The 57175-nt window shown below is 72.3% G+C and carries 55 protein-coding genes (2 of these 55 cut by a window edge); 38 read left to right on the forward strand and 17 right to left on the reverse strand.

The genetic code is table 11. The annotated features are described in order from the left end of the window. Nucleotides 1-4, reverse strand: the 5' portion of a protein-coding gene (locus I847_RS0117300) for a uracil-DNA glycosylase (RefSeq protein ID WP_028050688.1). It extends 674 nt beyond the left edge of the window; only the first 4 of its 678 coding nucleotides appear in the window; the start codon lies at nucleotides 2-4; its stop codon lies beyond the left edge, outside the window. A gap of 333 nt (nucleotides 5-337) precedes the next feature. On the opposite strand from I847_RS0117300, the gene I847_RS0117305 reads away from it, so the two are divergent. From I847_RS0117305 to groL, 5 genes are all read left to right on the forward strand, one after another. Continuing rightward, nucleotides 338-682, forward strand: coding sequence for a DUF3263 domain-containing protein (locus I847_RS0117305; RefSeq protein WP_028050689.1), 345 nt, complete (start codon nucleotides 338-340; stop codon nucleotides 680-682). Between the two features lie 315 nt (nucleotides 683-997). After that, entirely contained in the window at nucleotides 998-1582 is a 585-nt protein-coding gene (locus I847_RS0117315) for a LytR C-terminal domain-containing protein (RefSeq protein WP_028050690.1), read from the forward strand. Between the two features lie 176 nt (nucleotides 1583-1758). Beyond that, nucleotides 1759-1962, forward strand: a complete 204-nt coding sequence (locus tag I847_RS0117320; RefSeq protein ID WP_028050691.1) for a cold-shock protein — start codon at nucleotides 1759-1761, stop codon at nucleotides 1960-1962. A gap of 73 nt (nucleotides 1963-2035) precedes the next feature. Beyond that, nucleotides 2036-3514: an NAD(P)/FAD-dependent oxidoreductase gene (locus I847_RS0117325; protein ID WP_028050692.1), complete on the forward strand. Its 1479-nt coding sequence runs from the start codon at nucleotides 2036-2038 to the stop codon at nucleotides 3512-3514. Nucleotides 3515-3783: 269 nt separating this feature from the next. Next, a complete protein-coding gene (gene groL, locus I847_RS0117330) occupies nucleotides 3784-5412 on the forward strand; it encodes a chaperonin GroEL (RefSeq protein WP_028050693.1) in 1629 nt (542 codons plus the stop codon). A gap of 608 nt (nucleotides 5413-6020) precedes the next feature. On the opposite strand, the gene I847_RS0117340 is transcribed toward groL, so the two are convergent. Beyond that, complete coding sequence (locus tag I847_RS0117340; RefSeq protein ID WP_028050695.1) at nucleotides 6021-7247, reverse strand: pyridoxal phosphate-dependent aminotransferase; 1227 nt, start codon at nucleotides 7245-7247, stop codon at nucleotides 6021-6023. A 371-nt stretch (nucleotides 7248-7618) separates the two neighbouring features. Between I847_RS0117340 and I847_RS0117345 the strand changes: the two genes are divergently transcribed. After that, nucleotides 7619-8338, forward strand: a complete 720-nt coding sequence (locus I847_RS0117345) for a GntR family transcriptional regulator (RefSeq protein WP_028050696.1) — start codon at nucleotides 7619-7621, stop codon at nucleotides 8336-8338. 232 nt (nucleotides 8339-8570) lie between these two features. Beyond that, on the forward strand, nucleotides 8571-10316 hold the full coding sequence (gene atzF, locus I847_RS0117350; RefSeq protein WP_081681166.1) for an allophanate hydrolase: 1746 nt from the start codon (nucleotides 8571-8573) through the stop codon (nucleotides 10314-10316). 119 nt (nucleotides 10317-10435) lie between these two features. Here the strand turns inward: atzF and I847_RS0117355 are convergent, their stop codons facing one another. The 5 genes from I847_RS0117355 to I847_RS0117375 all read right to left on the reverse strand — a co-directional run bounded on the left by I847_RS0117355 (nucleotide 10436) and on the right by I847_RS0117375 (nucleotide 15036). Further along, nucleotides 10436-10744, reverse strand: coding sequence for a DUF4031 domain-containing protein (locus I847_RS0117355; RefSeq protein WP_028050698.1), 309 nt, complete (start codon nucleotides 10742-10744; stop codon nucleotides 10436-10438). Nucleotides 10745-11191: 447 nt separating this feature from the next. After that, on the reverse strand, nucleotides 11192-11482 hold the full coding sequence (locus I847_RS0117360) for a WXG100 family type VII secretion target (RefSeq protein ID WP_028050699.1): 291 nt from the start codon (nucleotides 11480-11482) through the stop codon (nucleotides 11192-11194). A 328-nt stretch (nucleotides 11483-11810) separates the two neighbouring features. Further along, complete coding sequence (locus I847_RS24560; RefSeq protein ID WP_034610817.1) at nucleotides 11811-12545, reverse strand: hypothetical protein; 735 nt, start codon at nucleotides 12543-12545, stop codon at nucleotides 11811-11813. 38 nt (nucleotides 12546-12583) lie between these two features. Beyond that, nucleotides 12584-14260: a cell wall metabolism sensor histidine kinase WalK gene (locus I847_RS24565; RefSeq protein ID WP_081681167.1), complete on the reverse strand. Its 1677-nt coding sequence runs from the start codon at nucleotides 14258-14260 to the stop codon at nucleotides 12584-12586. 14 nt (nucleotides 14261-14274) lie between these two features. After that, on the reverse strand, nucleotides 14275-15036 hold the full coding sequence (locus I847_RS0117375; protein ID WP_051275025.1) for a response regulator transcription factor: 762 nt from the start codon (nucleotides 15034-15036) through the stop codon (nucleotides 14275-14277). Nucleotides 15037-15206: 170 nt separating this feature from the next. On the opposite strand from I847_RS0117375, the gene I847_RS0117380 reads away from it, so the two are divergent. Then, on the forward strand, nucleotides 15207-15962 hold the full coding sequence (locus I847_RS0117380; protein WP_028050701.1) for a type 1 glutamine amidotransferase: 756 nt from the start codon (nucleotides 15207-15209) through the stop codon (nucleotides 15960-15962). A gap of 200 nt (nucleotides 15963-16162) precedes the next feature. On the opposite strand, the gene I847_RS0117385 is transcribed toward I847_RS0117380, so the two are convergent. The 4 genes from I847_RS0117385 to I847_RS0117400 form a co-directional block, all read right to left on the reverse strand. Next, nucleotides 16163-17821: a DNA repair helicase XPB gene (locus I847_RS0117385; RefSeq protein WP_028050702.1), complete on the reverse strand. Its 1659-nt coding sequence runs from the start codon at nucleotides 17819-17821 to the stop codon at nucleotides 16163-16165. A gap of 100 nt (nucleotides 17822-17921) precedes the next feature. Continuing rightward, entirely contained in the window at nucleotides 17922-20858 is a 2937-nt protein-coding gene (locus I847_RS24570) for a helicase-associated domain-containing protein (protein ID WP_051275026.1), read from the reverse strand. 205 nt (nucleotides 20859-21063) lie between these two features. Beyond that, nucleotides 21064-22530 carry a DUF222 domain-containing protein gene (locus tag I847_RS27500; protein ID WP_034610819.1) on the reverse strand — a complete coding sequence of 489 codons (1467 nt, stop codon included), beginning with the start codon at nucleotides 22528-22530 and terminating at the stop codon, nucleotides 21064-21066. Nucleotides 22531-23477: 947 nt separating this feature from the next. Further along, a complete protein-coding gene (locus tag I847_RS0117400; protein ID WP_028050703.1) occupies nucleotides 23478-23822 on the reverse strand; it encodes a TraR/DksA C4-type zinc finger protein in 345 nt (114 codons plus the stop codon). Between the two features lie 262 nt (nucleotides 23823-24084). Between I847_RS0117400 and I847_RS0117405 the strand changes: the two genes are divergently transcribed. The 3 genes from I847_RS0117405 to I847_RS0117415 are packed head-to-tail and all read left to right on the forward strand — an operon-like array spanning nucleotide 24085 to nucleotide 29008. Then, entirely contained in the window at nucleotides 24085-24468 is a 384-nt protein-coding gene (locus I847_RS0117405; protein WP_028050704.1) for a cold-shock protein, read from the forward strand. A gap of 2 nt (nucleotides 24469-24470) precedes the next feature. Continuing rightward, nucleotides 24471-25619: a DUF3027 domain-containing protein gene (locus I847_RS27715; protein ID WP_081681087.1), complete on the forward strand. Its 1149-nt coding sequence runs from the start codon at nucleotides 24471-24473 to the stop codon at nucleotides 25617-25619. Further along, nucleotides 25616-29008 carry a sacsin N-terminal ATP-binding-like domain-containing protein gene (locus I847_RS0117415; protein ID WP_028050705.1) on the forward strand — a complete coding sequence of 1131 codons (3393 nt, stop codon included), beginning with the start codon at nucleotides 25616-25618 and terminating at the stop codon, nucleotides 29006-29008. Before I847_RS27715 ends, I847_RS0117415 begins: the two co-directional genes overlap by 4 nt. Nucleotides 29009-29119: 111 nt before the next feature. On the opposite strand, the gene I847_RS24590 is transcribed toward I847_RS0117415, so the two are convergent. The 6 genes from I847_RS24590 to flgN all read right to left on the reverse strand — a co-directional run bounded on the left by I847_RS24590 (nucleotide 29120) and on the right by flgN (nucleotide 34333). Beyond that, nucleotides 29120-29398 (reverse strand): DUF2530 domain-containing protein, encoded by a 279-nt coding sequence (locus I847_RS24590; RefSeq protein WP_231384263.1) that lies wholly within the window; start codon nucleotides 29396-29398, stop codon nucleotides 29120-29122. A 242-nt stretch (nucleotides 29399-29640) separates the two neighbouring features. Next, the gene (locus tag I847_RS25925; RefSeq protein ID WP_051275027.1) at nucleotides 29641-30855 is read right to left on the reverse strand and encodes an EAL and HDOD domain-containing protein; all 1215 of its coding nucleotides are present in this window, start codon (nucleotides 30853-30855) and stop codon (nucleotides 29641-29643) included. Nucleotides 30856-31023: 168 nt separating this feature from the next. Next, nucleotides 31024-31479 carry a flagellar assembly protein FliW gene (locus I847_RS0117435; RefSeq protein WP_051275028.1) on the reverse strand — a complete coding sequence of 152 codons (456 nt, stop codon included), beginning with the start codon at nucleotides 31477-31479 and terminating at the stop codon, nucleotides 31024-31026. Continuing rightward, the gene (gene flgL, locus I847_RS0117440) at nucleotides 31476-32351 is read right to left on the reverse strand and encodes a flagellar hook-associated protein FlgL (protein ID WP_231384265.1); all 876 of its coding nucleotides are present in this window, start codon (nucleotides 32349-32351) and stop codon (nucleotides 31476-31478) included. Before flgL ends, I847_RS0117435 begins: the two co-directional genes overlap by 4 nt. A 17-nt stretch (nucleotides 32352-32368) precedes the next feature. After that, the gene (gene flgK / locus I847_RS0117445; RefSeq protein WP_028050709.1) at nucleotides 32369-33838 is read right to left on the reverse strand and encodes a flagellar hook-associated protein FlgK; all 1470 of its coding nucleotides are present in this window, start codon (nucleotides 33836-33838) and stop codon (nucleotides 32369-32371) included. Between the two features lie 15 nt (nucleotides 33839-33853). Next, nucleotides 33854-34333 carry a flagellar export chaperone FlgN gene (gene flgN, locus I847_RS0117450; RefSeq protein WP_028050710.1) on the reverse strand — a complete coding sequence of 160 codons (480 nt, stop codon included), beginning with the start codon at nucleotides 34331-34333 and terminating at the stop codon, nucleotides 33854-33856. A gap of 389 nt (nucleotides 34334-34722) precedes the next feature. Here flgN and I847_RS24600 point away from each other — a divergent pair, with 389 nt between their 5' ends. From I847_RS24600 to fliL, 27 genes are all read left to right on the forward strand, one after another. Continuing rightward, a complete protein-coding gene (locus tag I847_RS24600) occupies nucleotides 34723-35637 on the forward strand; it encodes a sigma-70 family RNA polymerase sigma factor (protein ID WP_231384267.1) in 915 nt (304 codons plus the stop codon). A gap of 145 nt (nucleotides 35638-35782) precedes the next feature. Further along, a complete protein-coding gene (locus I847_RS0117460; RefSeq protein WP_028050711.1) occupies nucleotides 35783-36982 on the forward strand; it encodes a flagellin in 1200 nt (399 codons plus the stop codon). 148 nt (nucleotides 36983-37130) lie between these two features. Further along, nucleotides 37131-38486, forward strand: coding sequence for a flagellar filament capping protein FliD (gene fliD / locus I847_RS0117465; RefSeq protein ID WP_028050712.1), 1356 nt, complete (start codon nucleotides 37131-37133; stop codon nucleotides 38484-38486). Between the two features lie 50 nt (nucleotides 38487-38536). Continuing rightward, a complete protein-coding gene (gene fliS / locus I847_RS0117470) occupies nucleotides 38537-38980 on the forward strand; it encodes a flagellar export chaperone FliS (protein WP_028050713.1) in 444 nt (147 codons plus the stop codon). Between the two features lies 1 nt (nucleotide 38981). Then, on the forward strand, nucleotides 38982-39365 hold the full coding sequence (locus I847_RS24605; RefSeq protein WP_231384268.1) for a hypothetical protein: 384 nt from the start codon (nucleotides 38982-38984) through the stop codon (nucleotides 39363-39365). Nucleotides 39366-39649: 284 nt separating this feature from the next. Then, nucleotides 39650-39991, forward strand: a complete 342-nt coding sequence (locus tag I847_RS0117480; protein ID WP_028050714.1) for a flagellar basal body protein — start codon at nucleotides 39650-39652, stop codon at nucleotides 39989-39991. Then, entirely contained in the window at nucleotides 39991-40389 is a 399-nt protein-coding gene (flgC, locus tag I847_RS0117485; protein WP_028050715.1) for a flagellar basal body rod protein FlgC, read from the forward strand. The genes I847_RS0117480 and flgC overlap by 1 nt, the downstream gene beginning before the upstream one ends. Continuing rightward, nucleotides 40389-40697 (forward strand): flagellar hook-basal body complex protein FliE, encoded by a 309-nt coding sequence (locus tag I847_RS0117490; RefSeq protein WP_028050716.1) that lies wholly within the window; start codon nucleotides 40389-40391, stop codon nucleotides 40695-40697. Before flgC ends, I847_RS0117490 begins: the two co-directional genes overlap by 1 nt. Beyond that, nucleotides 40697-42325 (forward strand): flagellar basal-body MS-ring/collar protein FliF, encoded by a 1629-nt coding sequence (gene fliF, locus I847_RS0117495; RefSeq protein ID WP_028050717.1) that lies wholly within the window; start codon nucleotides 40697-40699, stop codon nucleotides 42323-42325. The genes I847_RS0117490 and fliF overlap by 1 nt, the downstream gene beginning before the upstream one ends. Then, nucleotides 42322-43323, forward strand: coding sequence for a flagellar motor switch protein FliG (gene fliG / locus I847_RS0117500; protein WP_028050718.1), 1002 nt, complete (start codon nucleotides 42322-42324; stop codon nucleotides 43321-43323). Before fliF ends, fliG begins: the two co-directional genes overlap by 4 nt. A 7-nt stretch (nucleotides 43324-43330) precedes the next feature. After that, nucleotides 43331-44026 carry a FliH/SctL family protein gene (locus tag I847_RS24610; RefSeq protein WP_051275029.1) on the forward strand — a complete coding sequence of 232 codons (696 nt, stop codon included), beginning with the start codon at nucleotides 43331-43333 and terminating at the stop codon, nucleotides 44024-44026. After that, nucleotides 44023-45360 (forward strand): FliI/YscN family ATPase, encoded by a 1338-nt coding sequence (locus I847_RS0117510; RefSeq protein WP_028050719.1) that lies wholly within the window; start codon nucleotides 44023-44025, stop codon nucleotides 45358-45360. Before I847_RS24610 ends, I847_RS0117510 begins: the two co-directional genes overlap by 4 nt. After that, the gene (locus tag I847_RS0117515; RefSeq protein ID WP_028050720.1) at nucleotides 45357-45800 is read left to right on the forward strand and encodes a flagellar export protein FliJ; all 444 of its coding nucleotides are present in this window, start codon (nucleotides 45357-45359) and stop codon (nucleotides 45798-45800) included. The genes I847_RS0117510 and I847_RS0117515 overlap by 4 nt, the downstream gene beginning before the upstream one ends. Next, nucleotides 45800-46513 carry a C40 family peptidase gene (locus tag I847_RS24615; protein ID WP_051275030.1) on the forward strand — a complete coding sequence of 238 codons (714 nt, stop codon included), beginning with the start codon at nucleotides 45800-45802 and terminating at the stop codon, nucleotides 46511-46513. The genes I847_RS0117515 and I847_RS24615 overlap by 1 nt, the downstream gene beginning before the upstream one ends. Continuing rightward, on the forward strand, nucleotides 46510-48030 hold the full coding sequence (locus I847_RS0117525; RefSeq protein ID WP_028050721.1) for a flagellar hook-length control protein FliK: 1521 nt from the start codon (nucleotides 46510-46512) through the stop codon (nucleotides 48028-48030). Before I847_RS24615 ends, I847_RS0117525 begins: the two co-directional genes overlap by 4 nt. A 32-nt stretch (nucleotides 48031-48062) precedes the next feature. Further along, nucleotides 48063-48503 carry a flagellar hook assembly protein FlgD gene (locus I847_RS0117530; RefSeq protein WP_028050722.1) on the forward strand — a complete coding sequence of 147 codons (441 nt, stop codon included), beginning with the start codon at nucleotides 48063-48065 and terminating at the stop codon, nucleotides 48501-48503. Nucleotides 48504-48528: 25 nt separating this feature from the next. Beyond that, nucleotides 48529-49737: a flagellar hook protein FlgE gene (locus tag I847_RS0117535; RefSeq protein ID WP_028050723.1), complete on the forward strand. Its 1209-nt coding sequence runs from the start codon at nucleotides 48529-48531 to the stop codon at nucleotides 49735-49737. Between the two features lie 201 nt (nucleotides 49738-49938). Beyond that, the gene (locus tag I847_RS0117540) at nucleotides 49939-50421 is read left to right on the forward strand and encodes a hypothetical protein (protein WP_028050724.1); all 483 of its coding nucleotides are present in this window, start codon (nucleotides 49939-49941) and stop codon (nucleotides 50419-50421) included. Next, nucleotides 50418-51254, forward strand: a complete 837-nt coding sequence (locus I847_RS0117545) for a hypothetical protein (RefSeq protein WP_155856208.1) — start codon at nucleotides 50418-50420, stop codon at nucleotides 51252-51254. Before I847_RS0117540 ends, I847_RS0117545 begins: the two co-directional genes overlap by 4 nt. Then, nucleotides 51251-52828, forward strand: a complete 1578-nt coding sequence (locus I847_RS0117550; RefSeq protein ID WP_028050726.1) for a hypothetical protein — start codon at nucleotides 51251-51253, stop codon at nucleotides 52826-52828. The genes I847_RS0117545 and I847_RS0117550 overlap by 4 nt, the downstream gene beginning before the upstream one ends. Further along, complete coding sequence (locus I847_RS0117555; protein WP_155856209.1) at nucleotides 52825-53247, forward strand: hypothetical protein; 423 nt, start codon at nucleotides 52825-52827, stop codon at nucleotides 53245-53247. The genes I847_RS0117550 and I847_RS0117555 overlap by 4 nt, the downstream gene beginning before the upstream one ends. A gap of 49 nt (nucleotides 53248-53296) precedes the next feature. Then, the gene (locus I847_RS0117560; protein WP_028050728.1) at nucleotides 53297-53782 is read left to right on the forward strand and encodes a glutathione peroxidase; all 486 of its coding nucleotides are present in this window, start codon (nucleotides 53297-53299) and stop codon (nucleotides 53780-53782) included. A gap of 166 nt (nucleotides 53783-53948) precedes the next feature. Beyond that, nucleotides 53949-54554 (forward strand): D-alanyl-D-alanine carboxypeptidase family protein, encoded by a 606-nt coding sequence (locus I847_RS0117565; RefSeq protein WP_028050729.1) that lies wholly within the window; start codon nucleotides 53949-53951, stop codon nucleotides 54552-54554. A 193-nt stretch (nucleotides 54555-54747) separates the two neighbouring features. Beyond that, a complete protein-coding gene (locus I847_RS24620) occupies nucleotides 54748-55113 on the forward strand; it encodes a flagellar FlbD family protein (RefSeq protein ID WP_081681089.1) in 366 nt (121 codons plus the stop codon). Then, entirely contained in the window at nucleotides 55113-55883 is a 771-nt protein-coding gene (locus I847_RS0117575; protein WP_028050730.1) for a motility protein A, read from the forward strand. The genes I847_RS24620 and I847_RS0117575 overlap by 1 nt, the downstream gene beginning before the upstream one ends. Continuing rightward, nucleotides 55880-56803 carry a flagellar motor protein MotB gene (locus tag I847_RS0117580; RefSeq protein WP_028050731.1) on the forward strand — a complete coding sequence of 308 codons (924 nt, stop codon included), beginning with the start codon at nucleotides 55880-55882 and terminating at the stop codon, nucleotides 56801-56803. Before I847_RS0117575 ends, I847_RS0117580 begins: the two co-directional genes overlap by 4 nt. Nucleotides 56804-56807: 4 nt before the next feature. After that, nucleotides 56808-57175: the 5' portion of a flagellar basal body-associated protein FliL gene (gene fliL, locus I847_RS0117585; RefSeq protein WP_028050732.1), read on the forward strand. Its footprint extends 148 nt past the window's final position; only the first 368 of its 516 coding nucleotides appear in the window; its start codon is at nucleotides 56808-56810; its stop codon lies beyond the right edge, outside the window.

Consider the following 57175-nt stretch of genomic DNA (forward strand, 5'->3'; position numbering starts at 1 on the left):
CCACGAGCGCGAGGATAGGCGCGCACGGCTCGGACGACGAGGCGTGAGCGACGCGCACCGGGCTCCGTCGGTCGTCGCCGGCGCGCCGTGTCCGTCGTCCCGGGTGAGGTTCCCGCGTGTCGTCGCGGGACGCGCGGACAGGAATGACACGTGTGTCATTCCGGCCTACGATGACGACGTCAGGCACGGCGCAGGCTCGGTCGCCGCCGGCACGATGAGGCGCCGCACGACGAGGTACGCACGACGATGTACGCACGACGAAGCACGGACGCACCGCACGAGAACAGGCAGCACGGGCCGGCACGCACGCGGCCCGCACGGACCACCAGGAGGACAGATGGACGCCGCGACGATCTCGATCGACTCGCACCCGTCCCACTCGTCCCACCCGTCCCACCCGTCTCTTCCGGCGCCCCGCACCACCGAGGACGGTCGACTGTCGGAGCGCGACGAGCAGGTCCTCGCCTTCGAGCGGCAGTGGTGGAAGTACGCCGGCGCCAAGGAGCAGGCCATCCGCGAGCTGTTCGACATGTCGGCCACGCGGTACTACCAGGTGCTCAACGCCCTGATCGACGACCCGGCTGCCCTCGCGCACGACCCGATGCTGATCAAGCGGCTCCGCCGCATGCGGTCGTCGCGCCAGCGCGCGCGCACGAGCGCCCGCCGTCTCGGCGACGCCTGACCACGAGCGACCCGGCGTCGTCGCGACGAAGTGCCGACGAGCGACCCGGCGTCGTCGCGACGAAGTGCCGACGAGCGACCCGGCGTCGTCGCGACGAAGTGCCGACGACCCGACCGGCGACGCCCGCAAGCTCCCGCGTGCCCTCGGCGACTGTCCGTGAATCCGAGGCGACCATCCGTGAACCTGAGGTGAGCGTCCGTGAACCTGGGGTGGGCGCCCCGAAGAACCTGAGGTGAGCGCCCCGAAGCGTGACATGTGCGACGCTTCGCGCCAGTTGGCGCCGTGCGCACTGCCAGAGCCGTTAGCCTGTCCGGCGTGAGCAAGGCCGACACCCACTACCCCGAGGACGAGTTCGACGTCCCCAACCCCGACGCGGCCCGTGGCGTGCACCGGGCACCGCGCTCGGCGTGGAGCCGGTGGTGGCCGTTCCTGGCGGTGCTGGTTGCCGCGCCGCTCGCCGCCTACGGCCTCGTCACGCTGGCCGCGCACCAGGACGACAAGCCGACCTTCAGCAGCTCCCAGGAGCCCGAGGCGTCCGACGGACCGAGCGCCTCGCCGGGCGCGTCGGCGACCGGAGGTACAGGGGAGACCCCCGCCGCCCCGCCGTCGGCGCCCACGGTGAACACGTCGACCCCGGTGGTGGTGCTCAACGCCGCGCAGATCGCTGGGCTCGCCAAGTCCGAGGCCAAGAAGCTCACGGACGCCGGCTTCACGGCGGTCACCCCGGGGAACTTCACCGGCACCAAGCCCGCAGACTCGGTCGTGTACTACGCGAGCGAGGACCTCGCGCCCACCGCTCAGCTCGTTGCGACGACGCTCGGCATCTCGACCGCGACGCTCTCGGCGGCGGATGCTCCCAGCGGCATCTCGGTGGTCCTGGCGAGCGACCCCTCTGCCTGACGCGAGGCCTCGTCGAACCTGACGCGAGGCGCTCGTCCAGCCCGCTCGGACCCGGGTCGCCGCCGTCGGGCAGTGGTCCGACGACCCTGGTGGCCGTGCGTCCGCCGCCACTAGGCTCTCCGTCACCGGGTGCCGGCGGAGCGCCCGGGACACCCGAGCTGCGTCGAGGAGCACCGATGGCCCAGGGCACTGTGAAGTGGTTCAACGCGGAGAAGGGCTACGGGTTCATCACCCCCGTCGCGGGGGGGCCGGACCTCTTCGTGCATTACAGCGCGATCCTCAACGACGGGTACCGGTCGCTCGACGAGGGCCAGGACGTCGAGTTCGAGGTCGGTCAGGGCACCAAGGGCCCGCAGGCCGAGCAGGTACGAGCACTCTGAGCCTGCCTGCCTTCGACGACGGGCCGTCCACCTCCGGGTGCGCGGCCCGTCGTCGTGTCCCCGGGCGCCTGGCATGACCGTGCTCGACGCGGTCGTCGTCGGATCGGGGCCGAACGGACTGGCGGCGGCGGTGACCCTCGCGCGGGCCGGACTGTCCGTTCAGGTGCTCGAGGCCGAGGACGTGCCCGGGGGTGGCGCGCGGACCCTCGACCTGGGCCTCGCGGACGGCGTCGTGCACGACATCTGCTCGGCGGTGCACCCGATGGCCGTCGCGTCTCCGTTCCTGCGCGCGTTCGACCTGCCGGCCCGTGGCGTGGACCTGCTGCAACCGGAGGTCGCGTACGCGAACCCGCTCGACGGTGGCCGCGCGGCGCTGGCCTACCGGTCCCTGGACCGCACGGCGGCGGCGCTCGGGGTGGACGGCCCCGCATGGCGTGCGCTGCTGGGTCCGCTCGTCGACGACCCCGACGGCCTGCTCGCCGTGGCGCTCGGCGACCACCGTGGCGTCCCTCGTCAGCTGGGCACGGCGGTCGCGTTCGGGCTGCGCTTGCTGGAGCTGGGCTCCGCGGCCTGGGGAGCGCGGTTCCGCGACGACGAGGCGGCGGCGCTCCTCGCCGGAGTAGGGGCGCACGCGATCACTCGCATGCCGTCGCCGAGCGCGGCCGGGACGGCCCTGCTGCTGGCGCCGCTGGCCCACGCAGGCGGCTGGCCGGTACCGCGCGGGGGGAGTGGGGCGATCGTCGGGGCGCTGCTGGCCGACCTGCAGGCCCATGGCGGGTCCGTGCTCACCGGCACCCGGGTGGACCGGGCTCGCGACCTTCCGGCGGCCCGCGCCTACCTGTTCGACACGTCGCCACGCACCGCCGTCCGGGTCCTGGGGCAGCGTCTGGCGAACCGCGTCGCGCGCGGGCTGATCGCGTTCCCGCGGAGCCGAGGAGCCGCCGCCAAGGTCGACCTCGTGCTGTCCGGACCGGTGCCCTGGACGCATCCGGAGGTCGCCCTCGCCGGGACCGTGCACCTCGGCGGCAGCCGGATGCAGGCGGCGGCTGCGGAGGCCGCTGTCGCCTCCGGGCGACACGCCGACCGGCCGATGGTGCTGGTCAGCGATCCCGGCGTGCTCGACGCGTCGCGGGTGACGGCCACCGGCCTGCGCCCGTTCTGGGCCTACGCGCACGTCCCGGCCGGCTCGAGCGTGGACGTGACACAGGCCGTGATCGCACAGGTCGAGCGGTTCGCTCCGGGCTTTCGCGACCTGGTCGTAGCCTCTCGGTGCGTCCCGGCCGCCGAGTTGGACCACCACAACGCCAACCTCGTCGCCGGGGACATCTCGGGGGGTGCGGTGTCGGTGTACCGGATGCTCGCTCGGCCCCGTCTCGCGTGGGACCCGTACGCCCTGGTTGCGCCACAGGGCCGGGCCGCCGGCTACTGGCTCTGCTCGTCGTCGACCCCTCCGGGCCCCGGTGTGCACGGCCTCTCGGGCTGGTACGCCGCGCGGCGGGCACTGAAAGACGGCTTCGACCTCCCGGCCCCGTCGCTCTCGCCGTGGGACTGACCCCGCTGCGTCCGGGCCTGCGGCTGCTCTGACGAGCGTGCGCTCGGACCCCGGAAAGCCGTCTCACGGGTGCCGCTCTGGGCGAACGCTGCTTGCACTCTCGGGGGTCGAGTGCTAACCATTGGACTTAGCACTCTCCGGTGGAGAGTGACAGAATCACCACGGCCGTCCGGTGAGGGCCGTCGCACGCGGGACAAGACCGCGGGTGACGTGCTCGTCCGTCGCGGGCACCCTCGGCCGACCCGAACCCAGTGAAGGATCACAGCCCCATGGCCAAGATCATTGCCTTCAACGAGGAGGCCCGCCGCGGCATCGAGCGGGGACTCAACGTCCTCGCCGACACCGTCAAGGTCACCCTCGGCCCGAAGGGCCGCAACGTCGTCCTGGACAAGAAGTGGGGCGCCCCCACGATCACCAACGACGGCGTCTCCATCGCCAAGGAGATCGAGCTCGAGGACCCCTTCGAGAAGATCGGTGCCGAGCTCGTCAAGGAGGTCGCCAAGAAGACGGACGACGTCGCTGGCGACGGCACCACCACCGCCACCGTCCTCGCCCAGGCGCTCGTGCGTGAGGGCCTGCGCAACGTCGCGGCCGGCGCCAACCCGATCGCGCTGAAGAAGGGCATCGAGAAGGCCGTCGAGGCCGTCACCGCTGCTCTGCTCGCGCAGGCGAAGGACGTCGAGACCAAGGAAGAGATCGCCGCGACGGCCGCCATCTCCGCCGGCGACCAGGCGATCGGCGACCTGATCGCCGAGGCGCTCGACAAGGTCGGCAAGGAAGGCGTCATCACCGTCGAGGAGTCCAGCGCGCTGGGCCTCGAGCTCGAGCTCACCGAGGGCATGCGCTTCGACAAGGGCTTCCTGTCGGCGTACTTCGTCACCGACCCGGAGCGCCAGGAGGCCGTCCTCGAGGATGGCTACGTCCTGCTCGTCGAGGGCAAGATCTCGAACGTCAAGGACCTGCTGCCGCTGCTGGAGAAGGTCATCCAGTCCGGCAAGCCGCTGTTCATCGTCGCCGAGGACGTCGAGGGCGAGGCCCTGGCCACGCTCGTCGTCAACAAGATCCGTGGCACGTTCAAGTCGGTCGCCGTCAAGGCCCCCGGCTTCGGCGACCGCCGCAAGGCGATCCTCCAGGACATCGCCATCCTCACGGGTGGCCAGGTCGTCTCGGAGACCGTCGGTCTGAAGCTCGACACGGTCGGCCTCGAGGTCCTCGGCACGGCGCGCAAGATCGTCGTCACCAAGGACGAGACCACGGTCGTCGAGGGCGGCGGCGACGCTGCCCAGATCACGGGCCGCGTCACGCAGATCCGTGCCGAGATCGAGAACTCCGACTCGGACTACGACCGCGAGAAGCTGCAGGAGCGCCTGGCCAAGCTGGCCGGTGGCGTTGCCGTCATCAAGGCGGGCGCGGCCACCGAGGTCGAGCTCAAGGAGCGCAAGCACCGCATCGAGGACGCCGTTCGCAACGCGAAGGCGGCCGTCGAGGAGGGCATCGTCGCCGGTGGTGGCGTCGCGCTGATCCAGGCCGGCAAGACCGCGTTCGAGGGCCTCAAGCTCGAGGGCGACGAGGCGACCGGTGCGCAGATCGTGCGCCTGGCCATCGAGGCTCCGCTCAAGCAGATCGCGATCAACGCCGGTCTCGAGGGTGGCGTCGTCGTGGAGAAGGTCCGCAGCCTCCCCGTCGGTCACGGCCTCAACGCCGCGACGAACACGTACGAGGACCTGCTGGCCGCGGGCGTCAACGACCCGGTGAAGGTCACGCGCTCCGCCCTGCAGAACGCGGCCTCGATCGCCGCGCTCTTCCTCACCACCGAGGCCGTCGTGGCCGACAAGCCGGAGCGCAACCCCGCGCCGGCCGGTGGCGGCGGCGGGGACGACTTCGGCGGCGGGTTCTGATCCGCTGAGTCACCTCTGATCGACTGAACAACAGGACGGGCCGGTCACCTTCGGGTGGCCGGCCCGTTCTGTCGTCCCGCCGCGACCGTGCGGGGGTTCTGGATCGCGTGGGCGGGACTGCTCACAGCGTCTCCGATATCGATCACGCCAACGCGCAGCGCTCGAGCTCGGGATATTCACTGGCGACGCGTCGGACGACGAGGCGTTCGAGCGAGGCGTCGAGCTGCTGTGCGCGGGATCGCGACACTCGTCGACGTGTGGGCCGGCGGCGACGCTCCCGAGGCTCCTGCCGCGGTGTCGCGGGTCAGTCGCCTCGTCACAGCCGTCGTACCCGTCGACCGTGCAGTAGACCGTTCGCGCGTCGTCGCCGACGGGTGCGTGGACCTGCCACGCGGCCGAGCCCGGGATCGGCCGCAGGGTGCCGTCCGCTGGCGCGACGCTGGCCGTCAGGCGAGCCCCTGCCGCTGTGCCGACCCGAGCCGTCAGGGCGTCGGGCCGTCTGCGGCCCCGAGGGGACGATCGCACGGTTCTCACGGCCGGATCCTGCGGGTCGGTCTCACAGGACTCGGGATGTTCGAGCACCGGCCGCCGCGACGGTCGGCGTCGACCTACTGCCGGTAGCTCGACAGGAAGTTGCCCATCCGCTCGACGGCCTCGGCCAGGACGCGCGCCTCGGGGAGCGTGACGATGCGCAGGTGGTCGGGCGTGGGCCAGTTGAAGCCGGTGCCCTGCACGAGCAGGATGTGCTCGCTCACGAGCAGGTCGTAGACCAGCTTGGAGTCGTCGTGGATCTCGTGCACCTCGGGGTCGAGGCGGGGGAACAGGTACAGGGCGCCGGCGGGGCGGACGCACGTGACGCCGGGGATCGAGGTCAGGCCGTTGTAGGCGACGTCCCGCTGCTCGTGCAACCGGCCGCCCGGCGCGATGAGGGCGTCGATGCTCTGCACGCCGCCCAGCGCCGCCTGGACCGCGTGCTGTGCGGGGACGTTCGGGCACAGGCGCGTGGAGGCGAGCAGCGTGATGCCCTCGAGGAAGCCCTTGGCGTGGTCGCGGGGGCCGGTGACGACCATCCAGCCCGAGCGGTAGCCGGCCACGCGGTAGGTCTTGGAGAGGCCGTTGAACGTCAGGCACAGGAGGTCGGGCGCGACGGCGGCCATCGGGATGTGGTGTGCGTCGTCGAACAGGATCCGGTCGTAGATCTCGTCGGAGAGAACGAGCAGGCTGTGCCGACGAGCGATGGCGGCGATGCCCTCGAGCACCTCGCGCGAGTAGACGGCGCCCGTGGGGTTGTTCGGGTTGATGACGACGACAGCCTTGGTGCGCGGGGTGACCAGCGACTCGAGGTGCTCGAGGTCCGGCTCCCAGCCGTTGTCCTCGTCGCACCGGTAGTGCACCGGCTTGCCGTCGGACAAGGACGTCATCGCGGTCCAGAGCGGGTAGTCCGGCGACGGGATCAGCACCTCGTCGCCCTCGTCGAGAAGCGCCTGCATGACCATCGTGATGAGCTCGGAGACGCCGTTGCCCAGGTAGACGTCGTCGACGTCGATCAGCGGGAAGCCGGGCTCGGTCTCGTACCGCGTCACCACGGCACGACGGGCGCTCAGGATCCCGCGGGAGTCCGTGTACCCGTGCGCGTGCGGGATGGCGGCGATGACGTCGCGGACGATCTGGTGCGGAGCCTCGAACCCGAACGCCGCGGGATTGCCGGTGTGCAGCTTGAGCACCGTGTAGCCCTCGGCCTCGAGCCGGGCTGCCTCGTCGAGGGCGGACCCGCGGATCTCGTAGAGGACGTTCCTCAGCTTCGACGACTGGTCGAGCTTGCGCAGTGGGGCCACCCGTCGAACGTTAACGGATCGCTCGTCCTGCCAGCGCGGTGTGCCTCGTGCCGCAGTCCGATGCCGCGGCCGGTCGTCGAACCCATGCCCGACCGCCGGTGGGACCGTCTCCCTGGTGACGCGTCCGAGGGCGTCGCCGGGCGCCCGCCGTGCGACAGGCGAAACGGAGCGTTTACGGGGGACCGTCGGCACGGAAACACCCCGTCCGTAGGGTCGTGCCCTATGGGCACAGAGGTGTGTACAGCACTGGACACAGGTCGGCCGAGCGATCCTCTCGCCGTCCGCGCAGCTCGGTGTGCCTCGGGGGTGTGCGCCTGGGTGCCGCGGCGACGGCACGGCCGTCCCCGGGCGGAGGTCTACCCTCGGTGTCCATGATCACGGGTGGGGGCGAGGCCGCGTCGGGCTCCGGGGCGTCGGGGGATCCCACGTCGTTGCGTGAGGTCGTCTACCACCGGCTTCGCGACGAGATCCTGAACGGTCGCGTGTCCCCGCGCGAGCGCCTCACGGAGCCGAAGCTCGGCAGGGCGTTCGAGGTCTCCCGGACCCCGGTGCGTGAAGCACTCTCGCGGCTGCTCTCGGACGGGCTCATCGAGCGCACCGACTTCGGGTACGCCGTCGTCGTGCCGAGCCTCGAGGACCTGCGCAACCTGTACGAGCTGAGGATCACTCTCGAGCTCCGCGGCATCGCTCGGGCCATCGAGAATGCGCAGGTCCGGCACGACGAAGCACTCCTGCGTGCGGAGCTCGCCACCTGGGAGCCCCTGAGGGACGCGCCCCCGGACCCCGACCCGAGCTTCGTGATCCTCGACGAACAGTTCCACCAGGTGCTGTCGCGAGCGTCCGGAAACACCCAGCTGACCGGGGCTCTCGTCACCGTGAACCAGAAGATCCGCGCGGTCCGGATGCATGATTTCGTCGAGGAGGACCGCATCACCGCGACGATCGACGAGCACATGGCGATCCTGCGCCTCGTCCTCGCCCACGAGCTGCCCGAGGCGCTGACCGCGCTGCACAGGCATGTCGGCGAGTCGCTCGAGGTCGTCATGCAGCGCGCGACGCAGGCCATGACGCGCATGGCCATCGCGGGCTGACGGCCCGCCGCGACGACGGTGACCGTCGGTCGCCGACGGGCTGACAGCCCGCCGCGACGACGGTGACCGTCGGTCGCCGACCGGTGCCGGGCGTAACGCGTCGTTTACGCGCCGACCGCGGACGGGAAACACGCGCTCCCTAACGTGCGGATACCGCGGTGTATACACCCGGTGCCGTGGCAGGTTGCCCGGCTCGCTGCACCCACCGCTGGGGGATCACTTGCTCGACACCGTGCCCGTTCCCGACGAGCCCGTCGTGTCGTCGGCAGGCCCGGCCGAGGTTCGGGTGCGACTTGCCCATGCGCGGATCGCGGAGGTCGACCGGCCGGAGGTGTGGATCGCCCTGATCCCGCTCGACGAGGCGCTGGTCGCCGCCCGCCTGGTGGACGCGCGGGTCGCGGCGGGCGCATCGCTGCCGCTGGCCGGGCTGACGCTCGCGGTGAAGGACAACATCGACGTGCTCGGGCTCCCGACGACGGCAGGGTGCCCGTCGTTCGCGACCGACCCCGCTGGACGCCCCGGACCGGCCGCTGCGAGCGCGCCGGCGATCCAGGCGCTCCTCGACGCGGGAGCGGTCGTGCTCGGCAAGACGAACCTCGACCAGTTCGCGACGGGCCTGGTCGGGATCCGCAGTCCGTACGGTGCGGTCCGGCACGCGACCCTGCCCGATCGCGTGTCCGGGGGGTCGAGCTCCGGTTCCGCGGTCGCGGTCGCGCTCGGCATCGCGGACATCGGGATCGGCACGGACACCGCGGGGTCGGGTCGGGTTCCCGCAGCGTTCGGCGGGATCGTGGGCATCAAGACGACGGTCGGCCTCGTGCCCACCACCGGGGTCGTGCCGGCGTGCCGGAGCTACGACGTGGTGACCACGTTCACCCGCGACCTCGGGCTGGGGGTGCTCGCGACACGCCTGATGACTGGTGTCGACCCCGGCGACCCGGCGCGCCGTCCGTGGCCCGCCGACGTCCGCCTCGGCCTGCGGGCTGAGCCCGTCGTGGCTGTCCCGCGCGACGAGGACCTCGCGGCGCTCTCGCCGGGCTGGCGAGCCGCGTTCGCGACCGCTGTCGAGGCCGTTCGGGCGACTGGGGCCCGGACGCGCACGATCGACATGTCGGGCATGCTCGACGCGGCCCGCCTGCTCTACGACGGCGCGATCGTCGCCGAGCGGTACGAGGCGGTCGGGCCGTTCCTCGACCGCGCGGCCGACGCGGACCCGACGGTCGCAGCGATCATCGCCGCCGGCCGCGGCATCACCGCGGATGCGTACGTCGCCGACCGCGCCCGGCTGGCGGCGGCCCGGATCGAGGCTCTCGGGCTCCTCGACGGGTGCGACGTGCTCCTGCTCCCGACGACCACCGAGCACCCGACGATCGCGGCTGCCCAAGCTGATCCGGTTGCCCTGAACCGTCGTCTGGGCACGTACACGAACTTCGTCAACCTGCTCGACCTGGCGGCGGTCGCGGTCCCGGCCGGGCACGCGGACGGCGGGCCGTTCGGCGTCACCCTGCTGGCCCGCGCGTTCGAGGACCAGCTCGCCATCGACATGGCCGCCCGGCTGCTCGGCACGACAGGGGGACTGGTCGTCCCGGAGGGCGTCGACGTGCTGGTCGTCGGCGCACACCTGCGCGGGCAGCCGCTCAACGGGCAGCTCGAGACCCTCGGTGCCCGGTTCGTGCGGTCGGTCCGGACGTCGGACGCCTACCGCCTGGTCGCCCTGGCCACTCTGCCGCGCAAGCCGGGCCTGCTGCGGGTCGGCGCCGGCGCGGGTGCTCCGATCGCCGGCGAGATCTGGCGGTTGTCGCCCGGTGCGCTCGGCAGGTTCCTTTGCGACCTGCCCGCCCCCATGAGCCTCGGCCAGGTCGAGCTGTCGGACGGCACCTGGGTCGTCGGCTTCGGCTGCACCGTCGAGTCCGGAGCCGCCGGGACGGACATCACCTCGACGGGCGGCTGGCTAGCCGCACTGTCGGCCGGCCTCTGACGAGGCCGTCGCGAGCCGCCGCGACTCTGGCCCGGCTCCCGTACCCCTGGTCGCGCACTGACATTCCCCCCGAAACCAGCTCGGCTGGTGGGTCGGGCCACAGCTCCCCCTCACATTGGTCAGGTCGTGCTGGCCGGTCGGGTGGACGTGTCGGGGTCGCGGCGGGCGCGCTCGCGGGCGGGCACGCGCAGGCCCGACGCGCGCAGGCGCCGGATCAGCTCCTTCGCAGTGACCAGCTCGGCGCCGAGCGCCACGAGCTCGTCGATCCGCCGGTCGGGAACGTCGTAGTGGTCGCGGTCGAACCCGCGCTCGGGGATGCCCGCGCGGGCGGCGAACGCGTGCAGCTCCGCCAGCGACGAGTCGCTCACGAGATGGCCCCAGAGCATCCCGTGGTTGGGCCACATCGGCGGATCGACGAGCACGCTCATGGCCTGAGAGTAGGCGTCGTCAGCAGCTCAACACGGGGCTGGGCTTCACGCAACGCAGGGCGGGCCGCACCGGACCGCACCGCAGAGCACGGGCGCCCCGGAGCGCACACGAAGCGCACCGAAGCCTGCCGCACCGCACTGCACTGCACCGCACTGCACTGCACTGCACTGCACTGCACTGCACTGCACTGCACTGCACTGCACCGCACCGCACGGCACGGCACCGCTCCGCACCGCACCGCACCGCACGGCACCGCTCCGCCCCGTGCCGTGCCGTGCCCACCGCACGGCACCGCGCCGCTCCGCCCGTGCCGACGGTGCCGTTCCGCACGGCCGCACCGCACCGTGCCATGCCGCGCCGTAGCGCGCCGTGCCGTGCCGTGCCGCAGCGCGGCGTACTGCGACGGCGGCGGTGAACGGCTTTGCCCGCGGTGTGCCCGGCGGTGTTCAGGCCGTGAACAGGCGGCTGGCCTGGGTCTCGGCGTCGGCGTAGGCGCGGGCGGCAGTGTGCATCGCGGTGACGATCTGGTCGAGCGACGTCTCGAGCCGCGCCTCGGTCGCCGACCAGTCGGCCAGCACTCCGGTGAACGCGGTAGCGGCGGCACCACGCCACGACCCCTGCAGCTCGGTGAGCTGGCGGTGCATCGCCGCGACCTCGGAGCGGATCGTCGCAGCCCGCGACTGCACGCTCGCCGCCGCCTGAGACACCTGTGCGCTGTCGACCTCGAACCTGGTCACGGGACCTCCATCGTCCTGGGCCGTCGCCCGACGCCGGGATCGGCGTGGACGGTGCGGCCTGCTGACGACGACGCTACGGACGCCGGGCGCCGCGTGACCGCGACAGGAAGGAGCACGCGGGTCCGCGTGAGGCGACGAGGGTTGTGGTCGCATGAGGGGATTCGACACGCGCGACGACAGCGGCATGCACACCGAGGCACGGTCCACGCGACGTCGTCCGTCCACGACCGCGAACGTCGGTACGAACTCTCGTCGCCAAGGTGCCCGCGGTCAGAGCTGGCGCGGTCGAGCTGGCGCACGGGTCAGGCGCGAGCGGGTCAGGCGGGTCCTACGAGGGATCGCCGGACGTGCCTGACGCCGCGTTGGCCGCGGCTTCGAGGCCCCTGAGCTCCTTCTCCAGCCGCTGCAGCTCGCCCGACAGGTTCTGCCGCGCCGGCTCCTCCCACGCCGCCCCGAGCGGGCTGACGAACAGGGACGGCCGGGCGAGGAGCTTGTGCAGGATGCGCACCCGGGCGCGCACGTAGTCCTCGATCGGGAGGTGCGCGTACTCGGCGCGGACGTCCTGCAGGTAGGCCTTGTACTTCTGCGGCTCCGTGGCGAGCATTGCCAGGTCGGCGTCGCAGAGGACCGCGCAGTCGAAGTCTGCCGGGTTCGGCGCGTGCCGGACGAGGGCGACGACCAGGTCGTGGACGCGCTCGGCGCGGGCCGCGGGGACACCGAGGGCCAGCAGCTCGGTGCGAGCCAGGCCTGCGGACGCGATCTCGTCCTCGCCGCCGCGGTTGGCGTACGCCTTTCGGTCGGCGGCGTCGAAGATCGCGCCGTGGTACCACGCGGCGAGCCGGACGACATCAGGCTCGTGGGTCTCCTCGACGAGCTCGTCGACCCGGACCAGCACGTCGACCAGGTGCTTCAGGTTGTGGAACGACCGGCCGGGGGAGCCCCAGCGCTCGACGAGGGCCTGTCCGGCTTCCCGGATCTGCTCTGTCGAAGCGGTCGCGCCGACCGCGACGACACTGCGTACGTACGCGGACAACAGCCACTGCGGTGCGTCATGGACGCCCATGAAGTCCAGCCTCACGCCGACGGTAGGAACCCGTCATGTTAGCCCTCAGACCTGAGCCTCGCGCCCGAATCGGCGTCATCCTGGACGGGCGACTGAGTCCGGGCGGGCGGCCGCTGCCTGGTCGGCGCGGCTGGGCGGGAAGGTGTCGACACCGGCGGGGACGCGGACTGCGGGGTCGACGGCTCCGACGTCGCCGGGACCGGGAGCGTCACCCGCACGGTGGTCCCGCCCCCGGGGGTCTGCTGCAGCGAGACCGTCCCGTGGTGGGCGTCGACGATCGCCGCCACGATCGCCATGCCGAGCCCGGCGCCGCCGGAGTCGCGGCCGCGGGAGGCGTCGACCCGGTAGAACCGCTCGAACACCCGCGCGGCGTGCTCGGGGTCGATGCCGGGTCCGTGGTCGCGCACCTCGAGGACACCGTGGGCGTCGGTGAGGCCGACCGCGATCTCGACCGCCGTGCCGGGAGGCGTGTGGGTCACGGCGTTGCCGACGAGGTTCGCGAGCACCTGGCGCAGTCGGGACTCCTCACCGAGCACCTCGCAGACGCCCCCGGGTTCGCCGGCGCGCAGGGGTTCGAGCCGGACCGACCGGGACGGGTCGAGGGCGTGCAGATCGCTCACGGCGTCGGCGGCGAGGACGGTCAGGTCGACCGGTGCCAGGCGCATCGGGCGGCCGTCGTCCATGCGTGCCAGGGCCAGCAGGTCCTCGACGAGCGCCCCCATCCGGGTGGCCGACGACTCGATCCGCTGCATCGTGTCCTCGACCTGGTCGGTCGTCGTGAGCGCACCCATCCGGTACAGCTCGCCGTACCCGCGGATGGTGGCCAGCGGGGTCCGCAGCTCGTGGGAGGCGTCCGCGACGAAGCGCCGCATGCGAACCTCGGACGCGGTCTGGACGTCGAAGGCGCGCTCGATCTGGGTCAGCATCCCGTTCAGGGCTGCGCTGAGCCGACCGACCTCCGTGTGCTCCGAGGACGCCGGCACGCGCTGTGACAGGTCGCCCGCGGCGATCGCAGCGGCGGTCGCCTCGATCTCGCGCAACGGGCGCAGCGATCGGCGGACCGCCCAGACGCCACCGACGGCGCCGAGGAGCAGGATGCCCACGCCGCTGAGGACGAGCACCAGGGCCATGTGCTGGATGGTGCTGTGGATGTCGCCGAGCGGGAGTGCGAGGACGATCGAGCCGCCGTTGGTCAGCGGATAGGCGACGGCGCGCCAGGGGGAGCCCGACTCCGTCGAGCGCACGGTGAAAGGCTCGTCGCGGATCCGGTCGGCCTGCTCGGCGGTCAGGTCCGGGACCAGCGGGACCCCGTACCGGGCGGCCGCCGAGTCCGAGAGCGAGACCGCGATCGTCTCGCTCGTGTCCTGCACCCGGACGTAGTAGTCGCTCGGCGCGTTCCCGTCGCCGAACCGCTGGTCGATCGCGAACGGGGTGCCCTTGGCGAGCCCCTCTGCCTGGGTCTGCAGCTTCGTGTCGACCTGGTTGGTGAGCGTGCCCTCGAGCAGCGTCCCGCTCGTCACCCCGGCCAGGACGAGACCGAGCGCCAGCAGGACCGTGACGATGCCGACGAGCCGGGTGACCAGCGGGACACCCGCCCACCGTGCCCGCAGACGCGCCCACCAGCCCCGCCTCGGAGGGTTCTCCCCGAGCGGGCTCGAGTCGGCCGGGTCGACCGGCGGAACCGGCTCGAACGGATCGGGTGTCCCCTCGGTCATCGCGCCGTCCGACGTCACGTCGACTCGCGCAGCAGGTACCCGACGCCGCGCTTGGTGTGGATGAGCGGGGGCAGACGGGTGCCGTCGGGCCCGTCGACCTGGTCGATCTTGCGGCGGAGGTAGGAGATGTAGGACTCGACGATGTTCGCGTCGCCGCCCCAGTCGTACTGCCAGACGTGGTCGAGGATCTGCGACTTGGACAGCACGCGGCCCGGGTTCAGCATGAGGTAGCGCAGCAGCTTGAACTCGGTGGGGGACAGATCGATGAGGGTCCCGGCACGGAGCACCTCGTGGGAGTCCTCGTCGAGCTCGAGGTCGGAGTACCGCAGCACGCTGGTGTCGTCGTCGAGCTCGGGCCGGGTGCGACGGAGCACGGCACGGATGCGGGCGACGACCTCCTCCAGGCTGAACGGCTTGGTGACGTAGTCGTCGCCGCCGACCGTCAGGCCCTGGACCTTGTCCGCGGTGTCGTCGCGCGCCGTGAGGAAGAGCACCGGGACGTGCTGGCCCTTCTCGCGCAGACGTCGGGTCACGGTGAACCCGTCCATGTCCGGAAGCATGACGTCGAGCACGACGAGGTCGGGTTCCACCTCGCGCGCGAGCCGCAGTGCTGCGGCGCCGTCCGCTGCCGCATGGACCTCGAAACCCGCGAACCGCAGCGACGTGGCGAGCAGCTCGCGGATGTTCGGCTCGTCGTCGACGACGAGCAGGCGGGCCTCAGGGGGTGCCTGCCCTCCCGGGCGAGCGGCGGAGCCTGGGGAGGAGTCAGCACGCATGCCTCGAGTCTGGCCCGGATTGCTGGTAGTTCGCTGGATGTAGGCCGAGTGTTCACGCGGTGAACGCGGCGGGCAGATCGCGACGCAGAAATGGACGATCGTCCACGTTCCGGGCGCGGGCGTGGACACCGCCTTGCTCTACCACGTGTGGCGGGGGGTACCGTCTGCGCGTGACATCCCCCTCAATCGGTGCCCCTCGCCCGGTCGTCACCGTCATCCAGAGTGCGCCGGACGTTCATCTCGACCGGTTCGTCCACTGGCTCGGCGACGTCGAACTCCACATCATCGCGGCTTACGCCGGCGAGCCCATGCCGCTTGCCGACGACGTCGGCGACGGTCTCGTCGTGCTCGGCGGGCACGTGTCCGCCCACGCCGACTCGGTCGCGCCATGGCTTCCCGAGCTGCGCGCGCTGCTCTCGGCCGCCAGCACCCGCGGTGTGCCCACGCTCGGGATCGGCCTCGGAGCCCAGCTGCTCGCGGTCGCCCGCGGCGGTCGCGTCCAGGTGGCCGCACCTCCCGGTCGCGAGGCGGGCCTCGCCGATGTGCGCTGGCGTCCCGAGGCCGCCGGCGACGCGGTCGTCGCGGCCGTCGCTGCGCTCGCGGACGACCGGTACCGCACGCCGCAGCCGAGCATGCACGCCGACGCGGTGGTCGACCTTCCGCGCGGTGCGGTGTGGCTGGCCTCGTCGCCGATGTACCCGTACCAGGCCTTCCGGGTCGGGTCCGCGTGGGGTGTGCAGTTCCACCCCGAGGCGTCCGCGGAGACCCTCGGCTCCTGGGCGGACGGGTACGACGACGTCGACACCGACGCCGTCCTGGCGTCCTACGAGGCGCGGGCGGACGAGGTGACGGGAGCCGGTCGTGCGCTCGCCGAGTCGTTCGCGGCGCACGTGCGCGCTTCGGCGCAGGAGCCCGCCGGGGTCTGACCCGGGCCGCAGGAGCCCGCCGAGGGACTGACGGCGGCGCGCCGGAGCCCGGCTGGGTCTGACCCCGGCCGAACGCGCCAGGACGTCATCGTCCGGACGCGGCCATGCCGACGGTCACCAGAACCGCGCGAGGGCGCCCCCTGCAGGGGGCGCCCTCGCGCCGTTCGGGCGCCGTCGACGAGCGCGCGGGCCCGGCTCCGTCAGTCGCGCTCGGCCGGGTCGAGCCCGAGGTCCTCGGCGTCGACGATCGAGTAGGCGTAGCCCTGTTCGGCCAGGAACCGTTGGCGGTGTGCCGCGAAGTCCTGGTCGACCGTGTCCCGCGCGACCACCGTGTAGAAGTGGGCGGTGCGGCCGTCGGCCTTGGGGCGCATGATGCGGCCGAGCCGCTGCGCCTCCTCCTGGCGGGACCCGAACGAGCCGGACACCTGGATGGCCACGCTGGCCTCGGGCAGGTCGATCGAGAAGTTCGCCACCTTGCTCACGACGAGCTTGGTGATCTCACCGACCCGGAACGCGTCGAAGAGCCGCTGGCGCTCGCGCACGGGGGTCTCGCCCGTGATCAGGTCGGCGCCGATGTGCTCCGCGAGCGTGTGCAGCTGGTCGAGGTACTGACCGATGACCAGCGTCGGGTCGCCCTCGTGCTTGGCGACGAGCTGCTCGACGACACGGTTCTTGCCCTTGGCCGTCGCGGCGAGCCGGTACTTCTCCTCCGGCTCGGCGGTCGCGTAGGCCATGCGATCGGCGTCGGGAAGCGTCAGACGCACCTCCACGCAGTCGGCCGGGGCGATGTAGCCCTGCGACTCGATGTCCTTCCACGGGGCGTCGAACCGCTTGGGCCCGATGAGGCTGAACACCTCGTCCTCGCGGCCGTCCTCGCGCACGAGGGTGGCGGTCAGGCCGAGCCGGCGGCGGGCCTGCAGGTCGGCGGTCATGCGGAAGATCGGGGCGGGCAGGAGGTGGACCTCGTCGTAGACCACGAGGCCCCAGTCGCGGGCGTCGAGCAGCTCGAGGTGCGCGTAGACGCCCTTTCGCTTCGTCGTGAGGACCTGGTACGTCGCGATGGTGACCGGGCGGATCTCCTTGCGGGCGCCCGAGTACTCGCCGATCTCGTCCTCGGTCAGCGAGGTGCGCTTGACCAGCTCGTCGCGCCACTGCCGGGCACTCACCGTGTTCGTGACGAGGATCAGCGTGGTCGTCGACGAACGGGCCATGGCGCCCGCGCCGACGAGGGTCTTGCCGGCGCCGCAGGGCAGCACCACGACGCCCGAGCCACCGTGGAAGAACCCGTCGACCGCCTGCTTCTGGTACGGCCGCAGGTGCCAGCCGTCCTCCAGCAGGTCGATCTGGTGCGCCTCACCATCGACGTAGCCGGCGAGGTCCTCTGCCGGCCAGCCGAGCTTGAGCAGCACCTGCTTGAGGTGGCCGCGCTCGGAGGGGTGGACGATGACGTCGGTCGCGTCGATGCGGGCGCCGAGCAGGCCGGCCGTCCGCTTCGAACGAACCACCTCGACCAGGACGGCCGGGTCGAGCGCGTGCAGGACCAGGCCGTGCACCGGGTCCTGGATGAGCTGGAGACGGCCGTAGCGGGACATCGTGTCGGCGACGTCCACCAGCAGCGCGTGCGGCACCGCGTAGCGGCTGTACTCGAGCAGGACGTCGACGACCTGCTCGGCGTCGTGCCCGGCGGCTCGTGCGTTCCAGAGGCCGAGCGGGGTCAGCCGGTAGGTGTGGACGTGCTCCGGGGCGCGCTCGAGCTCGGCGAACGGCGCGATCGCGCGACGGCAGGCCTCCGCCCGGTCGTGGTCGACCTCGAGAAGCAGTGTCTTGTCGCTCTGGACGATCAGGGGGCCGTCGGTCACGTGGACTCCTCGGATGGGGTCGGGGGGCTCGCTCGGTGCGGGGTCGGTGTCGTCGGTGTCGTCGGTGTCGTCGGTGTCGTCGGTGTCGTCGGTGTCGTCGTCAGTGCTGTCGCGCGTCGTCGGGCACGGCGTCCTGGGTGTCTTTCTCGCCGGTCGGTGGTGGGGGAGCAGGGGTGTCGCGTGTGACCGACGCGATCCGGTGCACCGCGACCGTCAGCTCGGACTCGCGGGCCGGGTCGATCGCCCGCAGGCGACCTCCCTCGACACGCAGCGGCCGCAGGAGGCGACGGTCGGGGACACCGCTGGATCCCACCAGCTCGACCCAGACAGCGAACTTCTCGGCTGCCGCCTCGCGCAGGAGCACCAACGCGTCGACGGGGTCCGCTGTTCCCACCGGGGGTGCCGGCGTGACGTCGGCCTCGATCGATGCGCCCGCTCCGGCGCGTGCTCCTCTTGCTGTCCCGGCCGATGCTGCCGCGTCGGCCGGTTCGTCGGTGTGGGCCAGGGAGTCCGTGCCCGTGCGTGGGTGGGTCGCCGTCGCGCCTGCGTCGGTTCGGCTGCCTGCGGTTGGTCTGCCTGCGTCGGTTCGGCTGCCTGCGTCGGTCTGTCCTGCGTCGGTCTGACTGCCTGCGTCGGTTCGTCCTGCGTCCGTTTGACTGCCCGGGTCGCGCGGGAACACCCGCGCAGCCGTGAGGAGACTGCCCGGGAGACGTTCGGACTCGTCGGCCCGTCGTTCCTCCTCGGCGCGCCGAAGCAGCGGGACGAGGGCCATGAGTCGCTCCTCGGAGAGCTGCTCTCGGGCCGGCGGGGCTTCGCGACGACGAGCGGCAGCACCCCGGCGACCGACCCGCCGGACCGAGGCGGTCACGTGCAGCACCTGGCCGTCAGGTCCCTCGACGACCGGTGCGAGGCCATGCGCCCGGAGAGCGTCGACGAGCTCGCGCACCGGTGCCTGCGAGGCGAGGACGGTCGGCGCCAGCCGCACCAGGCCCAGCGTCGCCAGCCTGTTGTCCTCGGCGAGACCGGCCAGCAGCGACGGGTCGTCGGCCCGCAGGTAGCTCGACGCCGAACCCGCGCGGAGCCGACCATGGCGCCGCGCTGCATCGCGGACGAGGTACTCGAGCGGCTGGGGCAGAGGTCCGCGGGAGTGCGCGGCGAGCTCGGCCAGGAGGCCGTCCGCGGTGGCGCCCGCATCGAGAGCCCGTCGGACCGAGTCGGGCGTGAAACGGACCGTCAGGGCGCCGCCTCGCGACTCGACATGCGTGCTCCGGTCCAGCAGGTCCTCGAGCTCTGGGCTCGGCCGTCCGGGAACGACGCCCGTGAGGTCGCCCTGCAGCAGGATCTCGTCGACCGCACGTGGCAACGCGGCAGCGAGCGCGTCCGCGGGGTCTGGGGTGTCGGCCGTCGTGACGAGCGGTGCGGACTCGGCCAGCAGGGCGCGGCCCGCGTCGGACAGCGCGCCGGCGCCCAGGATGCCCAGGCGGCCCGCCTCCAGCAGGACGGCGGCGACCGCTGCAACGGGTGGGACGGAACGCGGGGTGCGCCACCTCAGCGCAGCGAGCACGCTCGGGGCGTCGAGGACGGTCCCCGCGTCCGCCGCGGCGAGGACGTCGAGCACCGACCGCCGCAGGCGCGGCGCCCACGTGCGTTGCAGCTCGGGGTCGAGGGCCGCCCGAACCCCACCGCGGTCGTCGCGAGTTCCGACGAGCCACGGCGTGCGCAGGGTGCCGATCCAGGTGCGAGCCAGGACCGCCCAGCGGTCGGGCACGTCGCGCGCAGACCAGTCGTCGACGGCGACGGTCGGCGCGAACGACGGGGCGTCCTCGCCGTCGTCAGCCAGGAACCCCGCAGCCCCTGTGAGCTCGATGACGAAGGCGGCCTCCGCCTCGTCGACCTCCAGCAGCTGAGCTGCCCTGCGCAGCTCGCGCACGCCGAGGCCGCCGCCGCGCAGCACGCTGGGCGGGTTCTGCTCCCAGAGGCGGATCAGGCGTGCGACGAGGAGGACCGACCGTTCGCCCGCCGATGCGGACTCGGCCGCGACGAGCGCCGACGGTCGGTGAGGTGCACCGGGCGGGATCGTCGGCGGTGTCGCAGGAGCAGGGTGCGTGCGGCCGCCACGCAGGGTGAGGGCGACCGTCCGGGGCAGGACGACGTGGCGGGCGTCGCCGGGAGCAAGCAGGCGGCGGCGGAGGAGCCAGTCGACGGCTGCGGCCGCCGCGGTGTTGTTGGAGGGCGCGAGTCCGACGGGCGGGCCCCACAGGAGTGCGTCGAGGACCGGCCGTGCGCCGGTCGGTGCGGCGTCGAGCAGGCCGGGGATCTCGCCCGGGGTCGGTTGGTCCATCGGCGCGACGGCGGCGCGCCGGTTCCCCGCGCCCGGGTTCGCGAGGCCCGCCGGGTAGGGGCCGAGGATCTCGGCCAGCCCGGGTGACGGGACGAGCACAGGGTCGAGCGGGAGCCGCGATCTCTGCGTCACGGTCGCTCGTCGGGAGCGGCCGGCCGCCGGTCGCGCTGCGGTCGCCGTCGCCGAACCGCTGGCTGCGGCGCTCGATGCCGGACCGTTCGATGTGGCACCGGTCGCCGGATCGGTGGTGGTCGCTCCGGTCGCGGGATGGGTGGTGGTGCCTCCGGTCGTCGGATCGGTCGCAGCCGGATCGCCCGTCGTCGGATCGCTCGGGGTCGCTGCCGCAGGGTCCGTCGAGCTGTCGTCGTCGGGATAGATGAGTGCGGCGACCAGCGCGAGGCGGATCGCTCGTTCGACGGCCGCCACCCCGGCCTCGTCGGCCGCACCGACTGCTGCGGGCAGGTCGGAGGCGCGGACCTTGCCGCCGTCACTGAGAGCCGCGACCGCCTCGAGCACTTGCAGCACGCTCGCGTCCGAGCCCGCGAGTGCGCGTTCGAGGCTCGATCGGCTCGTCGCCCGCACAGCGAGCGACGACAGCGTTGCCGGCGACGGCGACGCGAGATCCGGCCGACTGCGCAGGAGCGCGACGAGCTCGTCGTCGCTGCGCTGGCGCAGGTAGCCGATGAAGGAGGACATCCGGTCAACGATACGTGGGTGTGGCCGGGCTCACGTGCGTTCGTGCGATCTGGTTACCAGACGGTAACGATTGTCGGCTCCGGCTGTGGGTCTGGTTCGGCGTCCCTGGGCCACGCGTCGTACCGGGCCTTGACCTGCGCCGACGAGTGCCGCAACCGAGCCGCCGACACACGGTGCTCGCGCATCTTCGGCCTCCGGCTGGTCCTCAGCCGGAGCCGACGACGGGTTGGCCGTGCCGGTCGGTGAACATCCATCTGCCTCGGCTCTGGCGGACGGTGATCCTGTGGTCGTGGACCCATGTGTGGTGGGCCCAGCACAGGAGGCAGCCAGTCGCGACATCGGTGCTCCCGTTGTCACGAGCCCAGTGCTCGGTGTGGTGGATCTCGGACAGTGCGGGCGGTGCCGCGCAGTCGGGTGCCTGGCAGTGCAGGTCACGAGCGATGATCGCCCGACGTTTGTGTCCGGTGTACGTGCGCTCCGCGCGGCCGACGTTCAAGACCTGCGACTCCGGACCGAACACGATGCGGGTGACCGTCGAGTCGCAGGCGAGGCGGGCCAGGACGGTGTCCGGGATCGGGCCCGTGCCGACGAGCTCAGCGACCGCAAACCGCTCGACATCGCCGACGGGCGCGGGTCGTCGTGACAGCCGCGCGCCGGCGTTGGAGAGCGGTTCGCTGTCGCCCGAGTTCGGTTCGTCGTCGCGCGAGAAGTTCGGTTCGTCGTTGCCCGAGAACGGTGCGACTTCGCCGAAGAAGGGTGGGCCCTGGCCGGGCGACGGCACGCCCTGGCCGGACAACCATGCTCCTTCTGCCGCGGAGGGTGCGTTCTCGTCGTCGCTCTCGCGGGCGGTCTCGCGACCTGTTGCGCCGTCCCTTCCGTTCCCCGCGTGCGGCGGCTGCTCGTCCCCTGCGGTGATCCGTTGCCCGAAGCCGGTGCTGGGCTCTGACGCTCGTGAGAGAGCGCGGGTCAGGCTCTCGAGGTCCGTCACGACGCTGATCTGCGGGCGGTGGGTGCCGGTGGCGCCGGTGAGGTCGTTGTCGAGAACGGTCCGCACCATCGTCGTCAGAGCCGTCGCTCGCTTCCGGCCGGCCGGCTGTCCGGCGCTGGTCGCGGTCCGTTCGGTCAGCGCCGTCAGCGCGGCTCGGAGTGCATGGCCGTGCTCCGTGGTGAGGAACCCAGACAGGTGGCACCCGTTCGTCGTGTCGGCCAGATCCAGGAACTCGGCCTCGCTCGCGTCCCGGTAGCCTCGCTCGTCGGCCTCCGGGTCCGCCTGGGCGGCCCAGCGACGCGCGAGCAGCCGCAGCTGTGCCGGAGGCAGCACCCGGGCGTGCTCGAGCAGGAATCCCTCACCGCACTCCTGCGCGGACGCGGTCAGCGCCGCGCGACGAGCGTCGGTCGTCGTCGTGATGGACGCGAGCACGTGGGCCGCCTCGATCGACACCGCGCCGCAGACCGCGTCCGTTGCCGTGGCGGGCAGGTCGTCGCGCATCGCTCGTCCGAGTCCGACGAGACGTGACGCCTGTCCGTGCGTCACCCGACCCTCGGCGGCCACCCACGACGTGATCGACCGGTTCCGCGCGTCGAGGGCCCACCACCCGTCCGCCTCCACCACGGCCACCGTCTGTGCCGCGATGGCGGTGAGCCGACCCGCGAGCCGCAACGCCTCGCCCACGACGGCTGCCGCGGCGGCTCCCTCGATGCGGCCGGAAGCCGTGGGCTCGGCCAGCGACGCGAGCGCGTCGACGAACGAGTTCAGCCCATCGAGCGTCTCGCGGAGAGTGCCTGCAGCCCGCGCTGGCTGCGCTGGCTGTGCACGCTGGACAGGCTCTGCAGGCGCGGGAGGTCTGGCGGGCGCGGCACCTCCAGCTGGTCCGGCGGGCGAGGGTGGACCCGCCAGCCCGGCGGGCGCCGCAGGTCCCGAACGCCCGGCAGGCCCAGCAGGCCCAGCAGGCGCGGTAGGCCCGGCAGGCCCAGCGGGCGCGGCAGGCCAAGCAGGCGCGGCAGGCCCGGCAGGCCCGGCAGGCCCGGCAGGCCCAGCAGGCCCAGCAGGCGCGGCAGGCCCGGCAGGCCCGGCAGGCGCGGCAGGCCCGGCAGGCCCGGCAGGCCCGGCAGGCGCGGCAGGCGCGGCAGGTCCAGCTGGTCCGGCGGGTGAGGCTGGTCCCGCTAGTCCGGCGGGCGCCACAGGTCCCGAAACCCCGGCGGGCGCGGCAGGGGTGGCAGGCCCGGCAGGCGTGGCAGGCCCGGCAGGCGTGGCAGGCCCGGCAGGCGTGGCAGGCGCGGCAGGCAGGACGGGCACGGCAGGTCCGTCCTGCGCGGTGGGTCCGCGGTTCGTCGCATCGACGGTCAACGTGCCCCCTTAAATGTTCCGGAACGGCCGAGATCGCCGCGCCAAATGTCTTCTGCACACGAGTGTCCCAGGTGCCACTGACATTGATGGTGGGCCGATCGGACCGCGTCATCCCAGGTCAGCACGCCGGATGCCCTCCACGGAAATTGCCGTCGAGCCGTCCACAGCCCCGGAAAAAGAATCGTCATCCACAAAGGAGTGATGATTCCGGCCCGACATCGGCGAGCACGACATGAACGCCGACGCGTCCACAGCTATTCGTGCTCCGATGGCTACGGCGCCACGCACGTCACGCAGGTGCTCGCCGTGGGGAGGGCCTCAAGACGGGCCTCGGGGATCGGTCGGCCGCACACCACGCACACGCCGTAGCTCCCGGAAGCGATCCGTCGGAGTGCCGCGTCGATGGCAGCGAGGCGAGCGAGCGTGTCCTTGGCCAGCGCGTCGACCTGAGCGCGCTCGAATGCGATCGTCGCGCCCTCCGGGTCGTGCTCGTCGTCGGCGTTGCTGTCGCGTGAGGCGTCGACGACCGACCGATGCTCCTCCTGGAGGGAAGCGAGCCGGTCGAGGGTGCTGAGTCGGAGGGCGTCGAGGCGGGCGACCCTGCTTCGACGTGCCATGCCCCGATGGTGCGACCGCTGGGTGGGTGGCGGCCAGTCGGAGGGTGGCGAACGGTCCGTGGGTGGCGGTTCGGCCGCACCATGACCGCGGCCGGCCAGACCAGGGGGATCGCGCCGTCGTCGAGCCGCGCTACCCGTTCGGGTGGTGAGCCTCGGGCGCCGCGAGGGCGCGCTGGGGCGTCGGAGCACGTGAGGCGCCCGACGCCTGCGCAGGCCGGTAGCCTTGGACAGTACGTCTCTTACTTGAGGACAGGGGTTCACCGTGCCTACCGGCAAGGTCAAGTGGTTCGACACCGAGCGAGGCTTCGGGTTCATCGCCAGCGACGACGGCGGCGAGGTGTTCCTGCACGCCTCGGCGCTGCCCGAGGGGGTGACGGCGCCGAAGCCCGGTGCCAAGGTCGACTTCGGGGTCGCCGACGGTCGACGCGGTCCGCAGGCACTGTCGGTGAAGCTCCTCGATCCGGTCCCTTCCGTCGCGAAGGCGGCCCGCAAGCCCGCCGAGGACATGGCCGTCATCATCGAGGACCTCATCAAGGTGCTCGACAAGATCGGCAACGACCTGCGTCGCGGCCGCTACCCCGAGAAGGCCCGGGGCACCCAGTACGCGACGCTCCTGCGCGCCGTCGCCGACGACATCGAGGCCTGAGCATGGCCGCAGCGACGAAGGACGCCGTTCTCGGCTCGGCGGTCGACCTGGCACGCGAGGTCGCGATCGAGCTCGCCGAGAATGCTGCCGACGTCGGCGAGTACCTGGGCCTCGTCGTCGAAGGTGAGCGCCTGATCTCGCACCGCTTCGCCTCGACCGCCCGGGGGTACCGCGGCTGGGAGTGGACGGTCACCGTCGCGCGCGTCCCGCGCGGTCGCACGGCGACGGTGTGCGAGGCCGAGCTGCTGCCCGGGCCTGACGCGGTCCTTGGCGAAGCCTGGCTGCCGTGGTCCGAGCGGATTCGTCCGGGGGACATCGGCCCCGGTGACGTCCTGCCCTTCCGTGCCGACGACCCGCGGCTCGAGCCCGGCTGGACGCCGACCGGTGACCCGGAGCAGGACTCGGTGGCGATCGACGAGCTCGCGCTCGCTCGCGTGCGGGTGCTGTCTCCCCAGGGTCGCGACGAGGCCGCCGAGCGCTGGTACCGCGGGCCGCACGGTCCGACGAGCGCCGGGGCCGTCAGCTCGGCGGCCGCCTGCCACAGCTGTGGGTTCCTCATTCCGCTGCAGGGTTCGCTCGGCACGGTGTTCGGCGTCTGCGCCAACGAGTGGTCGCCCGACGACGGCATGGTGGTCAGTCTCGACCACGGCTGCGGTGCGCACTCCGAGACCGACGTCGAGGCCGCGCCGACGGAGTGGCCGTTGCCCGATCCTCTGATCGACGAGCTCAAGCTCGAGCTGGTGCCTCCGACGGCCCGGGTGAAGGCCGAGGTCGCGGCGCCCGCTGACGAGCTCGTCGCGCCCGAGCCCGAGGCTGTGCCGGCGACGGATGTCGCGGACGCAGGCGTGGACGAGCTGGTTGTGCCCGAGCCCGAGGCTGCGCCGGCGACCGATGTCGCGGACGCAGGCGTGGACGAGCTCGTCGCGCCCGAGCCGGAGGCCGTGCTGGCGACCAGTCTCGCGGACGCAGGCGAGGACGAGCCCGTTGAGCCCGAGCCCGAGGTCGCCGCTCCGGTGACCGGTGCCGCGGACGTGTCCGAGGTGGCCGACGACGCCGCCGAGGTGGGCGACGTCGTCGGGCCGGATGGGCCCACGGACCAGCCGGACGCCGGCCCCGACCAGTTCGACGTCTCGACCGCGCCAGAGTCGTGATCCCGGACGCCTTCGGCACGGCAGCCGTAAGAGCTGCCGTCCTGGGGGCGTGGCGAGCGTCGCCCGCACGGCTTCGGGAGGACGCGAACACGGAGGAGGACCACGCCCGCGGCTACTACCGCGACCGCGTGGTGGTCGAGCTCGCCCAGAACGCGGCCGACGCCGCGACGCGTGCGGAGGTCCCGGGCAGGCTGCTGCTGCGGCTCGACCGCTCCGACGACGGCACCCTGGTCCTCGTCGCGGCCAACACCGGCGACCCGCTCGAGGCGGACGGCGTCGTGTCGTTGTCGTCGATGCGGGCCTCGTCCAAGCGCGGGGACCGGCCGACGAGCGCCCAGGTGGTCGGTCGGTTCGGTGTCGGGTTCGCGGCAGTCCGGGCCGTGTCCGACGAGATCTCGCTGCTGTCGACGACCGGGGGGGTGCGCTTCTCAGCGCGCGACACGGCTGGCCTGCTGGCCGAGTCCAGTGCGGACAACCCAGGGCTCGCCGACGAGGTCCGGCGTCGCGACGGCTCCCTGCCCGCACTCCGGCTGCCGTTCCCCGCAGCCGGCAGCCCACCCGCGGGGTACGACACGGCGGTCGTCCTGGAGCTGCGTGACGAGGTAGCGGCCGACGAGGTCCGTGGCCTGCTTCGCGACGTCGGCGACCCCCTCCTGCTCGGCCTGCCCGGGCTGGTGGAGATCCTGGTCGAGGACAACACCTCGGACACCCCGAACCGTCGCATCGCGGACGTGCAGGACCGGTGGACGGTCCTGTCCGCGGAGGGTGAGCTTCGGCTCGACCTGCTGGCGGACCGGCCCGTCGAGGAGCGCAGCGCCCGGACGTGGCGCGTCACGTGGGCGGTGCCTCGCGGTCAGGCCGAGTGGGCTCGCGTGGTGCACGCCCCGACACCGACCGACGAACCCTGCACGGTTCCCGCGCTCCTCGTCGCGACCCTCCCGCTCGATCCGACACGGCGGCACGTCGCCGGCGGACCCCTCACCGACGCGGTCCTCGACCACGCCGCGGACACCTATGCCCGGCTCGCGCACGAGCACGCCATGGCGGGGGACTCCGGTGCCGCGCTCGCGCTCGTCCCCATGGGCCTCCCGGCCGGTGCGCTGGACGGTGCGCTGCGTGAGCGCATCGTCGACCGGCTCTCGCGCACCCCGCTGCTGCTGAGCGCGGCAGTGGCAGATGCCGATAAACGAGGACCGGTGAGCGGCACGGCACCGAGCCGGGCCGCAGACCGCGGAACGGCCGACCGCCCGCTCCCCACGCCGAGCCGGGCCGCAGACCGTCATGGCACCGCGCACCGCCCGCTCGTCGCGCCGAGCCCGGCTGCCGAGGGCCGTGGCACCGCCGACCGCGCGCTGCTGGCGCCGAGCCGGGCCGTCATGCTCGCGGGGCCAGCCGGTCACGAGGTGCGCGCGGTCGCCGCGCTGGGCCGCCGGATCGGGGGACTGGTCGTGGTGCCCGCGGGCAGGGAGGCGCAGGCCCGCGTCCTGGGCGTCGAGGCGCGCGGACTCGCCGACGTGGTCGAGGAGATCCGTGGCATCGAGGACGGAGGCTGGGCGGATCTGTACGACGCTCTGAGCCCGCTCGCGGACGACGCCCGGGATCGTGAGGCTCTCGGCGCGCTGCCGGTCCTGCTGGCCGACGGTCGGGTCGTGCGGGGCGCGCGCGGCCTCGTGGTGCTCGACGCCGCGGTCGCCGACGCCGTCGGCCCGGACGCCCTGCGGGACCTCGGACGGTGGGGGCTGCGCGTGGTCGACCCCCAGGCCGCGCACCCGCTGCTGGCGCGGCTCGGCGCTGACGCTCCCGATGCACGTGGCCTCCTGCAGCACCCCGCACTCCGGGCCGCGGTCCTCGAGCAGGCCGACGACGACGACCTCCAGCTCGCCGACGAGGTCACCGACGCGGTCCTGGCGGTCGTGCGGGCCGTCGTCGGCGACGCGGACCCCCGGGACGCCGCGGAAGCCGTCGGTGGCGCGGCGGCGTGGCTCGGTCTGGTCACCCTGCCGGCCGCCGACGGGGAGCCCACCCCCGCGCACGGGCTCGTGCTCCCGGGTGGTCCCGCGGCCGCGCTCCTGGACCCGCGGGTCGTCGCACCGGTCACGCTGGACGCGGTCGAGCGCTGGGGTCCGACGACGCTCGTCGCTGCCGGTGTGCGGGACGACCTGGCCCTGGTGCGCGTCACCGACGTGGTCGCCGAGCCTGCGGTGCTCGATCCCGACGGCACCGACGACGCGAGCCTCGCCGCGCAGTCGCTGGACGGCTGGCCGGAGTACGTGGAGCTCCTGTCGGCGACGTTGGGGGCGGGCGAGTACGTGGGGGACGCGGTCGCGGTGGCCGACCTCGACGCTGTCGATCCCGACCGCTGGCACGAGCTGCTGTCGCGCCTGGCCGGTGAGCCCGAGCTCCGTCGGGCGTTGCTCGAACCCGTCCGCGGGGAACGTGGCGCGACGGCGCCGTCCTACACCGCCTGGTGGCTGCGCGAGCGTGGACCTGCTGGGCTCGGCGGGATCTTCGCGGTGGACGACGACAGCGACCAGCGCGCGGGCGGCGAGGACGTCGACGAGCACGACGACGACGGGCAGGTGACCTCGACGCCCGACGGGATCACCCCGTCGCGGACGCGACGGTCCGACGATGCGGCGGGCTCCACCCTGCGCGACGTGCTGCCGGGGGCTCCGGACGTGCTGCGGGGGCTCGACACGGCCGTCCAGGTGGCGCTCGGGGGCGTCGCGGGCCTGGACGACCTCCGCCCTGAGGCGTGGCCGGCCCTGCTCGACGCGCTCGGCCCGGCGGGCACCCCGATCGACTCGGCGACGGCGGTCGCGCTGTGGCGCGGGCTCTCCGCGACCGCGGTGCGCCTCCCGGAGTCCGGTGGTGCCGACCCCCTGACCGACGGTCCCGAGCGGGTCCCCGCGATCGTCGCACCCGGTCGCGTGGCGATGGTGCACGCCGACGACGCCGCGGTCGCCGACCAGCCGATGTGGTGGCAGCGGACCGACGTCGCCGCGATGGTGCCGTCGACCTCGTCGCGCGCCGAGGCACTGGCGCGGTTGCTGGACATCCCGACGGTCGCCGAGCTCGCTGCCGGGCAGGTGGACCGGGCCCAGGACGGCGTGGTCACCGCTGTCCCCGCCGGGGTCGCCGCCGTGGTGCCAGGCGCGCCCGTGACGTGGGTCGAGCACGACGAGCTCACTGTCGACGGCGCGCCCGTCGACTGGTGGGTGACGGGCGTGGGGCCGACGGCCCTGGTCCGGACCGTCCACGTCGCGGGGCTGGCCGCCGGGCTCGCGCAGGCCGCCGGTCGATGGTGGGCACGCAGTGCGGTCGAGGCGGTCCTGGTGACACCGGAGCGTGCCGACGAGCTGGCCCTCGACGCAGCGCTCGAGGACTGACGCGCTCGAGGACTGACCCGCTCGAGGACCGACGCGCTCGAGGACCGACGCGCTCGAGGACCGACGCGCTCGAGGACCGACGCGCGACGAACCTGACGTCGCTTCCGCTACCTACTCGGTGCCGGCCGGTGGGACGGCGTTGGTCGCACCGTCCTGGTCCAGCGGATGACGCCGGGCCCACCGGACACCCAGCAGGCCGAGGGCGATGCCGACCGCGCAGACCCACACGGCGTCCCAGGCGATCGATCCCATGGCAGCGAGCACGGCGGTGACGACGAGCGCGACCGCCCACACGAGCGTGCCGGTCCGCATGACCCGGCCGAGGTCCACCGGCACCGGGGGTGGCGGGGTCCGGCGAGGGTTCAGCATCGACGAGCGGGACGGCGGCACGGGACGAGGGTAGCCCGGCCCGGACGGCGTGGACGCCCTCGACGACCTCGACGGTCCGGCGATACCGGGATGCCCCGCGACCGTCGTCGACAACGCGACGACAGTGACGCGCTCAGTGCGTCGCGAGAGTCGTCGACAACGCGACGACAGCGCGGTGCTCGGTGCGTCGCGAACTCGGTGCGACGCGAGAGTCGTCGACAACGCGTCGACAACGCGTCGACAACACGACGACAGCGCGGTGCTCAGTGCGTCGCGACCGTCATCGACGTCGCAGTCGCCAGGGCCTCCGGAACGGCGGAGAGATAGGCGTGCGCGACGTCCCAGGGCTCGAGTCCCGTGGCGGCGACGCCGGGGATGTCGTTCTCCTCGTGCGCGATCACGGCGGCGAGAACGGCACCGTACGGCCCGGTCTGGTCGCGCAGGGCCTTGGCGATGTCGTCGGACACCCCGGAGCGCTCGACGAGCGAGTCGACCGAGACGTGCTGCTGCGAGGCGACCGCGGACAGGAGGCCCACGGTGTACCCGGCGCCCTCGCCGGACAGCGCGAAGCAGGCGAGCGCCCGCGCGAGGACGGACCACAGGGCGCCGACCGTCGCGGGCTGGGCGTTGATGAGGGACGCCATGGCGAGCGTCGTCAGCTGGCGCGGACCGAGGAGCACGACGGCCTGGCGGACCGAGTCGATGGGGTGCCGCAGGCCGGACGCCGAGGAGTTCACGAGGTGCAGGACGCGCATGGCAAGCTCGGGGTCGGAGCCGATGATCTGCAGGACCAGCTCGGGGTCGGGTCGATCCGTGGACAGGGCTCGCACGAGGTTCAGGCACTGCGCCTCGCCCGCGGTGAACTCGCGTCCCGACGTTCCCTGGCGGCGCTCGAACATCGGGCCCTGCAGCAGGTCGATCTCGAGCTCGATGGCCCGGGCGATGGTCTCGGTGGTGTCGGCGCGCTCGCCGATCACGCGGGCGCCGGCCTCGTGTGCGCGGCGTACCAGCTCGGCGACGTCGGCACTGCGGGCGAGGTCGATCTTGACGAAGTCGACCAGCGGCAGGATGCCGTCCTGCGCGGGATCACCGGTGTAGTCGCCGATGGCCAGCCCGACATGCTGCTGGCGCAGTGCGACGAGCCGGGAGGCGACGTCGGGGTACGACGCGAGCCAGAGGGGGAGCTCGAGGGCGACGCCGCCGACCGCCTGCGGCATCGGGGTCGCGCCGACGAGGAGGCCACTGGTCGCGCGGATCATGAGCGGGAAGGTGCCGACGATCGTCTGCGGGTCCAGGGTGGCGTAGACGGCATCGAGCGCGCCCTCGACGAGCGTGTCGGCGTCCGGGGCACCCTCGGACCCGGGCACCTCGCCGCGCACGGCGTAGCCGTAGACGGAGCGATCGTGGCGGACGATCGGCTGCCGGTGCACGGTGGCGCGCTTCAGGATGTGATGAGTCCGGATCTCGTTGCCCAGCATGGTGTCTCTTCCCGTCGCGCGCGCTGCCTGCTGACCCTGTCCATCGGTCGCGCCCCGCCGATCCTGAGGAGTCCGCGACGCGCGTCACAGGGTGAGAAAGTGCGACGGCTCAGCGGATCCTGAGGAGTCCGCGACGAGCCTCCGGAGCGCGGGAGGGTGCCGGGCGGTTCAGCCGACGGGTGCGCGGACGGGCCAGTCGCCGTCGAGCACGATCTGGGCCGCGGCGCCGGTGCGAGCATCGACGACGAGCGGGGCGAGCAGGTTGGCCGTCGGGCCGTCGTGCTCGCTACGCCCGGGGTGGACCACGACGAGGACGACGGTCGACTCGGCGACGGCGTCCCACTCGAGGTCGCCGGCGTCGATGGTCGGCGTGTAGTCCGGGAAGTGGACGGACGGGCTCACGACGAACAGCCGGATCGGCGCGTCCTGCTCGTCGTCGGGGATGCTGCGCAGCGCGAAGAGCACGCCACCGTCGTCGAGCGGGTCGAGGACGTACCGCAGGTGACCCGGCAGACCGGGCAGGGGCGCGACGAGCTCCAGCACGGAAGGCACGGCGAGGTCCTCGCCGGGGCCGGCGGCGACTCGGACGGTGGTTCCGGCTGGACCAGACGTGACAGGGCTCATCGAAGGAAGTCTTGCAGGGAAGGCTGGATCACCTTGGCTGCCGCACCGAGAGCGCCCTGGTAGGCGACCTGCTGCATCTGCAGCTCCATGATGGTCTTGGCGAGGTCGATGTCCTCGACCCCGGACAGCATCGACTTCACGTCGAGGTCCTGGCTCTCGAGCGACGTGATCGCCGTGAGCACCTGGTCGTGGCGCGAGCCGGCCGCGGCGATCTCCGTGAGCATCGAGTTCATGTGGCCGTCGAGCGCGTTGAGGTGGACCGTCGGGTCGCCTCCCGCGCGCAGCGTGGCCGCCGCGCTGTCGAGGAGGGCGAACACCGAGGTGGTGCCGGCGCCGAAGACCGACTGACCGTCGGAGTCGACCCGCACGGTGGTCGTGGCGCCGACCCGCCGCTCGACCGGTGCGGCACCGGGGACCCCGGTGAACGCGTAGGTGGTCGGGTCGAACGCGACGCCCGCGTTGGAGGTCCCGGCGAAGACCGTACGGCCGAGGTACGTGGCGTTCGCCTGCTCGAGGAGCGAGTTCTTGATGCCCTCGAGCTCGGTGGCCAAGGCCTCCCGCGACACCGGCCCGAGGGCTCCGTCGCCGCCCTGGACCACAAGGTCGCGGGCCCGGCGCATCTGCACGAGGGACGACGACATGGCGGTGTCCACCGTGGTGAGCCACGAGCTGCCGTCGGCCGCGTTGCGGCTGTGCTGCGCGATCGTGCGCTGCTCGCTGCGCAGGCGGAGCATGTCCGAGGCGCCGGCGGGGTCGTCCGACGGCGCGGTGATCTTCTTGCCGCTGGACAGCTGTCCCTGCATGGCAGCCATCGCCGACAGGTTGCCCTGAAGGTTGGCCAGCGTCTGACGCTGGACTGTCTGCTGAGTCACTCGGGGGATCACGGTGGCTACCTTCCGACCAGGCCGGTGCGGTTGATGAGGGTGTCGAGCATCGAGTCGATGGCCGTCAGCACGCGGGCGGCACCTTCGTACGCGCGCTGGTAGGCCAGCATCGAGACGGTCTCTTCGTCGGTGTCGACGCTGGCCTGCGAGAGCTGGCCGGCCTCCGCGGTCGCCCGGGACGACTCTGCCACGGCTGCGCGCGAGGCGGCAGAGGCCGTGCGCGACCCGATCTCGACGACGGACTTGCTCCACAGGGCGTTGGGGCCCGACGTCGAGTTGGCGAGGTCCGCGATGGAGGCTCCGACCGAGCCGTCGAGGGCGCCGCCGGTCTGGGTGGCCACCGCGACGAGCGAGGGGTCGGTGATCGCGACGGAGAGGCCGAGCGCCGCGGGACGGGTCGGGTCGAACGTGAAGAACTCGTTCCCGGTGCTGCCGACCGTGGCCGGCGGCGTCGGGATCGTGTAGGCGGCGACGTGCGCCGCGTTGACCTGGTCGTGCAGCGTGGTCGCGAGCTCGTCGTAGCGCGCGGCGGCCTCGGTGAGGATGCCGCCGGTGTGGGTCGTCGCGTCCGGGGGAGCGAGGACGGAGATCAGGCCGGCCACGCGACCGCCGTCGAGGGCGGCGGAGCGGCCGGGGTGCTCGGCCCACTCGACCTCGACGGCGACACCGGCGACCGGCGGCACGGTGGTGCCCGTGGCCGCGGCGAACGTCTGGGCGCCCGTGACTGCGAGCGGGTGCGCGTGGACACCGGAGACGAGCGGGTTCCCGCCGACGAGCACGTTCATCTGCCCGTTGGGCTGCAGGGCGATGGAGGCGCCGACCGTCGACGACAGCTGCGTGATCAGCTGGTCGCGCTGGTCCATGAGCTCGGCGGCCGATCCGCCGCTGTTGGTGATGTCGAGGATCCGGCCGTTCAGGTCCGCGACGCTCGCCGCGGTGGTGTTGACCTGGTCGACGAGCGCGACGGTGGTGGACCGCGCCTGGGTCCACTGCGTGTCGGCCGCCTGGTAGAGGGTGGCGATCCGGTCGACGACCGCGTTCGCCTGGTTGAGCAGGACCGCGCGGGCGGAGTCCTTGTCGGGCGTGTTGGCGACGTCGCCCCAGGCGCTCCACATGGTGGAGAGCTGGTTGGCGAGGCCGTCCTTGCCGGGTTCGCCGATGCTGCCCTCGAGGGTCGCGTAGGCGTCGGCGCGGGCCTTGAGGAAGGACGCGCCCGACGTCTGCGTGCGCACGCGGGCGTCGAGGAACACGTCGGCCAGCCGGTCGATGCCGGTGACGCGGACGCCCTGCCCCGGGCCGTCGTTCGTCGCGAACATCGACGCGACGTTGGAGGAGGGCAGAGCTGCGGTGGTGGCGCGCTGACGGGTGTAGCCGACGGTGTTCGCGTTGGCCACGTTCTGGCCGGCGACGTCGAGGCCCTGCCGTTGCGCGATCAGCGAGCTGAGCGCTGTGCCGAGTCCGGAGAAGGTGCTCACAGTGGTTTCCTTGCCTCAGAACGAGCGGTCGACGAGCTGGGCCGCCGCGCGTGACGGGGCGGCGTGGCCGGACCCGTCGTAGGTGTGGACGTCGTGGAGGGACAGGAGGGTCTCCTGGGTGGCCCGGTGCGACATCGCGAGCAGCTCGCGGTTGCCGTCGGCCAGCTGGGAGATCTCCGTGGTGAGGGAGGCGAAGGCATCACGGTGGGCGCGCAGCAGCTCGTCCCAGGGCTCGGGCGCTGCGTCGGCGAGCTCGGCCAGGCTCGCGCCCGGCTCGAGCCCGAACAGGCGGGCGACCTCGTCGGCCTCCACGGCGCGTCCGAGCTCTGCGTCACGGATCTCCTCGAGCACGGCCTCCACCTCGCGGGTGGCGTGGCCGAGCCAACGGCTGCGTCCGCTGGTGAGGATCATCTGCTCCTCCTCCAGCTTGAACAGCAGGAGCTCCAGCAGGTTCCGCTCGCGCCACAGCACGTCGGACAGCTGCGTCAGTGACATGGTCCGGTTCCCTTCCTTCCTCGACCCCGTTCGGGCCCGAGGTGCCTCTGCAGCCTCCTATCGGACGGCACCCCCTCGGTTGTGATGAATCTGAGACCACGAGTTCTGTCACGAGACGTCCGGAATGCCGTGGACTGCCGTTTCCAGAGTCTCAGGGACCGCTCTCTCTATGACTTTCACCGCGCATTTGTGCGGATGTCCGAATCGCCCGAGCTGGCAAATGTGATCTACGTCACACCCCTTCCGACCTGGGTGCAAACACCCACCGTGAAGTTCCGCGTGATCACCGGGGAAACTCGGGAAAGGGCTTCCCCGGAGCCGCGCGGTCAATTGGTATCTGCTGCGAACAAATCCTCAAGGCCCGGTGGCGAGACGCCGACCGACTCCATGTGACCAAGCAGACTCCCTCCGTAGACGACCTCGTCCTCGCGAACATGCCCCTCGTCGGGTATGCCGTCAGTGAGCTCTTGCACCGGGTTCCGCCGTCGGTCTCCCGTGACGAGCTCATCTCCGCCGGGAGCCTCGCGCTCGTGCTGGCGGCCCGCGCGTACGACCCCACGACCGGCGTCCCGTTCGCTCGGTACGCCTCGCTGCGTATCCGCGGCGCGCTCGTCGACGAGCTGCGCTCGATGGACTGGGCGACGCGTGGTGCTCGTCAGAAGGTGCGCGAGCTGGCGACGACCTCCGAGCGCCTCACCGCCACCCTCGGCCGCTCGCCGAGCCGCGAGGAGCTCGCGGGCGCGCTCGGCACCGACGTCGCCGCGGTCGACCGCGCCAGCCAGGACGCCGCCCGCCGCGTCCTGTCCATGGACTCCAGCGACGTCCCCGTCGCCGAGCTGGTCCGTGACGGCTCCCCGAACCCCGAAGAGGTCCTGCTCTCCGACGAGCGCCTGCGCTGGCTGCGCGCCGCCGTGCAGACGCTCCCCGAGAAGCTGCGCGTCGTCGTCGACGGCATCTTCCTGCAGGACCGGTCCGTGGCAGACCTGGCCGACGAGCTCGGTGTCACCCAGTCCCGCATCAGCCAGCTGCGCACCGAGGCGCTGTCCCTCCTCAAGGACGGGCTGAACGCCGGCCTCGACCCCGACCTGGTCCCCGCGGCCGAGCGCCCCGAGGGTGTGGCCGAGCGTCGTCGCCAGAAGTACTTCGCAGCCGTCGCCGCTCGTGCGGCAATGGCGCCCATGGCGCCGCCGATGGCACCGCACGGAATCGTGCCCTCTCCGTTCCCCGCGTCGGCCGACGAGGCCGTCCGGGAGCGTGCGATGGCCGCCCAGCGGGCCGGCGAAGGCCACGCATACACGGCCTGACCTGGGCAGACGCTGTCGGTGACGGTGCGCAGAACCGGAGAAAAAAACTTCGGTCGCAATCCTTTAACACCGGCCGCCCCCGCCGATCAGAGGGTTGTGCCCATGGATGGGCAGCCCGACCCGAATCAAGGAAGAGGAAACCATCATGGGTCTCTCGATCAACCAGAACATCGCGGCGATCAACTCGTACCGCAACCTGAGCAACACCCAGAACGACCAGGCCAAGAGCCTCGAGAAGCTGTCGTCCGGCTTCCGCATCAACCGCGCAGCGGACGACGCGGCCGGCCTGGCCATCTCCGAGGGTCTGCGCTCGCAGGTCGGTGGCCTGAAGGTTGCCGCTCGCAACGCTCAGGACGGCGTCTCCGTCGTCCAGACCGCTGAGGGTGCCCTGACCGAGGTCCACTCCATCCTGCAGCGCGTTCGTGACCTGGCCGTCCAGGGCGCCAACGACTCGAACAACGTCGACGCTCGCAAGAACATCGACACCGAGGCCACGCAGCTCGTCGCCGAGCTGGACCGCATCTCCGGCTCGACGAACTTCAACGGCACCAAGCTCCTCGACGGCACCGCCGGCGGCGGCTCGGGCAAGCTGAACTTCCAGGTCGGCGCGGACGGCGACGCCAACTCGCAGATCACGGTCGACCTGTCGGGCGCGAACGTCAAGGCGATCGCGGCCAACCTCACGACCGGCGCGCTCGCCGTCGGTGGCACCACGTTCACCGTCGACGACGCGGGCATCAAGGCCGGCGGCGCCCAGTCCTTCAGCTTCACGTCCACGACGGCTGCCGGTTCGGTCTCCACCGTCAAGGTGGACCTCACCGCAGCTCAGACGGCCGGCATCACCAACATCCAGGACTTCGCCGACAAGCTGTCCGGTGACACGAACTTCAACTCGAAGTTCTCCGTCTCGGTCATCAAGGACGCGAACGGTGCCGCCACCGGCGTCTCCGTCAAGGCCCTTGACGGTGGCGACGTGGACGTCACGGACCCCGACGCCGGCGGCCTGGTCACCGGTGGCACGCAGGTCGCGAACACCCAGGCCGGCATCGACTTCTCCTCGGCTTCTGCCGCGCAGGCGTCGATCACGCTGATCGACCAGCAGATCAAGAACGTCTCGACCGCTCGCGCCAACCTCGGTGCGATGCAGAACCGCTTCGAGCACACGATCAAGAACGTGAACGTCGCGGTGGAGAACCTGTCCGCGTCGGAGAGCCGGATCCGCGACACCGACATGGCGTCCGAGATGGTCAACTTCACCCGTTCGCAGATCCTGTCGCAGGCCGGCACGGCGATGCTCGCGCAGGCCAACCAGATCCCCCAGGGTGTGCTCTCGCTCCTGCGGTGACCTGACCGGTAACGGAGGCAACCCCTCCTGAGCCACGCACGACCCACCGGTGGCGGGCTGTCGTCACGACGCCCGCCACCGGTGTTCCATCTCCGGCCGACCCCGGCCGCACTGCGGTACCTCGCACCTCTCGAACGGACGACAGCTCATGGGTTCTATGGGAATCGACGGCCTCATCAGCGGCCTCGACACGACGTCCCTCATCAACTCGTTGATGCAGGCGGAGGCCGCCCCGCAGACCCTGCTGAAGTCGAAGCAGTCGAGCACCACCACCATGGTCTCGGCGCTCCAGTCGCTGAACACCAAGGTCGCCTCGCTCGCCGAGGCAGCCACCAAGGCCGCGACCGCCGCCTCGTGGGGCGCGACGAAGGCCACCACGTCGGCCACGTCCGTCACGGCGAGCACCACGAACGTGGCCCAGGCCACGGCGCTCACGTTCCAGGTGGACAAGGTCGCCCAGAACCAGATCTCGCTGTCCGACGCCTTCACGAGCCCGACCGCGCTGACCAAGGGCGCCTCGACCGTCACCATCAAGGTCGGCAACACCCTGACGGAGGTCGCGGTCGGCACCGACCCCGCCGCCTTCGCCAAGGCGATCTCGGGCTCGGACGCCGGCGTCAACGCCGTCGCCGTGACGGTCGGCACCGACACGCGTCTGCAGCTGACGGGCAAGAGCACCGGCAAGGACGCCGCGTTCACCGTCTACGCCGGCACCAAGGCCGACGTCGAGGCCGAGCTCGCCCTCGGGACCGCCACGAAGATCGACCTCATCGACTCGCGGGTCGCGCAGGACGCTCAGGTCACCCTGTGGCCCGGCAGCGTCGGCCAGGTGGTGACCTCGAAGAGCAACACCTTCTCGGACGTCCTGTCCGGAACCTCGTTCACGGTGTCCAAGGTCGAGGCGGACCCCGTCACGCTGACCGTCGCCCGCGACACGGCCGCGCTCACCTCGCTCGCCTCCGGGCTCGTCGGCTCCCTCGGCGTCGTCATCTCCGAGATCTCGTCGCGGACCTCGACCACGACCTCGACGGACGCCGACGGCCACACGGTCGTCAAGGGTGGCCTGTTCTCCGGCGACAGCGCTGTCCGCCAGCTCCAGACGGCCGTGTCGAGCGCCGCCTCCTACCCGATCGACGGGATCTCGCCGTCCTCCGTCGGCATCGTCGTCGGCAGCGACGGCACGTTCACGTTCGACTCCGCGAAGTTCGCCGCCGCGCTCGACAAGGACCCTGCGCAGGTGCAGAAGGTCGTCGCCGGCATCGCGAAGCGCGTGGCCGACGTGGCCAAGGGCACCAGCGACTCCATCAGCGGCACGCTCACCCTGAAGATCACGGGTCAGCAGAAGGAGCTGACGGGCCTCAACGACCAGATCGAGGACTGGGACCGGCGCCTCGCGCTGCGTCGCGAGTCGCTGCAGACCACCTACTCCAACCTCGAGGTCACGCTCTCGGGGCTCAAGTCGCAGTCGTCCTGGCTCTCCGGCCAGCTCGCGGCCCTCGGCTGACCTCGTCGTTCCCACCACTCGTTCCCGACCCCACTGAAGAGGACACCCTCATGCACAGCGTCCGTTCGCAGTACGTGGCCTCCGCGGTCGCGACGGTCGGCCCCGCACGCCTGCTCACCATGCTGTACGAACGCATGCTCCTCGACGTCGACCGCGCCGTCGGCTGCCTGCGCGCCGGTGACCGCGTCGAGGGCACCCAGCACCTCGCGCACGCCCAGGAGATCGTCGCCGAGCTCATGGTCAGCCTGCAGGTCGAGGCCTGGGAGGGTGGCGCGCAGCTCATGTCGATCTACCAGTACCTGCTCGCCGAGCTCATCGAGTCCGGTGTCAAGGGTGACGCCGACCGTGCAGTGGCCTGCCGCGACCTCATCATGCCGTTGGCCGAGGCCTGGCAGGACGCGGCCGACGGGCTCGCGCGCTCCGCGTCGACCCCCGCTGGCAGCATGCCGACCCGCGACGACGCGATGACCGCCGGCCTGCTCGGCGTCGGCTGACATGTCTCCCGCGAGCGCCGGAGCCAGGGCGCGAGCCACGACGGGGGGCACCATCTCCGACGCCGACGTCGCATGGATCGCCGCCTGGTCGAACGCGCTCGACGCGCTCGAGCTCGACGTCGACTCCGCCGACGAGCTGCTCCGCACCGCGCACCTGACGTCCGTGCAGGACGTGGCGCGGGCCTCCGCCTGGCAACCCCCGCAGGACCTGGGCCCGCTGCCCGCCTCGCTCGAGGTTCGTGCCCGCGCCCTGCTGCGCCGGCAGCTCGAGACGTCCCGCCGGGTCGGCCAGGCCGTGGTGGTCAGCCGCCGCCAGCTCGCGGCCACCCGGGCGCTGAGCTTCCGTGACCCGGAGGCCGCCGTCTACTTCGACGACGAGGTCTGACCGGCGCGTCTGCGCCAGGCGACGCACGACCGACGCACCGCCGACGCACGACCGACGCACCGCCGACGCACGACCGACGCACCGCCGACGCACGACCGACGCACCGCCGACGCACGACCGACGCACCGCCGTGCGCCGCCGGACGGGTGAATGAGAGCCCGAAGCAGGTTTCTCCTACAAACCCCGGCCCCCCGGCCGATGGATCGACTTGAGCACGGATCGCTCATGCAGCAGGCCAAGGATCGGCCGATACGCACTTCTCTTCGGTGGGGTGGACCCTTCGCATGTTCGATTCCGTGAGCTCTGTCGCGCTCCACAGCGCGCTCGACGGCCTGGCCCTGCGCCAGCGCGTCATCGCTGACAACGTCGCGAACATCCAGACCCCCGGCTACCACGCCAAGAAGGTGTCGTTCGAGGACGAGCTGTCCAAGGCGGTGAGCCACGGCAACGGTGCCGTCTCGGCACACGTCGCCCGCTCCCTCGAGCCCACCCGCGAAGACGGGAACAACGTCAATCTCGACGAGGAGACCCTGTTGAACGTCGACACCAACCTCCGCTTCCAGCTGGCCTCCCAGGCGATGTCGAACGAGTTCTCGTCCGTGCGCGCCGCGATGCGGACGAACTGATGACCATCTTCGGCGCGATCGGCATCGCGAGCACCGGCCTGACCGTCCACCGCAAGTGGCTCGACGCGGTCAGCGACAACCTGGCGAACGCCAACACCGTCCGTTCCACGAGCGAGTCGGCCTTCCAGCAGAAGTACGTGATCGCCCAGGAGATGACCGGCGGCGACGGCGGCGTCCAGGTCGCGGGCGTCCTCGAGGGCAGCGCTGAGGGGCGGCTCGTCTACGAGCCGGACCACCCGCTCGCCGACAAGGACGGCTACGTGCGCTACCCCGACATCGACATGTCGAGCCAGATGACCCAGCTGATCATGGCCCAGCGCGGCTACCAGGCGAACGCCGCCGTGGTGGACCGCGCCAAGGAGACCTACCAGGCAGCCCTCCAGATCGGACGCAACTGATGACCATCCCCATCTCCGCGATCAGCGGTGTCACGTCCGTCGCCGCCCCGACGGCGCCCGTCGCTCCCGCCGCCACCGGTTCGACCTCCGGTGCGGGGTTCGCCAACATCCTCAGCGGCGTGGACAACCTGCAGCAGCTGCAGTCGACGACGAACGACCTCGCGGTCAAGGCCGTCACAGGTGACCTCACCGACGTGCACGACTACTCGATCGCGGCGGCCGAGTCGTCGACCGCGCTCGAGCTGACCGCCGCGGTGCGCAACAAGGCCGTCGAGGCGTTCAACGAGATCATGCGGATGCAGGGCTGATGCCCGCACAGCTCCAGGCGGTTCTCGACCGCCTCACGGGTGCCGTCAAGCAGTTCTCGATGGCACAGCGCACGCTCGGCATCATCGGCATCGCGGTCCTGGTGCTCGGTGCCGCGTTCTTCAGCAGCACCCTGAACAAGCCGACCCTGACGCCGCTGTTCACCAGCCTCTCGGGTGCTGACGCCAGCGCGATCGTGGACCAGCTCGCCTCGGACGGTGTGAAGTACGAGCTGACCGACGGCGGCTCCACGGTGATGGTGCCGGCCGACAAGCTGTACGGCGAGCGCATCAAGCTCGCTGCTGCCGGCCTGCCCACCAACGCCGACGGCGGCGGCTACTCGCTGCTCGACGACATGCCCATGACGGCCTCGGAGTTCGAGCAGCAGACCACCTACCAGCGCGCGCTCGAGGGCGAGCTGGCGAAGACGATCGGCGCGATCGACGGCGTCCAGGCCGCGACGGTCAAGCTCGCGGTCCCGGAGGACACCGTCTTCGTCGACAAGAAGGCCGACCCCACGGCGTCCGTGTTCGTGCGGACCGCGCCCGGCACGACCCTGAACCCCGGACAGGTGCAGTCGATCGTGCACCTCGTCTCGGCGGGCATCCCGGACATGGTGCCGACGGACGTCGCGGTCGTCGACTCGACCGGTCAGGTGCTGTCCACGGTCGGCGCCGGCGCCGGCGCCACGGGGAACGGACTGGCAGACCAGCAGACCACCGACTACGAGAACCGCGTCGGCACCGCCGTCCAGGCGCTGCTCGACCGCGTGGTGGGCGCCGGCAACGCCGCGGTCACCGTCAACGCGCAGCTCAACTACGACCAGACGTCGACCACCAAGGAGGAGTTCTCGGCCCCGTCGCCGAGCACCGCTCCTCTCGCCTCCTCGACCAAGACCGAGGAGTACAGCGGCGGCGCGGGCGCAGGAGCGACCGGCGTGCTCGGCCCGGACAACATCGCGGTGCCGAACGGCGGCGCAGCGGACGGCAGCGGCGCGTACAAGTCGACCAGCGAGGACGTCACCAACTCGGTGAACAAGTCCACCGAGACGACCACGGCGGCGCCCGGCGCCGTCAAGCGCCAGTCCGTCGCGGTCGCCGTGAACGCGGACGCCGCCCCCGGCCTCGACATGGCCAACCTGCAGGCGATGGTGGCGGCCGCGGCCGGTATCGACGCGACCCGCGGGGACACCATCGCGGTGCAGGCCATGGCGTTCGACACGACCGCCGCCAAGGCCGCGACGAAGGCGCTGGCACAGGCCGACGCCGACAAGAAGGCCGCCGCCCAGAACGCGCTGATGGAGAAGGCCGCGATCGGCGGGGCCGTCGTCATCGGCCTGATGATCCTGTTCATCGTCATCGCGTTCACCCGCCGCAACAGCCGCAAGGCTCGTCGCACGTCGCTCGACCTGGGTGAGCTCGCCGTGCTGAACGAGCGCGCAGAGCAGCTGGCGCTCGAGGCTGCCGAGATCGACGCGATGCCTGCCTTGCCGCCCGCCCCGCTGCCGCTGGCTCCGGACCCGGTCGCCATCAAGCGCGCCGAGATCGCCATGCTCGCGGAGGAGCAGCCCGACGAGGTCGCCGACCTGCTCCGCGGGTGGCTCGGCGAGTCGAGCAGGTCACGCCGATGAGCGCCCTGACCGGTACGCAGAAGGCCGCCATGCTCCTGCTCCAGCTGGGCAAGGACCGTGCCGCCAAGGTGATGGCCGAGCTCGACGTGGCCGAGATCGAGGAGCTCACGGCGGAGATCATGCGCCTGGAGCACGTCGAGCAGGTCATGGCCGACCAGGTGCTCGAGGAGTTCTACGCGGCCTCGGTGGTCGGGCCGGGCGTCGTCGGTGGCACCCTGCTGGCGCAGCACCTGCTGGTGTCCTCCCTCGGCGCCGAGCAGGCCGGCCTGATGATGGAGCGGCTGCAGACGAGCATGGCGGGCCAGCCGTTCGAGTTCCTCCAGCAGGCCGACCCCCGGCAGGTGCTCTCGCTCCTCAACGGCGAGCACCCGCAGGCCATCGCCCTCGTGCTCGCCCACCTGCGCCCGGAGCACGCGTCCTCGATCCTCGCCGGCCTCGAGAGGGACCTGCAGGGCGACGTCGCGCACCGCATCGCGCTCATGGAGCGCGCCTCGCCGGACGTCGTCGCGCTGATCGCGGAGTCGATGCAGCGCAAGGCGTCCACCGTGCTCGCACCCCGCGAGCTGGCCCCCGTCGGTGGTCTGCAGCCCCTCGTCGAGATCATCAACCGCGCCGACCCGACCACCGAGAAGCTCATCCTCGAGGGCCTGGAGGCGCGCGACGAGGAGCTGGCCGAGGAAGTCCGCAGCCGGATGTTCGTGTTCGGCGACATCGTCCTGCTCGAGGACCGTGCCATGCAGCTGGTGCTGCGTGCCGTGGAGACCAACCAGCTGTCGATCGCGCTCAAGGGTGTCAGCAACGAGGTCCGCGACACCGTGCTGCGCAACCTGTCCGAGCGCGCCCGCGACAACCTCGTCGAGGAGATCGACATGCTCGGCCCGGTGCGTCTCTCGCAGGTCGAGGACGCCCGCGCGGAGATCGTCCAGTCGATCCGCCGGCTCGAGGAAGCCGGCCAGATCGTGCTGCGTCGCGACGGAGAGGACGAGTACGTTGCGTGACGGTCTGGTGGTCGGACTGACGACCATGGATGCTGCGACGACGCGAGCACGCTCGGGCTTCGTGCCCGGCGGGTTCGGCGTCGTGCCGCCGGCGTCCGGCGCGCCCGATGCGTTCCGACCGTCTGAGCTGCGGGCTGTCGAGCTGAGCGACGACGTCCGCGACAGCGCGCACGCGGTGGGCTTCGCGGCCGGCTTCGCCGCGGGCGCCCGTGAGTCCGCCGCGGTCGCCGCTGTGGAAGCAGCCCGGGCCGCTACCGAGCGTGCCGAGCAGGCCGCCACGGCGGGTGCACTGCTCGGCCAGGCGCTCGACGTGCTGGCGAGGGCCGCGGACGCCGCGTCGGCGCGGACCGCTCTCGTGCTCCACGACGCCGAAGAGCTCCTGCACACCGAGGCCTTCGAGCTGGCGCGGGCCGTGCTCGGCGTCGAGCTGTCCGACCACGAGCAGTCCGCGCGCGCCGCGCTGGCTCGCGTGCTCTCCGCGCCGCGCTCGGCCGAGGCCGTCACCGTGCACCTCAGCCCGCGTGACCTCGAGACGTTGGACAGCATCGGCGTCGACGACCTCCCGGACGGCGTCCGGCTCGTCGCGGACCCGTCGCTGGCTCCCGGCGACGCGCTCGCGGTGCACCCCGACGGCTACCTGGATGCCCGGATCGGGGCCGCCCTCGAGCGGGCGCGGGCCGCGCTGGCAGGGGAGCTGGCATGACGACCCTCCTGGAAGACGCACCCCGCAGCCGCTGGAGCGCCGCCCTCGCGGCGGTGACCCCCGAGGTCGTCGGCACCGTCCGCACGGTCGTCGGGCTCTCGATCGACGTGGCCGGCACGGACGCCGCGCTCGGCGAGCTCGTGCGCATCGGCGACGGTCCGGACGACTCGGTGCTCGCGGAGGTCGTCGCGACCGCCGACGGCACCGTCCGCTGCATGCCGCTCGGTCACACCCACGGGCTCCGCGCCGGGATGGACGCGCGCCCGTTGGGCCGCTCGCTCCACGTCCCCGTCGGCACCGGGCTGCTCGGCCGCGTCATCGACGGCCTGGGTCGGCCGATCGACGGCCTGGGCCCGTTGCGCGCGGACGCGTGGGTCCCGATGGACGGGCGTGCTCCGCACCCGCTCGACAGGGCCCGCGTCGACACCCCGCTCGACCTGGGCGTCCGGGTCATGGACACCCTGATCACGGTCGGCCGCGGCCAGCGCATGGGCCTGTTCGCCGGGTCCGGCGTCGGCAAGTCGAGCCTGCTGTCGATGATCGCGCGGGGGACCGACGCCGAGGTGTCCGTCATCGCGCTCGTCGGTGAGCGTGGTCGTGAGGTCCGCGAGTTCCTCGAGGACGACCTGGGCCCTGAGGGTCTGGCCCGTTCCGTGGTGGTCGTCGCGACCTCCGACGAGCCGCCGCTCGTCCGGCTGCGGTCGGCGTTCGTCGCCACCCGGATCGCGGAGCACCTGCGCGACAGCGGGGCGCACGCCGTGCTGATGATGGACTCGCTGACCCGCGTGGCGATGGCGCAGCGCGAGATCGGCCTGTCGGTCGGCGAACCGCCCGCGACCCGCGGCTACCCGCCGAGCACGTTCGCGCTGCTCGCGCAGCTCCTGGAGCGTGCCGGAACGGGCCGGACCGGCTCGGTCACCGGGCTCTACACCGTGCTCGTCGACGGCGACGACCACAACGAGCCGATCGCCGACGCCGCACGCTCGATCCTCGACGGGCACGTCGTGCTCGACCGGCGCCTCGCGGTGGCCGGCCACTTCCCGTCCGTCGACGCGCTGGCCTCGATCAGCCGCGTCGCCAACCGGGTGACCTCCGCAGACCAGCGCGCGTTGGCGTCACGCCTCCGTGCCGTGATGGCCGCGCGCCGCCAGGCACAGGACCTCATCGACGTCGGTGCGTACGTCGCCGGCTCCAACCCGCTCGTCGACGCGGCCGTCACGCACGGCAAGGCGATCGACGCGTTCCTGCGGCAGGGGATGGACGAGCCCGCTGCCAGTGCACAGTCGTGGGCGCACCTGGGTGCGCTCGTCGAGGCGTTGGGAGACGAGTCATGAGCAGGCCGTTCCCCCTCGCCGGCCTCCTGCGCCTGCGGACGCTGACCGAGGACCGTGCCGCGTCCGAGCTGGCCCTGGCCCGCCGCGACCAGGCCCGCGCCGAGCAGCGTGCCCGCGACACCGCGGAGCGCCTCAGCGGAGCGACCCTGCCCAGCGGGGACGACATGCTCGCCTTCCGCGCCGCGATCGCCGGCCGCGCGGCTCTCGGCTCGCTCCTGACGGAGCGTCGGATCGAGGTGGCCACCGCCGAGACCGTGTCCGACGAACGTGCCGAGACCTGGAGCGAGGCGCGCCAGCAGGTGCGCGCGCTCGAGCGCCTCGAAGAGCGGCACCAGGAGGCCGAGCGCCTCGAGGAGTCCCGCGCCGAGCAGAAGGTGCTCGACGAGATCGCCGGGCGCCGCGCGTCGGACGCCGGCTCGCAGAACGGGAGCGAGGGCTGATGACGAACGGGATCGCGGCCGTGCAGGCCCGCATCGGGGAGCTGCGGCAGCTCGTCGAGCCGCAGAGGACCCTGCCGACGACAACCTCCACGAAGGCGTCAGCGACGGCGTCCACCGCCACCTCGTTCACCGACGCGCTCGCGGCCCTCGGGCTGTCGGACACGGCGGTCCCGACGACCACGGCGTCCGCCGGCCCGACCGGCCAGTCGTTGATCGCCGCCGCCGAGAAGTACGTCGGCACGCCGTACGTCTGGGGCGGCGAGTCCCTGTCCGAGGGCGGCCTCGACTGCTCCGGGCTGGTGCAGCGCTCGCTCGCGGACATCGGCGTGACGGGCATCCCGCGCACCGCCCGCGAGCAGATGACGCTCGGCAGCGCCGTGCCCGACCTCGACCAGGCGCTGCCCGGAGACCTGCTGGTCTTCAACGGCGGCAGCCACATCGCCATCTACGTAGGAGACGGCAAGATGATCGACGCACCCAAGCCGGGCGGGCACGTGTCCGTCCGGGACGTGTACAAGACCCCGTCGGCGATCCGGCGCGTCCTGCCGCAGGAGACCGCCGCTCCTTCCGCTGGCACCCCCACGAGCGGGGTGACGAGCGCATCGGCCACAGCCAGTGCACAGCGCGCCACCCTCGAGGCGCTTCAGGCGATCGGCTCGACGTCGTCCGCCCCCGGCGGGTACGCCGCTCTCACCGCCGGAGCCGCCGCATGACCGGCGTCGGTGTGACCGCGCTGGCGGCTTCCGTCGGCCGCACGAGCAGCGTCCGTTCGTCCGCGGCCCCGGCCGACGACTTCGCCGACGTGCTGCAGCGGGTCTCCGTCAGCGAGCGCACCCCCGTGCGCGTGCCCACGCGTCCCGCTGCCGACGTCCACGCGCAGGCCGCTGCCGCTCAGCGCTCGATGGTGCGCGCCTCCGACAAGGCGCTGGCGTCCGACAAGGCGCTCGCCCGATCGGCCGAGCGGTCCCGCACGGCGCAGACCCCGGCCGACGAGCCCGCCGCCAGGCCGGCCGACAAGGACACGTCTGTCGACACGCCTGTCGACACGTCTGCGGACCGGCCTGCGGCCGCGAACGTGGACAAGGCTGCGGACACGGCCGCCGACAAGGCCGCCGCGGACGGTGCAGCTGCCGGGAAGGCTCCCGAACACCTGGCTTCCGACACGGCCGACGCGACCATGACAGCCGCGACGACGGTGCCGGGGTCGACGACCGACACCACGCCGGGCGGATCGACGGCGAACCTGGTCCCGACCCTGCCGAGCGCGGACGCGACGGCGCTCGCCGCGTCCGCGGTCGCGACGGCGGGTCTCCCCGTGACGACCGCCGCCGCCGCTCCCACCGACTCGTCCCGCGCCGACCAGCCGGCCGCTGCAGTGCCCGCGGCCCCCGACGCCGCACGGCCGGCCGTTCAGGCTGTCGTCGCGACGACAGCCTCGCCGGCCACCTCGACCGGCGCGGTTCTCGGCACGCTCACGCCGCCGGCCGACCCGGCGTCTGCGGCGGTCCCGGCACCGACCGCCGCGACGGCGCCGACCACCGTGGCCGCAGACCCGTCGCCTGCTGCGCAGCGACCCGCCGGCACCGCGCAGACGGCTGCCGCTCCGGCGGACGCCGCCGCGCCGTCGTCGGCCCCCGCGACTCCGGTCGTCGACGTGACCACGGCGGCGCCGACGACCGCGGCCCCGACGCCGACCGTGCTCCCGTCGGGCGTGATCGCCGCGCCGCAGACGTCGGCTCCGACACAGGCCGCGGCGCCGGCCCCGGCCCCCGCGACCCCGAACGCCCCGACGCCTCCGCCTCTCGCGGAGCAGCTCGGGGCCCGACTGACCGCCCTGACCGGGCCGGGGGGATTGAGCCATGGACGGCACATCCTCACGGTCCCCGTCGACCCGGAGAACCTCGGTCCCGTGCGGATCGTGGCGCACATCAGCGCGACCTCGGTGCGGGTCGAGCTCGTCGGTTCCACCGACGCGTCCCGTGAGGCGCTCAAGGGCGCGCTCGCGGACCTGCGCAAGGACCTCGCGGCGAACGGGCTCACCGTCGACGTCGGCCCCGAGGGCCGATCCGACCAGCGTGGCTCGAACGGCGGCCTGACGGGCGCGTCCGACGGCGACCGCGGCTCCCGCAACGGCGGTGCCCCCCGGGGCTCGTCGGCAGTACCCGAGACCCTCACCACCCCGACCAGAGCCCGTATCGCGGGCGACCGGAGCCTCGACCTCGACCTCTGAGGCCCGGCCACCCCCACCAGTACGGAGGACAGATGACTACCCCGATCTCCACGTCGTTCGGCGTCAGCGCCGAAGCCAAGGCGGCGGCCGCGGCCAACAAGGCCAACGGCGAGCTCGACAAGGAAGCCTTCATGAACCTCCTGGTCGCGCAGCTGCGCAACCAGGACCCGTCCAGCCCCATGGACACCTCGCAGATGATGGCGCAGACCACCCAGCTGTCGACCATGGAGAAGCTCACCGAGCTCGCCGACACGCAGCGTGAGTCGTTCGCGCTGCAGATGCGCATGGCCGCCGCCTCCCTCGTGGGGCAGGAGGTCACCTGGACCGGCGACGACGGTGTGGACCGCACCGGCAGCGTCTCGAGCGTCTCCTACGCGGGCCCCGTGCCCCAGGTCCAGATCGGCGACGACGAGGTCGCCCTGGACGCCGTCTCCTCCGTCACTGCTTCGCCCACCTCCGCTCTTTCTGCCTGACCACCCCACCCGAAGGGAACTCACCATGCTCCGCTCACTCTTCTCCGGCATCAGCGGTCTGCGCAGCCACCAGACCATGCTCGACGTCACCGGCAACAACATCGCCAACGTCAACACCACCGGCTTCAAGTCGTCGCAGACGCAGTTCCAGGACACGCTGTCCCAGGTCCTGCAGAACGCGGGCGGCGCCCAGCAGGGCACCGGTGGCACCAACCCGGCGCAGGTCGGCCTCGGCGTGCGTGTCGCGGGCATCACCACCAACTTCACGCAGGGTGCCTCGCAGATCACCGGCCGCAGCACCGACATGATGATCCAGGGCGACGGCTTCTTCATGGTCCGCAAGGGCAGCGACCAGTTCTACACGCGTGCCGGGTCGTTCGACTTCGACGCGACCGGCCAGATGGTGCTCCCCGGTGAGGGTGCGCTCGTGCAGGGCTGGGCGGCCGTCAACGGCGTCGTCGACACCAACGGCCCGCTGTCCGACCTGCGCGTGCCCGCCGGCTCCCTCATGGCCGCGGTCGCGACGAGCACCGCGTCCTACGAGGGCAACCTGGACGCCGCCGCGCCGTCCACCCCGCCGACGGTCCTGCACCGCACGGTCGACGTCTTCGACGCGCTCGGCAACAGCCGCGAGCTGTCGCTCGACTTCACCAAGAACGCGACCGGCTGGAGCCTCGTCGCAGACGACGGCAGCGGCCCGGTCAACGTCGGCGCCCTGACGTTCGACCCCACCACGGGTGCGCTGCAGCCGCTCGCGACCGCGGGCGCCACGCCCACCTCGTTCGGCGTCAACGGCGTCGAGGTCGAGCTCGGTGCGCTCACCGGGTTCTCCGGCCTCGACACCGTCAAGGCCAAGACGCAGAACGGCCAGGCCGCCGGCACGCTGCAGTCGTTCGCCCTGGGTGCCGACGGCACGATCACCGGCGCGTTCAGCAACGGCCTGAAGCAGACCATCGGCCGCCTCGCGCTCGGCTCGTTCACCAACCCGTCCGGCCTGGAGAAGGCGGGCGGCTCGCTGTTCCGCACGTCGGTCAACTCCGGCAACGCCCAGGTCGGTGCCGCCGGCACCGGTGGCCGCGGCTCGCTCGCCGGTGGCGCGCTCGAGATGTCGAACGTCGACCTCTCCAGCGAGTTCACCAACCTGATCGTCGCCCAGCGCGGCTTCCAGGCGAACTCCCGCGTCATCACGACCTCCGACGAGGTCCTGCAGGAGCTGGTCAACCTCAAGCGCTGACGCCGCTGACCGAACGGCCGATGCCCGCACTGACGCGGGCATCGGCCGTTCGTGCGTCCGGGCATGATGCGCGGCGGCTCGGCGTCGAGACCCTCACGCTCGGCCGTCGCGATGCGCCATGCGTCGACCGGCCCGGAGCACGTTCGGTCTCGACCTCGCAAACCGGGGTCGGAGGTCGTCGAACCTCCCTAGACTCGCGCGGTGGCACTTGGTGGGAACCCTGAGGATCTGCGCGCCCATGCCCGGCGCGTCCGGGCGGCAGCCGACGATCTCGACCGGACGGAGAGCAGGGTCCGCGCCGGTGCCGGGATCGAGTGGGTGGGCGTCGCGGCGGATCGCTACCGCGACCGGTTGGCGGACCACGCGCGCCAGGTCGACCGGGCGAGGGGCGAGCTGGTCGCGGCCGCAGCCGCGGTGACCCATCTCGCGGACACGCTGGAGGAGCGCCAGGCGGCGATCAAGAAGGCGATGCACTTCGTCGACGACGCCATCCACGCAGCGAGCCGCACCGTCGAGCGACTGTCCGCGCAGGCGGCGCACACCGCGCTGACCAGCAGCGAGGCGGTCGCGAAGGCCGGTGCCGAGGCGATCCTCGGGCATCGGGTGCGGCTCCCGCAGGTGGGCTCGCCGGACTGGACGAGCCTGGCCGACACGATCGGGAAGAGCATGTCGTGGTCGAGGTGAGCCTCCGCCCCCTCGAGGGCGCGCTGCGGATCCGGCTCGACGAGCAGGACTGGGTGGCGGCGAGCCGCGGTGTGCCGGGTCTGCCCGACTGGGCGCAGCCGGTCTCGTCGACCCGCACCGGCGCACCGGTCGACCTCGAGGCCGCGGACGTGCCGGTCGACGCCGACGTGCGCGCTGCCGTCGGCCTGCGCGGGTCGGCGCTCCTGGAGGTCGAGGTCGCGTCCGTCGGCGGCGAGCGGGCCACGCTCGGGGTGCTGTGGTCCGACGGGCGGGTGTGCTCGTCCCTGGTGCGCGGCGTCGACGTCGTCCCCGCGGCCGGACCGGCGGGGGCGGTGCTGCGCCCGGGCATCGAGGTCAGCGCGTTCGACATCGAGGACCTCCTCGACGAGGTGCGTCGGCTGGTGCCCGACGCGCCCGTCCTGATCGAGACGACCGAGGCCGTGGTTCCGGAGGAGCTGACCATCGCTCTCGCGAAGGCCATGCGGACCGGCGACCGCACGACCGTCGAGGTCCTGTGCGCCGAGCTCGGGCTCGCGGAGCCACCGGCGGTCGTCGCGGCCGCCGTCCGTGGTGTCTCCGGGAGCCTCACGCTGACGGCGCGGAGCGTGGGTCGCGACGGCGCGAGCGTCGGCAGCTGGCTGCGCTGTGACGCGGGTTGGGTCGAGCTCGTCCGTACGCCGGACGCGATGGTGCGGCACACGCCCTGCTCCCCGGAGGACATCGTGCGCCGGCTGCTCTCGGACCTGACCGGGCGCCTCGGCGTCGCGCTGCAGGCGACGGCCGGCGCGACGGAGAGCTCTCGCCGCGATGGCGTCGAAGGGCGGGACTCATGAGCATCGACGTGCACGGCGGTGCGGGTGGCATGGGCGCCCGCCTGCAGGACCTGCGCTCCGAGGCCGGGCTGCTCGACAACCTGGGCGACGACGTCCGGCGGTCGTCGGGCACCGTCGCGGAGGTGGCGGTCAGCCCGGACGTCCTCGAGGCGGCGGTGCTCTGCCCGGCAGAGGTCGCGGGCGTCGAGGCCGCGGTCACGGCAGCGACCGTCGGGCCGGACGGGCTGATCCTGGTGAGCACCGGGTTCGAGGCGACGGCGGTGGTGCTCCGTGCGTCGGCGACGACCTACGAGCTCGTGGACGAGGCCGGCGAGTGGGCGATGGAGAAGCTGTACACCGCCGCTGGGTTCGTCGTCGGGCTCGCGCTGCCGACCCTGGCCGTCGCGGGCGGGCTCGCGGTGCTCGGCGGCCTCTCGACGATCGCCGTCCAACCGGGCGGTGTCGTGCTGCTGGCGCGCCTGGTCGCCGAGCGCGACAGCATCCTCAGCGGTGCGACGACAGCGCTCTCCGAGGGCCTCTACGAGAATCCCTGGCTCGGGGAGTCGCTCACCCGCATGGCGCCGGGGCTCGTGCAGGGCACGGTGTTCGGTCTTCCGGGCGGGCCCCGACTGGCCGCGTTGCTCTCGGGCGGCGCGTGGCCCACGGGCGACTACGAGGACGCGATCGCCGGTCTCCTCGTCGCCGGTGGCCTGGCCGGGCAGTTCCAGGACACGGGAGACGTGCACGTGACCGCGGCCGACATCCCTGCCACCGTGCCGGTCATGGACGCGGACGGGATTCCCGTGCACGGTCCCGACGGTCAGTTCCTCATGGTCCCGTACGGCGAGGAGCGGCACGCGCCGACGTCGGTCGAGGGCATCTTCCTCGAGCAGTACGACCTCTACCGGGACGAGCAGCCGGACAACCGCGGTGAGGTGCAGGTCGTCACACGGACCCAGCCGGACGGCACGGTCACCCACATCGTGCAGATACCAGGCACGGAGGAGTGGTCGGGGGAGCGCGGCGCGAACCCGTTCGACCTGACGTCGAACCTGCAGCTCATGGCGGGCCACGACACGCTGGTCGCCCGCGAGGTCGCCGCCGCGATGGACGCCGCCGGGATCCGGCCCGGCGAGCCCGTCATGCTGACGGGCCACAGCCAGGGCGGGATCATCGCAGCGTCGCTGGCGGCCGATCCCGCGTTCCGCGCGCGCTACGACGTGGAGGCCGTCGTCACCGGCGGGTCGCCCATCGCCCGTTTCGACATCCCGCCCTCCGTCTCCGTGCTCGCCCTGGAGCACAACCAGGACGTCGTCCCGATGCTCGACGGCCACGAGAACCCGGACCGCCCCAACGTCGTCACGGTCAACCGGGACGTCCCGGAGTCCAGGCTCACCGTGGCGACCCCGTACTCCCACGGCGGCACTGCGGAGCTCGACCCGGGACCGACCGCGGCCCACGACAACCGGCTGTACGCCCAGACCGGCGCCCTGGTCGACTCCTCGACGGACCCGAGCGTGGCGGCGTGGCGCAGCGACACGGAGAAGTTCTTCGGCGGCTCCGCGACCGTGACCCGGTGGGAGGTGACGAGTTGAGGTCCCGGCCGGCTGTGTGGGCCGTGGCCGTCGCCTTCGCGCTCGCTGCCTGCACCGGATCGGTCGGCTCGGTGCCTGACGACGTCCTGGTCGCCCAGATCGGTGACCTGCCCGGGGTGACGTCGGCGTCGCTGGACTTCTCGACCGACCCGACCTACGGCCCGCACTACGACGGCGAGATCGTCCTCGACCCGGACCTCACACCCGACGAGTTCGACTGCGTCGCGACGCAGATCGTGGAGATCCTCTGGCAAGGGCGCTACGTGCAGACGTCGAGCGTCACGCTCGTGTCGGGTGAGAACAGGTTCCCGGGCATCGGGGGACTCGGGAAGTCGTCGCAGAGGTGGGGCCCGCGGTCGAGCAAGCCGCGTCCGTCGGCAACCCTCAGCACCGAGTGCCCGCCGATCGGCTCGACGTAGCCGAGATCGGCGCGGGAATGGCTGACCCCTCAGCAGGGTTGACCGAGGCGTGCTTCTCGACGAGATCCCCCTGACCACCCTGCACGGTGACGACACGACGTTCGGTGCGTACGCCGGCCAGGTCAGGCTCGTCGTCAACGTCGCCTCCCGGTGCGGCCTCGCGCCGCAGTACGAGAAGCTCGAACAGCTCCAGAGGACGTACGGCGACCGTGGCTTCACGGTCCTCGGCTTCCCGAGCAACCAGTTCCTGCAGGAGCTGGGGTCCGACGACGCCGTCGCCGAGTACTGCTCGACGACCTGGGGCGTGACGTTCCCGATGTTCGCCCGGACCAAGGTCAACGGCCGGTCTGCGCACCCGCTCTACAAGGAGCTGACCAAGGCACCAGACGCGTCGGGCAAGGCCGGCCGGATCACGTGGAACTTCGAGAAGTTCGTCGTGACGCCGGACGGTTCGGTCCACCGGTTCCGCCCGAAGGTCGAGCCGGACGCCCCCGAGATCGTCGACCTCATCACGGCCTCGCTGCCGACCGTGTGACCGACCGCGGACGGCCCCCGCCCAACTGCTTCAATCGGGCCGGATGCTGCCGATGGACCGGGGAGAACCGGTCGAGAACAACCTGAACGACGTCAGAGACCCCTCTGGCGTAGACGAGGTTGTTCTCGGCGATCGAACCACCGGAAGGCTGAGCCGCAGGATGTCGATGGACGGGATCGCAGGGATCGCTGCCCGGATGGCGCAGATCCAGGCGCTCGTGGCACCACCGCAGGCCGCCCCGCTCACCACGTCCACCTCGACCTTCGCGTCGGCCCTCGCCGACGAGGTCGCAAAGACAACCGGCAGTACTGGCAACGTCGCCAGTGCCGCCGGTGCTGCCCGAGCCGGCGCGAGCGGGGCTCCGGCCCGCCTGAACGCCGACGGCGTACCCGTCGAGCTGGCGCGCTACGGCAACGGGCGGATCCCCGAGTCGGCGCTGCAGAAGGTCGGTGGCACGGGGGAACGGCTCTGGGCGCCCGCCGCCCAGAAGCTCGAGCAGCTGATGGGCGCCGCGGCCAAGGACGGTGTGCACATCGGCATCACGGACTCCTACCGCTCGTACGCCGCACAGGTCGACGTCGCGCAGCGCAAGGGGCTGTACAGCCAGGGCGGCCTCGCAGCGCAGCCGGGGACGAGCGAGCACGGCTGGGGGATGGCCGCCGACCTCAAGCTCGACGCGGCCGGTCAGCGCTGGATGCGTGCGCACGGGGCCGAGTACGGGTTCGTCAAGGACACCCCCCGCGAGTCGTGGCACTGGGCGTTCCGCCCCTGAGCAGCGACGTCGGCGGCTCCATCGCTGCGCGGACGCGCACGACGTGGTCATCCTCACGGGTGACCGCGGCCGGTCGCCCCCAGCAACTGCTCAGGTCCGCGGCCCACCGGCCGATCGATAGGTCATACGGGCCCACGGATGGGCTCGGCGGCCCTCACCAGCCGCAGCACGGTGACCAGGGACGGGTAGAGCCATGATTGTTGTGACGCGCCTAGGCGGCGGGGAGTTCGGGGTCAACCCCGACCTCATCCAACGCATCGACAGTGCACCGGACGCGATCCTGACGCTCATCGACGGCACCAAGTACATCGTCGCCGAGCCCATGTCCGAGGTCATCAAGCGGATCAACGAGCACCGCGCGCAGATCCTGTCGCGGGCACAAGAGATCCAGGTGCAGCCCCGCATGGAGCTGGTGCCGGACCTGCCCGAGGACGAGGACGATCCCGAGGGCACCGCTGACCACCCGGAGGCGCCGACGCGGTTCGACCGCGGACGCACCACCGACCGTGAGGACGCGCCGCTCGCACCGGCCGTGCCGATCCGACCCCGGAGCGTGTGATGGACCCCGCTGGACTCATCGGAATCGGCGTCGCCTTCGTCGCCATCTTCGGCGCCATGTTCCTCGAGGGCGGCAATCCCGTCTCGATCCTGATCCCCGGGCCGTTGCTGCTCGTGTGGTTGGGGACCCTCGGCGTCGGCATGGCAGGCCACACGGTCAAGGACGTCATCTCGTCGTTCAAGGCCGTCCCGGCCGCCCTGCGCAGCAAGCGGCCCGACGCGTCGGCCACCGTGGACACCGTGGTGGGCCTGGCCGACCGCGCCCGTCGCGAGGGGCTGCTGGCGCTCGAGGACGCGACCCGCACGATCGACGACCCGTTCCTGCGGGGCGGCCTGCAGGCCGCGATCGACGGCACCGACCCCGAGGACCTGCGCACGATTCTCGAGGACAAGATCGCGACCAAGCGCACGGTCGACCGGATGCACGCCAAGTACTTCGCCGACATGGGCGGCTACGCGCCGACCATCGGCATCATCGGCACCGTCATCTCGCTGGTCCACGTGCTCGAGAACCTGGCCAAGCCGGCCGAGCTCGGGCACTCGATCGCCGGTGCGTTCGTCGCGACCCTGTGGGGCATCCTCTCCGCCAACGTGGTCTGGCTGCCGCTCTCGTCGCGTATCCGGCGGATCTCCGACCTGGAGTGCGCCGCCATGGAGGTCACCATCGAGGGCCTCGTGGCCGTGCAGGCCGGTGCCAACCCGCGCCTCGTCGGCGAACGCCTGCGCAGCCTGCTGCCGCCCGAACCCGAGTCCAAGGCGAAGGCCGCATGAGCGGACGCACCCCGGTCAGGCGCCGCCGCAAGGGCGCCCCCGAGGAGGAGCACGCGAACCACGAACGCTGGCTCGTCAGCTACGCGGACATGATCACGGTGCTCATGGCCCTGTTCATCGTGCTCTTCGCGATCAGCCAGGTGGACCAGGACAAGTACATCGCGCTGCGCGACAGCCTCTCCTCGGGCTTCCAGGACACCACGACGTCTCCGTCGGTCCTCGACGGGAGCGACGGCAACCTCGACGGCACGAGCACTCAGACGGACAACACGCCCGCGCGCGGCACGGCGGGCATGGTCAACGCCGACAACGGCCTGGGCCAGGAGGCGTCCGACCCGGTCGTCGCCAAGGCGGTCGACGCGAAGCCGACGCCGGCGGCCGGTGTCGACCCCGCGTTGCTCGCCGCTGCCCGGGCGGAGGCCGCCCACCTGGCAGCCCTGCAGGCGCAGATCGAGGCGTCGCTCGCCAACAACGGGCTCGCCAACATGGTGCGGTACCGCATCGACTCACGTGGTCTGACCCTCGGGCTGGTGGCCAACGACGTGTTCTTCGCCCAGGGGAGCGCCGTGATGACGCCGACCGCCCTGCGGATCCTGGACGTCGCGGCACCCTTGATGGTCGGCCTCAACGAGAACATCTCGATCGAGGGCCACGCCAACGTCGTCCCCGTGTCCGGGCGGTACCCCACCAACTGGGAGCTGTCCTCCGACCGTGCGACCCAGGTGCTCCGGCACCTGGTCGAGGCGGACGGCATGCCCGGCGGCCGCATCATGGCCGTCGGCTACGGCGACACCCGGCCCCTCGTCCCCGGTGCCAGCCCTGACGCGCTGGCGAGCAACCGCCGCGTCGACATCGTCATCCTCTCCAGCGCGCCCGAGAACGTGCGCGCCCTCCTGCCAGCACTGACGGCGAAGGGATAAGGCCATGCCCATCGAACAGCGAGTGATCTCCGGATCCAAGATCGGCGCCAGCAACAAGATCGGTGGCGGCTCGATCACTCCGACGGCCGAGCCGGAGTCCGAGGCGCCGTCGAAGAAGAAGTCCAAGAAGAAGCTCATGGTCGTCGTCCTGGTGGCCGTGCTGGCCGTCGGCGGCGGGGCGTACTGGTTCCTGGGCAGGGGCGGCACGCCCGCGGCCGAGGCCGCGCCCGAGAAGGGCGTCGTCCTCACCATCGACCCCGTCAGCCTCAACCTCGCCCAGGGGCACTACCTGCGCCTCGGCCTGGCCCTGCAGCTGACCAAGAAGGTCGGGACCACGGACGTGCCGGACACGGCCGAGGCCCTCGACATGGC

This window comes from Cellulomonas sp. URHD0024, from assembly GCF_000426185.1.
Lineage (GTDB): Bacteria > Actinomycetota > Actinomycetes > Actinomycetales > Cellulomonadaceae > Cellulomonas.

Coding starts and splice junctions, on each gene's coding strand:
- I847_RS24620 (WP_081681089.1), top strand. CDS start 54,748: ATGATTGTTGTGACGCGCCTAGGCGGCGGGGAGTTCGGGGTCAACCCC.
- I847_RS0117460 (WP_028050711.1), top strand. CDS start 35,783: ATGGGTCTCTCGATCAACCAGAACATCGCGGCGATCAACTCGTACCGC.
- I847_RS0117575 (WP_028050730.1), top strand. CDS start 55,113: ATGGACCCCGCTGGACTCATCGGAATCGGCGTCGCCTTCGTCGCCATC.
- I847_RS0117490 (WP_028050716.1), top strand. CDS start 40,389: ATGACCATCCCCATCTCCGCGATCAGCGGTGTCACGTCCGTCGCCGCC.
- I847_RS0117480 (WP_028050714.1), top strand. CDS start 39,650: ATGTTCGATTCCGTGAGCTCTGTCGCGCTCCACAGCGCGCTCGACGGC.
- fliG (WP_028050718.1), top strand. CDS start 42,322: ATGAGCGCCCTGACCGGTACGCAGAAGGCCGCCATGCTCCTGCTCCAG.
- I847_RS0117375 (WP_051275025.1), bottom strand. CDS start 15,036: ATGCGTGCTGACTCCTCCCCAGGCTCCGCCGCTCGCCCGGGAGGGCAG.
- I847_RS25925 (WP_051275027.1), bottom strand. CDS start 30,855: ATGCTGGGCAACGAGATCCGGACTCATCACATCCTGAAGCGCGCCACC.
- I847_RS24560 (WP_034610817.1), bottom strand. CDS start 12,545: ATGGGCGTCCATGACGCACCGCAGTGGCTGTTGTCCGCGTACGTACGC.
- I847_RS24570 (WP_051275026.1), bottom strand. CDS start 20,858: ATGTCCTCCTTCATCGGCTACCTGCGCCAGCGCAGCGACGACGAGCTC.
- I847_RS0117525 (WP_028050721.1), top strand. CDS start 46,510: ATGACCGGCGTCGGTGTGACCGCGCTGGCGGCTTCCGTCGGCCGCACG.
- I847_RS0117580 (WP_028050731.1), top strand. CDS start 55,880: ATGAGCGGACGCACCCCGGTCAGGCGCCGCCGCAAGGGCGCCCCCGAG.
- I847_RS0117530 (WP_028050722.1), top strand. CDS start 48,063: ATGACTACCCCGATCTCCACGTCGTTCGGCGTCAGCGCCGAAGCCAAG.
- fliD (WP_028050712.1), top strand. CDS start 37,131: ATGGGTTCTATGGGAATCGACGGCCTCATCAGCGGCCTCGACACGACG.
- I847_RS0117565 (WP_028050729.1), top strand. CDS start 53,949: ATGGACGGGATCGCAGGGATCGCTGCCCGGATGGCGCAGATCCAGGCG.
- I847_RS24615 (WP_051275030.1), top strand. CDS start 45,800: ATGACGAACGGGATCGCGGCCGTGCAGGCCCGCATCGGGGAGCTGCGG.
- I847_RS0117320 (WP_028050691.1), top strand. CDS start 1,759: ATGGCCCAGGGCACTGTGAAGTGGTTCAACGCGGAGAAGGGCTACGGG.
- I847_RS0117535 (WP_028050723.1), top strand. CDS start 48,529: ATGCTCCGCTCACTCTTCTCCGGCATCAGCGGTCTGCGCAGCCACCAG.
- I847_RS0117510 (WP_028050719.1), top strand. CDS start 44,023: ATGACGACCCTCCTGGAAGACGCACCCCGCAGCCGCTGGAGCGCCGCC.
- I847_RS24565 (WP_081681167.1), bottom strand. CDS start 14,260: ATGACCGAGGGGACACCCGATCCGTTCGAGCCGGTTCCGCCGGTCGAC.
- I847_RS0117345 (WP_028050696.1), top strand. CDS start 7,619: ATGATCACGGGTGGGGGCGAGGCCGCGTCGGGCTCCGGGGCGTCGGGG.
- I847_RS0117550 (WP_028050726.1), top strand. CDS start 51,251: ATGAGCATCGACGTGCACGGCGGTGCGGGTGGCATGGGCGCCCGCCTG.
- I847_RS0117515 (WP_028050720.1), top strand. CDS start 45,357: ATGAGCAGGCCGTTCCCCCTCGCCGGCCTCCTGCGCCTGCGGACGCTG.
- I847_RS0117355 (WP_028050698.1), bottom strand. CDS start 10,744: ATGAGCGTGCTCGTCGATCCGCCGATGTGGCCCAACCACGGGATGCTC.
- I847_RS0117400 (WP_028050703.1), bottom strand. CDS start 23,822: ATGGCACGTCGAAGCAGGGTCGCCCGCCTCGACGCCCTCCGACTCAGC.
- flgC (WP_028050715.1), top strand. CDS start 39,991: ATGACCATCTTCGGCGCGATCGGCATCGCGAGCACCGGCCTGACCGTC.
- flgN (WP_028050710.1), bottom strand. CDS start 34,333: ATGTCACTGACGCAGCTGTCCGACGTGCTGTGGCGCGAGCGGAACCTG.
- I847_RS0117305 (WP_028050689.1), top strand. CDS start 338: ATGGACGCCGCGACGATCTCGATCGACTCGCACCCGTCCCACTCGTCC.
- I847_RS0117325 (WP_028050692.1), top strand. CDS start 2,036: ATGACCGTGCTCGACGCGGTCGTCGTCGGATCGGGGCCGAACGGACTG.
- fliF (WP_028050717.1), top strand. CDS start 40,697: ATGCCCGCACAGCTCCAGGCGGTTCTCGACCGCCTCACGGGTGCCGTC.
- I847_RS27715 (WP_081681087.1), top strand. CDS start 24,471: ATGGCCGCAGCGACGAAGGACGCCGTTCTCGGCTCGGCGGTCGACCTG.
- I847_RS24605 (WP_231384268.1), top strand. CDS start 38,982: ATGTCTCCCGCGAGCGCCGGAGCCAGGGCGCGAGCCACGACGGGGGGC.
- I847_RS0117435 (WP_051275028.1), bottom strand. CDS start 31,479: ATGAGCCCTGTCACGTCTGGTCCAGCCGGAACCACCGTCCGAGTCGCC.
- fliS (WP_028050713.1), top strand. CDS start 38,537: ATGCACAGCGTCCGTTCGCAGTACGTGGCCTCCGCGGTCGCGACGGTC.
- groL (WP_028050693.1), top strand. CDS start 3,784: ATGGCCAAGATCATTGCCTTCAACGAGGAGGCCCGCCGCGGCATCGAG.